This is a genomic window from Geminocystis sp. NIES-3708 (genome assembly GCF_001548095.1).
Lineage (GTDB): Bacteria > Cyanobacteriota > Cyanobacteriia > Cyanobacteriales > Cyanobacteriaceae > Geminocystis.
The window spans coordinates 1-57671 of the sequence record NZ_AP014815.1 but is presented as its reverse complement, the minus strand read 5'-3'; the positions used below and the strand labels follow the sequence as shown (position 1 = coordinate 57671).

Genomic DNA, 57671 nt, shown 5'->3' with positions numbered 1-57671 from the left:
AATTGATGTCTTGCCTGAATTAGAAAATATGCAAAATGTTTATGATTATGCTGGTTATAATCTTCATGTTTGTATGATTTGCGATGGTTTTGATATGTGGGATCAAAAAGCGGTTTTAATTGTTGCAAAAGAGTCTCAAATTAATGCTGCCTTCGTTTTAAACTGGTTTACCCCTTATATCTCCGTTTTAACCCATGGTTTATGTACTGTGAGTGATGAAATGAAGCAGAAATTGGCAGAACATGGTTATCCTTTATATGAAAGTCCTATTGCTAGTTTTATCGGCGAAGATCATAAAATGCAAGGGGTAAAATTAACAGACGGTACTTTTGTTGAAGCTACCACTGGTTTAATTAATATGGGTTCAATCTATCATAATCATTATTTAAAAAACATTGAAGGCTTACAGTGGGATGGTGAAAACCTTGTTACTAATGAGATGGCACAAACTAGCCACGATCGCATTTTTGCTTTAGGTGACTTGAAAAAAGGTTTAAATCAAGTTTCTGTTGCCGTAGCTGATGGTACTTTAGCCGCAACTCAAATTTGGCGTAACATTCGTCGTGCCAGTCAACCTCGTAAGTGGGAGGAAAACATAAATAATTAATAACTAATAATTAACAATTATTTTAGTTCTTTTATCGTTACCAAATCATTAGGAGAAGTCTATTCAAAGTTTGGTTTGTTTTCTTTTAATTCTTTGATTTTCATTTTGAATTTTTGCAAATCTTTGATTACTTCTTGAGCGTTTTGATAGCGATCTCCAAAATGATAACGAGTCATTTTTTTTATGATACTAGCAGTGCCTCGACTGGCATATTCTTGACTATCCCACACCACTTCACCAGTTTGAGGATCTTTTGGTAATCTAGCTGGTATAGTACCCGTTAAACAGTGAATAGCTAACATTCCTGTAGCGTAAATATCACTAGCCATGACGGGATGCCCTGCCAATTGCTCAGGTGCGGCATACCCTTCATTACCGATAATAACAGTTTTATTTTTATGATTAATATTACGGGAAATTTGTTTAACCGCCCCAAAATCAATTAAAATAACGGCGTTATCTGATTGACGACGAATAATATTATCAGGTTTAATGTCTCGGTGAATGAGGTTATATTCTTCAATAAAACTTAGAATCGACATGATTTTTTCAATTAATGTTAACACCTCTTTTTCACTATATTTTTTCTTCTTCCTTAATTCTTGCAGTAAGGTTTTACCCTCCACATATTCTTGAATCAGGAAAAATTCATCATTTTCTTCGATATAAGCCAAAAGTTGCGGAATATATGGATGTTTTCCAACTTGATTTAGGATTTTCGCCTCAGTTTTAAATAATCGTTGTACAATTGCTAAATATTTCGGCTCTTGAGAAGAAGGTGTTAAACGTTTAATCACACAGTAAGGCTTCCCCGGAAGTTGTAAATCTCTTGATAAATATGTACTTCCAAAACTCCCTTTTCCGAGGGCTTTAATAATTTCATAGCGACTAACAATAATGACCCCAGGTTCATAACTGATAATGGAAGGAGTACTAATTTGGGATTGTGTTTCTAACAACATTTGTAACATAGCAATGGATTTTTCTTGCTCTGCTACTTGTTTTTGCACTATTATTTGTTCTTGTTTTGCTTGATAAGCGTTATAACTAACCATAGCAGTAACACCCAAGAAAAAAGCGAATAAAGGCGGTACAATGGGAATCCATCCCCCAGAAAAAAAGATAATTATTCCGCCACCTACAATAATAATTACTCCAATAATTTGCCCAGTAATCATAATTAGAGGGCGAGGAATAAATAATATAGAAATACCACCCATTAATGCCCAGAGATAAACCCAAGCAATTTCGCCTCCTTCTCCCCAACTCCAGATTAAAGGTTGCCCATCTAAAGCCACTGACAACATTTGACTAGTCATGTGAGCGTGTACTGTTATACCCGGCATTAAAGCTAAATCATCATTTTGACTACTAAAAGGAGTATAAAAAACATCTTTGAGACTTGGTGCAGATACTCCTAATAAAACAATTTTATTTTTAATTAATTCGGGGCTAACTTTCTTTTGTAAAACATCTTGTAAAGTAACGGTGGGAGTGGGATTATTACCCCGACGATAATCGAGAATAATTTGATAACCACTAGCATCAATATTTTGATATGCACCCATATTTTTTTCTATGGGTTTAAGAATTGCTTCCCCTAATTTTAACCAACCTTCTTCTGTTATTTCGGGCTCAATTCCTTCTGCTAAAAGATAATTTAAGGTTAACTGCAATGCTAAAGAGTAAGGGGTAGGGCATCTACTTTTTGTAGGTTCAACATAAAACAAATTACGTCTTACAATACCATCTCGATCAACTACTATATCCGCAAAACCTACTAATTCTATCGGTAAACTAAGGGGAGGTGCTACTGCAGGTTGAGTTTTTGATTCTAATTTACATACTACCGATAAGCGATCGCTTTGAGCAAAAAGAGAAGATAATTTTTCACTACCCGGACTTACTGGTAAATCACGATATAAATCAATACCAATAGCATGGGGATTCGATTTTAAAAGAATTTCTAAAGCTATAGCTAAAGTTTCATCACTAATGGGCCATTTTCCCTCATTTTGAATATCCTCTTCTGTGATTAACACCGTTAGCAAACGAGAATCAGGAGGAGTTTTTGAGGATAATTGTACTAACCAATCATAAAATTTTAAGCTAAAAGGTTCAAAACTTCCCCACTGTTTAAGAGCGACAGTCAAACTTCCTGCGAGAAAGGAAACCATCAATAGAGAAAAAGCACTTTTACGCCATGAATTTTTATTTAACCATTGTCTCAAATCTTGAAGCATTTCTCATCCTCAAACAACTTTAATATTTTTTTTAATTAAGGATGATAACGTTAGAATAAATATCATTTTTGGCAATATACTCTAATCCTACTGATTTTAATAATTCCACCCATTCAGTTTCAACCTCTGCATTTTGAGGATTTTCTAGGCGTAAAGTTGCTAATTCATTTAAAGTGTCGTACCATAAACCAGCTTCGGCTAATTGATTTAAATTCTCCCATTTATCTTTAGTGACAAGATTTTGAGGTGGCGAAACTTTTTCTACCCAGCCAGATGTTTTCAGTTTAAGAGACGCAGAAGGATTTTCAGGAGATAGCAGTTTTAATTCCCATCGATAAGGTTGTTGTGCTTCAATTTTAAGATTAGCTGGTAGTTTTATTCTGAATATTCCTTCTTGTTGGGGAAGAGTAAATTCAGTTTGATATAACTGTTTTTTATTTTCATCCGTAATAGTTAAACTAGCCTTAGTAGAGTCATTTTTAGCAATATAAACAAAAATTGTCGGCGAATCCGTTGCCGTTAAAGCTAATTTTTCTGAAGGAATAATTGGCACAATCTTCGGACTCGTACTTCTTGTTGCACCACCCTGTCTTGCACCAGGTATGCCCCTATCTGGTAAACGAAAACGTAAACGAGGTGTTGTGGTGTTTTGGGCGATGGTAAAAGATTTTACTGAACTTTTATGAAAACTTAAACTATTAGCATTTACAGGAGAAGTAATAGGGAATAAGAAAGAAATTGAGGTTAAACAGATAATTGAAGGAGAGATAATTGACCTTAACATTGTTTTTTATCAGCTTTTTTTTTATTTTACAGCAGTTTTTTGATAGGACACACAATTATTTGGCGGTTATGTAAAAAGACTAAATTTAAAACACTTATCCTCAAATCTGAGCTGAAATCTTTACATACAGAATATGTTTTTTCCTTCTGGTTTCTGCTTTGTGCTATATTTTAATTTTCAATAGCCACAACTTGATTTCTACCATGATTTTTTGCTCTATATAAAGCTTTGTCAGCACGAGAAATTGTTTGATTTACATTTTCATCTTTCTCAGTGTAGATAGAAACACCAACACTTATAGTAATATTTATCTGGTGAGATTCTGCGATAATAGTTTGATTTTCGATAGTCTCTTTAATTCGATTCCCGACAATAATTGACTGCTTTAACTCTGTTTCCGAAAGAAAAATAATAAATTCTTCTCCTCCCCATCTAGCACATAAATCTTCTTTTCTTAAACATTCTACACATTGTTGAGCCACGGATTTTATAACATAATCTCCTGTAGGATGACCATAATTATCATTAATTTTTTTAAAATAATCAATATCTAAAATAAGCAAAGAAAATGATCTTTTTTGTCTTTTCGCTAAGTTAAATTCTCTCTCTGCTAAAGCAATAAAATTACGACGATTAGAAATTCCTGTTAACTCATCAGTTTTTGCCAATTTTTCTAATTCTACTAATGCTTTTCTTAATTCATCTCTAGTAAATTTTAGCTCTAAATGATTTTTTACTCTAGCTAATAATTCTTGATTATGGAAAGGTTTAGTAATATAATCTACCGCACCTAAATCAAAAGCTTTAAGTAAATCTTGTTTTTCATCACTAGCGGTTATAAAAATAATAGGGATTTCTTGAAAATGAGGATTCAATTTAATTTGTTCACAAAGCTCTAAACCGTTTATATTAGGCATCATTAAATCTAATAATATTAAATCAGGTTTAAATTCAGTTAAACAAAGCATTACTTGTTCACTGCTACTTAATATCTTTGTTTTATATCCCTCTTTTTTTAATAATTTATCTAATAGAATACGATTAATAGAATTATCATCTACTGCCAAAATTAAAAAGTTTTTTGGATTATAATTAGCCATAAAAATTACATTATTTTTAGAATTTAAAAAAAGAAAACTTATAAAGATAAAATCCTAATTATTAATTTTGGATAGTTAAATGATCCCACTAAAATTATATAATGCTGTTTACTTTTCTCGATGAATTAATTTTCCCTTTTCCACTTCAATAATTTGGGCTTCTTTTAACAATCTACTATCAAAATAATTTAAGTGTGTAGTGGTAATTAAAGTCTGAAAACGATTACCCAATGAGTCTAATAATTGTTGTTGCCGTGTTAAATCTAACTCTGCCATTACGTCATCTAATAATAACAAAGGAGGTTCACCAATTACCTGTTCAATTAACTGCAATTCTCCTAACTTCAACGATAAAACTAATGTTCGTTGTTGTCCTTGAGAAGCATAATTTTTAGCGGTTGTCTGATTTATTATAAAATCAATTTCATCTCGATGAGGTCCTATTAATGTAACACCCATATTTATTTCATTATTGCGTTTTTGTTCAATTTGTGATTTTATTTTCGTATTTATTTCTTCAACTTCATCTTTTTGATATTCTACATTGGGAAGATAAATAATTTCTAATTTCTCAGTCTTACTGCTAATTTGATCGTGCCAAAATCGTGCAAAAGGTTCTAACTTAGTTAATACTCGCTTTCTTCTTCTCATTACTCGACAAGCATTTTCTACTAATTTATCATCCCATAAACTTAATTCTAATTGTGCTGATTTTGATAAATTTACATAATTAGTTATTCCTTGTTTTTTAAAACTTTTTAATAAAGCATTTCTTTGCTTTAAAACCTGATTATATTGTTTAATAATATAAGCATAAATAGGTTCTAACTGTATTAAAATATTATCAACCCAGTTTCTTCTATATTCAGGAGTTCCTCTTACTAAATCTATATCTAAACTAGAAAATAAAACTATATTAATAACTCCTAAAAAATCTAAATTTCGAGAGAGTTTTTCATGATTGACAGTCAATTCTCTTTTTCCTTTAAATGGTAGAATCATCGCTAAATTATAATCAGCAAAATTTCTACTAACATCAGCTTTAACTTGACCATAAAGTCTATCTTTATAGACAAAATCTTGCTCCCTACTCGTACGATGACTTTTAAGAGTTGATAATAATTCAATAGCTTCTAATAAATTAGATTTTCCTTGGGCATTATTTCCTAATATAATTACTTTATTACTATCAAAATTAACTGTTTCTTGAATATAATTACGAAAATAACTTAGATAAATATTATTTAAAAACATGAACAAATAATTGATAATTGACAATTGATAATCTAATTTTAAAGTTCACAGCTAACTATTATTCATATCCCATTGATGTTATCATCAGCTTCAAAATATGATATAAAGCTCTTAACAACGCTAATTTTCTTAATGTTTCAATGAACAAAAAAAATAAATTATTATCAATAGCTTTGTGTCTAGTAACTATTATAACAGTTTCCCTTAGCTATATTCCTTCAGCCAATGCTTACAGTAAAGATGATATTTCTCAATTAATTGAAAAGAATAAATGTATTAAATGTGATTTATCTAATTACCATTTTCCCAAAAATAAATTTAATTTGGAAAAAGCAAATCTTTCTAAATCTAATCTTCAAAAAACTAATTTTAGAAATCTAAATCTAAGTAAAACTAATTTTAATAACGCTGACTTAAGTTTTAGTAATTTAGAAAATACTATATCTATTAAAGGAGAATTTAAACAGGCAAATTTAACCCATACGAAATTAAAAAATAGTAAATTTAATCGCTCTGATTTTTATGAAGCTAACCTAGTTCATGCTAACTTTAGTCATAGTATTTTGGAAAGAGTTAATTTTGAAAAAGCAAATTTATCCGAAAGTATTCTAATTCAAGCTAGTTTAGCTGGAGCAAATTTTACGAACGCAAATCTTTCTAATGCTGATTTGGATTTAGCAAATTTTAGTAGTAAAAGTAAAAATCATCTTACTAATTTTGATCATGCTAACTTGACTCAAGCACAATTAATTAATGCTAAATTACAGAGAGTTAATTTTAGAAATGCTAATCTTTATAAAGTTGACTTTGATGGTAGTGATTTAAAAGAATCGAACCTTGAAAAGGCGAATCTAGCTGAATCAAACTTAAGTAATGTAGATTTAAGTAATGCGGATTTACGAAAAGCAAATTTAATTAATTCTTCTTTAGTATATGCAAATTTAAGCAATGCAGATCTTAGAAATGCCAATCTTGAAAAAGCAAATTTAACAGGGGCAAACTTAACCAACACTAATTTAAAAGGAGCAATTATGCCCAATGGTTCTATTCATCAATAATACTCATTAATAATTAATAGTAGTTATGATTTAGAAGATAGGGGTTAATCATATTAACCCTTCATTATTTTTAAAAATACAAAATTAATAATCTAACGAATAAAATTACTTACTAACCATAAAAAACAAAAAGTAAATAAAGTTGCAAATTGCTCAGATTCTAAAGTAATATTTAAACCTATTCCCATAGATATATTAAATAAAATATTAGCTACACAAATCCCTACAATAAAACCGATAAAAGTAATAGCAATCGATCTCCAAAATATTTTTTGTTTACGATATAAAACATAAAAACTTGTACCAACACCAATAGTTAATAAAAGTGGCAATATTTCATTAGTATCACTAAAAATACTCACAGTAATTAACAGAAGAAAAATAATCCCACTAAGGAAAATTTCCCTTCGAGAAGGTTGATATAATAAATCATTGAACCATAAAGAAACTTTTTTAGAAGTAGGATTATCTAGTATTAACGACGGTTTTTTTATCTCTACTGTCTTTTCAGGAAACCTGATTTGTTCAGGAACTTTGATTTTTCCTTCTTGTCGAAGCCTCAATCTTTGCATAATGATAGCATCATAAGCAATTTCAATACTCTCTAAAATAGGAGGATCATTTTGATATTTGTCTTTAAGATTTTGCTTTGCAGTTTGTATTTCTTCAAAAGAAGAATTTTCAGTTACCCCTAATTGTTCATAAGGATTTAACTCAGTCATTTTTGCCTTATTCCTCCGATTCTCAATAATTCTTAATAGCCTTAACTTCAATAGATTTGATTAGTTTGCACCAACTAACAAATATTATATTAAACTCAAAGGATTAATTTTCAAGATTAGTTTTTTTGCATTAGAGGCTATGCTTTAATATATAAGAGATTTTTAACTTGATATGTAGATTTAGCTGATAGTTATAATTCATATCAATGGAAGAAAAACTCTTACAAAATTTAAAATTTACTTCGGGTAAAAATTATTAAATTTAATTTAATAATTTATTACCTATTTTCCTTAATTTAACTTCTAAAAGAAGTCTAGTGTATATCTTCAACAGTAACTAACAATATGGAAGCCGTTTTAGCTAAAATTTTAATCGTTGATGATGATATTCATATTGCGAATTTAATCACTCGTTTTCTTAAACAAAAAAATTATCAAGTCAAATATGCTTCTGATGGAAAAACTGCCAGAGAAATCTTCAACATTTTTCGACCAGATTTAGTTATTCTCGACATAAATTTACCTGACACCCTCGGTTATAACCTCTGCGAAGAAATGCAGAATAATAATGACGTATTTATTCTTATGCTTACCAGTCGTACTGACGTAGAAGATAAGAAGAAAGGCTTTTTAATCGGTGCTGATGATTATTTAACAAAACCCTTTGACTTAGAAGAATTGGAATTTAGAGTACAAGCCATTTTACGGCGCAGAAGATTAATTAAATCCGCCGATATTAACATTATTGAATTAGATAATTTAATCATTAACCCAGAAACTAGGGAAATAAAATACAATAATCACCTTATCACTTTCACAAGTTTAGAATTTGATTTACTTTACTTTCTTGCCAGTAATCCGGGTAAAGTCTGGAGAAGAGAAGAACTTGTTGCTAACGTATGGCAAAATAATCCTATGGGAGATAATCGAGTAGTGGACGTTCATATAGGGCAAATTCGCCGTAAAATAGAAATAGATCCCAATAATCCCCAATATATAATTACTATCAGAGGGGTTGGCTATAAATTTGAAGATGGAAAATAGATAATTTTTTCAACTTACTAAAACAGATATGATATAATCATAGATTGCAGTATTTAAAATTTTACAGAAAAAATGAGCTTAACCTTAGAAAAAAAACAAGAGATTATCGGTGAATATCAAGTACATGAAACTGATACAGGATCATCTGCTTTACAAGTAGCATTGCTTACTGCTAGAATTACTCAATTAACCGAACACCTCAAAGTCAATAAAAAAGATCATTCTTCTCGTCGTGGACTTTTAAAAATAATTGGTCAACGTAAGAGCTTATTAACTTACATTAAAAAGAAAAATGTTCAAAAATATCAAGATTTAATCAAAAAATTAGGTATTCGTGGTTAAAATCCATAGTTAAAAAATATCATGCCATCTTCATCAAATCGAGATTCCTTACCTTTTGAACCCAAAAAAAATAAAAAAGTCACTCAAAAAACTACTAATAATTCATTAGAAAAAGCAACAAATTCTTCTAGTAAAGATTCTCAAAGGAAAAAACAAAATTCTTCTTTGCAGGAAATTCCTGAAGTAATCAGCACTAGAATGCTCAAGAGAATGGCTGTTTTTAGTGGAATTCCTACTGGATTAGGTGTTTTTTCGTTTTTTGCTTTTTATGTTGTCGTTACTCAAAAATGGTTAAAAGTGCCAAATACAGCCGTTTTGCTCATAACTATGGGTTTATTTGGGTTAGGTGTGTTAGGTTTAAGTTATGGCGTTCTTTCCACATCATGGGATGAAGAAAGAGAAGGTACTTGGTGGGGTTGGTCAGATTTTACCATCAATTTTCGCAGATTAACCTCTGCATGGAGAAACGCACGACAAGAATCTATTAATAATAAATAATTAGCTTATTTTGTGTGAATTCTCTCCTTGAAATTATAAAAGATATACCAAATTCAAAAAGATTCTTACATAAATTATCAGTGTTTAGGTGCAAAATTATCACCTAAATGAAATTGGTATCAAAAAATTAACAACAACTACCAAATACCCGCCTTTGCATATCAATCAACCAAGGTAAATTAAGTATGATCGTAGTAATGAAAGTGGGAACTCCCGAAGCCGAAATTAATCGTGTAGGTGATGAGTTAACCACATGGGGTTTAGTACCAGAAAAAATTGTCGGGCAAAGTAAAGTCGTTATCGGTTTAGTAGGAGAAACTGCGTCTCTTAATGCTGAACAAATTCAAGAAATTAGTCCTTGGATTGAAACCGTTTTAAGAGTTGAAAAACCTTTTAAGCGAGTTAGCTTAGATTATCGTCACGGACAACCCAGTGATGTTGTTGTACCTACTCCTAACGGTGACGTTATTTTTGGCTTAAATAATCCTATCGTCATCGTAGCAGGACCTTGCTCAGTGGAAAACGAGGAAATGATCGTTGAAACCGCCATCAGAGTTAAAGCCGCCGGTGCAAAATTTTTAAGAGGTGGTGCTTATAAGCCTCGTACTTCCCCCTATGATTTTCAAGGTCATGGAGAAAGTGCTTTAGAACTATTAGCCGCCGCTAGAGATGCTTCTGGTTTAGGTATTGTCACAGAAGTTATGGATACTGCCGATTTAGATAGGATTGCGGAAGTGGCAGATATTATTCAAGTTGGTGCAAGAAATATGCAAAACTTCTCTCTCCTGAAAAAAGTAGGTGCTCAATCAAAACCTGTTTTACTTAAAAGAGGGATGTCCGCAACTATTTCTGAATGGTTAATGGCGGCAGAATATATTCTTGCAGCAGGGAATACTAATGTCATTCTTTGCGAAAGAGGAATTCGTACCTTTGATCGGGAATTTGCCCGTAATGTTCTTGATTTATCAGTTATTCCTGTATTGCGTTCTTTGACTCATTTACCAATTATGATTGATCCTAGTCATGGTACTGGTAAAGCTGAATATGTACCTAGTATGGCTATGGCGGCTATTGCTGGTGGTACTGACTCTTTAATGATAGAAGTACACCCCAATCCTGCTAAAGCGTTATCTGATGGTCCACAATCTTTAACTCCTGATGCTTTCGATCGTTTAATCCCAGAATTAGCAGTAATCGGTAAAGCAGTTCAACGTTGGGAAATCCCTGTACCTGTATTAGCTTAATCTAAATTAAGGAGTTAGGAGTTAAAACATAATTCCTAACTCATTATCTTTGCTTCTTTAATCCAAGTTTGCACAAGAGAAAGAGACGGACATAAATCTTTTCTTCGTAAAGTAGCAACTTGTAGTCTTAAGACTTGTCTATGTAATTGGGAAGCCGTAATCTGACTTAGTTGAGCAGTAGAAAGAATACCCGAATGTAAAATTAAGCCACAATATTCGCTTCCTACGCTTTCTAAACGAGATAAATCCGCCAAAACAATCCACTTAAGAATATTCTTATGATTCACCCCGATTTTTAAGGCTAATTCTTGTTGTTTTTGACTATTGACTGTGAATTTTAATAATTCTAAATTAGTATTTATACCTAAAGACTTAAGACTCTTAACATCCATAGGACTTATACCGTGCAAATTTTCTATGTCAATTATTTTCAATTCTTAATTTTCCATTATCAATTAAAAAACATCTTGCCATAAGTTCTAAGAAAAGATAGAATTTTTAACATAAAATTAAGATCATAGGGACACTCTATCAAAAAACAATTTTGAGAAGCAAAACCCTGAAAGGTTATAGTAAACTAGATCTATTCCGAATTTAGTAAAAATCACATTAATAGGAGGAGCGTAGTCAATGGGACTACCTTGGTATAGAGTACACACAGTGGTAATTAACGATCCAGGTCGTTTAATTGCTGTACACTTAATGCACACTGCATTAGTGGCAGGTTGGGCAGGATCAATGGCTTTATATGAATTAGCTGTTTTTGATCCTAGTGATGCTGTTTTAAATCCCATGTGGAGACAAGGGATGTTTGTTCTCCCCTTCATGGCACGTTTAGGGGTAACTGGATCTTGGGGTGGTTGGAGTATCACCGGTGAAACAGGAGTTGATCCTGGTTTTTGGTCCTTTGAAGGTGTTGCGATCGCTCACATCGTACTCTCTGGATTACTCTTTTTAGCGGCTGTATGGCACTGGGTATTCTGGGATTTGGAACTATTTACCGATTCTCGCACTGGTGAACCTGCTCTGGATTTACCTAAAATGTTCGGTATTCATTTATTCTTATCAGGCTTACTCTGTTTCGGTTTTGGTGCATTCCACCTGACTGGATTATGGGGACCTGGAATGTGGGTATCAGATCCTTATGGTTTAACTGGACACGTTCAACCCGTAGCTCCTGAATGGGGTCCTGCTGGTTTTAACCCTTTTAACCCTGGGGGTGTAGTAGCTCACCATATCGCAGCTGGTATTGTTGGTATTATTGCAGGTTTATTTCACCTCAGTGTTCGTCCTCCCGAAAGACTTTATAAAGCTCTTCGTATGGGTAACATCGAAACTGTTCTCTCTAGCAGTATCGCTGCTGTGTTCTTTGCGGCTTTTGTTGTCGCTGGAACAATGTGGTATGGTAACGCAACTACTCCTGTGGAATTATTTGGTCCTACCCGTTATCAATGGGATCAGGGATATTATCAACAAGAAATTCAGCGCCGAGTACAAACCAGTATTGCTAATGGTGCGACTCCAGTAGAAGCATGGGAAGCCATTCCTGAAAAATTAGCTTTTTATGATTATGTCGGTAATAGCCCTGCTAAAGGTGGTTTATTCCGTACTGGTGCAATGAATAAAGGTGACGGAATTGCTCAAGGTTGGTTAGGACATCCTGAGTTCAAAGATAAAGAAGGTCGTGTATTAAACTTACGTCGTCTTCCTAACTTCTTTGAAACTTTCCCGATCGTTTTAACTGATGCTGATGGTGTTGTCCGTGCTGATATTCCTTTCCGTCGTGCGGAATCTGCTTTAAGTATTGAGCAAACTGGTGTAACTGTCACTTTCCTCGGTGGAGATTTAGATGGTAAAACTTTTACTGATCCTCTTGATGTTAAACGTTATGCACGTAAAGCACAATTGGGTGAACCTTTTGCCTTTGATACTGAAACCTTAAATTCTGATGGTGTATTCCGTACCAGTACCCGTGGATGGTTCGCCTTTGGTCATGCTTGTTTTGCATTATTATTTTTCTTTGGTCATATTTGGCATGGTGCGCGTACTCTGTTCCGTGATGTATTCGCAGGTATTGATCCAGATTTAGACCCAGATCAAGTAGAGTGGGGCTTATTTGCTAAAGTAGGAGATAAATCCACTCGTCGTGCAGAATCTGCATAATTTTTCATCAAGAAAGGATGGAGAGAATAAAATAAATATTCTTTCTATCCTTACTTAAGCCTCAAAAACTGAAGCTATTTTCAATTTTTCAAACAAAAAGAAACTATGATATAGGGAAAAAAAATGGAAAGTGTTGCTTATATTCTGGTATTGGCTATGATGATTACAGTTTTATTTTTTGCTGTAGCATTTCGTGAGCCTCCTAAAATTCAAAAATAGAGAATTAAAAACTAAGGTATTTAAACATTTTGTTTTTTCTTAGTTTTAACTTAATATTCAAAGTCTTTTTCATCTCTCTTGATTAAATCCATGATTTAGTTAAGATAGTAAAGAAAGAGACTTTTTTTATTTATCCCAAACAGCAAAGTATCTGAACAAAATCAATTTACATATCTAAATTCTCATTTTTTCTCAAAGTTGCTTCTTATTGGTTTTCTGACGATGGAGGCAAAGTTTAATTCTCGATCGTTTATTCATTGAATTATAAACATATGTTATGTCCTTCTTGTAATTACGATAACACTAAAGTATTGGAATCTCGTACCACTGAGAAAGGACAGAGTATTCGACGACGAAGAGAATGTTTAAGATGTCGTCATCGTTTTACCACTTATGAAAGAATTGAATTTGTGCCAATTACTGTTATCAAAAAAGATGGAAGTACAGAATCTTTTGATCGCTCAAAAGTCTTAAGAGGTATAGTTCGTGCCTGTGAAAAAACAGGTATAGAGTCTGAATTATTAGAATCTTTGGTAGAAAATATTGAATCGAATATAGAAGAAAAATTTCCACGGGAAATAACTAGTGAAGATATTGGGGAATTAGTGTTAAGTCATTTAAGTAGTTTGTCAGAAGTAGCTTATATTCGTTTTATTTCTGTGTATGGTAAATTTACCAGTGTTGAAGATTTTGTTACAACTCTAAAAGAATTACAAAATAAAGAATAAACGGATCTGAATTTGACACAAAAAACGGATCAAGGCAAAACAAATATGAGCAAAAAGATTTGGAAACTAAATAGACAAAATTCACCAATAACAAAAATTCTTTATAATATTACTCATAAATAAAAAATTTTGCACCTTTTTAATGTTAGAGTAGATAATTGTCTATCATTAGTCAATCCATTTTTCCTTCAAGGAAAGAAGTCAACAACTCAACTGAGACAAAATATTAACCGTCAAAAGTTAGTAATTTGCTTGGGTGGTGTGTAGTTCACCATGTATGTTTGAAGCGTACGGAGCTAATAGACTGGATATTCCTCCATGAAATTAGTAACTATGAAAACTTTATCAATGATAGAAGTAGTAAATTTTATATTAATACCTATATCTATCTAGTCAGTAAACTTGAATAAACCTAAGTTTCTGAGGAGGGATTGAAAATTATCGCAATATTAAGTAAATTTGAAACAATAAATGAAATGCCTATGGTCACTCAGACAGAAACCGTAAATAGTAATATCGGCTTTACCCATGAAGACTTTGCCGCCCTATTAGATCAATATGATTATCATTTCAGTCCTGGTGACATTGTTGCTGGTACTGTTTTTAGTATGGAGCCAAGGGGAGCTTTGATTGATATAGGAGCAAAAACTGCCGCTTATATTCCCGTACAAGAGCTTTCTATCAATAGAGTTGATGATCCCAATGAAGTCTTACAACCTAATGAAACTAGAGAGTTTTTTATTCTTACGGATGAAAATGAAGATGGTCAGTTAACTCTTTCTATTCGTCGTATCGAGTATATGCGTGCTTGGCAGAGAGTTCGCCAATTACAGGAAGAAGATGCAACGGTTTATTCTAATGTCTTTGCTACTAATCGTGGTGGTGCATTGGTTCGAGTGGAAGGTTTAAGAGGATTTATTCCTGGATCTCATATTAGTGCTAAAGATACTAAAGAAGATTTAGTTGGTCAAGATTTACCTCTCAAATTTTTGGAAGTAGATGAAGAGCGTAATCGTCTTGTATTAAGTCATCGTCGTGCCTTAGTTGAACGTAAGATGAATGGTTTAGAAGTTAGCCAAGTGGTTATCGGTTCTGTACGTGGAATTAAACCTTATGGTGCTTTCATCGATATTGGCGGTGTAAGCGGTTTATTACACATTTCTGAAATTTCTCATGATCATATTGATACTCCTCATAGTGTCTTTAATGTTAATGATGAATTAAAAGTGATGATTATTGACTTAGACGCAGAAAGAGGACGTATTTCTCTCTCTACTAAGCAATTAGAACCCGAACCCGGTGATATGCTTAAAAATCGTGATTTAGTCTTTGAAAAAGCTGAAGAAATGGCGGTGAAATTCAGAGAAAAATTATTAGCTGGTGAAACTGAAACTACAACTATAGATCCAGCAGAGTTAGAAGGTATTTCTGCTGAAGAAGATGTAACTATCGATAATGTTTCCGGTGATAAGGGTGAAACTGCCTCTGTAGTGTCTAGTGATGATAACGATTCTAATGACAAGGAAGCAATTGTGGATGAAGAATTAATTCCTTCTGCGGTTGAGTAATTTTTCTCTCATTGATTTGATTTGCTCCTGTTAGCGTCAATATCAAATACTTTTATAAAAAATAGCAAGGGGTTTTGAAATATCCCTTGTTTTTTATTTGCTGAACATTTTTAAGTATTTTTTTCTCTTCTTCTCCTCTCTTCATCAAAATACTTTTTACGGACATCATAGTTATCTTAAACTCTAATTATATTCCAGTAATGCCCAGTAGCGAGAATCTCCCGGAAATTTAGCAAATACGATTATTTTGCCTGAATTTTCTATATCAATATTTCCTGTAAAAACATTGCCATAACGAGTTAAATTCTGCCATTGATTGCTTGATTTATTTAAAATTTTTACTTCTGTAGCTGAATCAATTTTTAGTTTAAAATAAATGTTTTGATTAGTAGCTAAACTGGCTGTTAATGGTGATTCTAAATAGCCATTATGATCATTAAAGTGTTTGAAAGTTGAAGGAAATTTATCCCCACTATTATTGGCATTAATATCATAAGTGACGATTAAAGGATAATTATTGCTATCATCTTTTGGCTTGGCAAATATCTCTAATTCATAATTACCTTTTTCAGGAAAAGTTGTATTAACAACTATATTGTCTCCTTTTTTTTGAACAAAAGTATAATTATCAGATAACTCTTGTTCTGCTGATTTTAATTTAGCGATCGCCACCACATTTTTAGGAGCTTTTAATGTGATATTAAGACGATTATCTGTATCAATTTTTAAATTTTTATGACTCATTAATTCTATATCATATTCAAATAAATTAGGAGAAACATCTGCAAAGGTATCAAATTGAGCGCGAGAAAAAGGTGTATTTAATAATTGCCATTGAGAATTTTCAGGGAAATGACTATAAATAAATTCTTCTGGCTTTGTAGCAAAATAATAAGGATTAAATTCAGCAAAAAAAACCTCATCATTGACTGTACCAGCACCCCAAGTTGTATCAATTAAATACCAATTATTATCAATTTTTACTGCATTCCACGCATGATTTACTTGATTGTCTTCACCGACAACGTAATTAATTCCTTTTGCATATCCTGTAACAATAATAGATTTTAAACCCATATATTGAGCTAACTGTTGATATAAATTAGCATAACCTGAACAAATAGTTGCTCTAGTATTTAAAACTGTTTCAACTGTTATATCAGGATAAATATTTTTTTCAAATAAATCAGATAAAGCTGCCACATCATAAGTAATATTATGAGTAATCCATGTATAAATTATTCTCGCTTTTTCTTCTTCTGTAGTAGCATATTGAGATAAAATATTAGCTAAATCTTGAACGGAATTACCTGTATATTCAATACTTCTAGCTTTACTATCAATGGCAGTAAATCTTTTTTCTTGAAGATTAACAGGGTTATTAATAATAATAGGCTCATCAATTTTTGTAACAAATTCTTCCGTTAAAAATTTTAAAGAATTAGGAGAAAAAGATAAAGAACTTAAAATGTTTTGCCATTTTAATTGTTGAGAGTTTAATCCAAAAAAATGAGGGTTATTTTTAATAGTCAAAACGATAGATAAAAAAACGATGAATATCCATAAACTAGAAATAATACTATTCTTTTTTTTGCGATTTTTTAGTTTTGTATTTCTTTGTTTTTCCCATTCTTGATATTCTCTTTTTGTTGTCATATAAATATTTAATAAAATTGATGATTAATGACTGTTATTTTAGTAGTTTTAAAGTTCTTAATTTTAAAAATTAAAATTCGTTAATTTTAATGATGTTATATATCTTTATTATTTATTGTTTTACTAATTTCTTGAATAAAAAGTCTTAACTTTTGTTTAGCAATATTTAGCATCTTTTCGTCAAATTGAAATTCTTGTAAATTCGCTAAAAATTCTATATACTCAATATCTAAAACTATTCTAAAATCATCAATTTTCCACAATAAATCAGAAGTAAATCTTAAATCATAAATATCATTTTTATGAGAAAAGTAGTTATTATCTTTAGCTTTTAAATCTACTAAAATTACTGGTCTTACCCAACAAATATTACGTTCATTAATTATATCAATAACTTCACAATATAAAGATTTATTTTGAGTATCTAAACAGACTATTTGACTATTAATAAAGGTTGACATTTTTTATTATTAGTTAACTGTATGGAATAAAACCTCTAAATCATCATTAATCAATGATAAAAAAGAGGTTAATAATTAATTATTTGAGAGTATTTAAAAACCACTAAATTTAAGCGACAACATAGGCAACTTTTAATGCCCAAATAATTAAAGCCGCAATGCTTCCGAGAATGATAACGGCGGAGATAGCCACGATTATAGGCTTATCTGCACCGTCAAATTTCATGATGCCACGATTTAAGTCAGACATAAAAACTTTTGATGATGAATATAACATGATTTCTTAGTTTCTAGGTTAACTCAAAAAAGTTCATAACTATTAAAACTGAGAAAAAAATTCACCATTCTTAATATGAAATAGATAGATGTTAATTTTTCTGAAAATCAACCATTATTAATTTTCAATTCCCCTTCCAACTGCCATGCAATCCATAGGGAATATGTTGTTTTAAATATAATGTTGCTATTGGTGTGCTAATGTCTTTTCCATCAAATATAACTAAATTAGAACGGTTTTGACTAGAATCATAGATTAAACTCAATATCCAACCATCATCTTCCGATTGAGGATTATTTTTAGATATAAATACTGATTCACCTGTAAAGCCTTTTGGGGCAAAAGAATATAATTGCTCTTCTTTAGTAACTAAATCTATTTTCAATAAACCTTGTAAAGGAGCATTTTTTGTGGGATGATCCGTTGCACCGATGAAAATATAACGATAATCTCCCCCAACATTTTCGGAGTTAATATAAGGAAATTCGACACAACGGTTATTAATTAATTCTTTGGTGACGGTTTTGGTACTTAAATTAAGTTTAAAACGCCATAATTGCCCCGGTGCTAATTTATCAAAATCTACTTCTTTATAACTATTATTTGGATCAATTTGACTTAATTCAGCGTAACAAATAGAATCTACGACGATTTCGTTATTATTAATCTCAAAAGCGTTACTATGATGAAAAATAAATCCCGCTTCAGTTTCAAGGGTGACGACTTTATCATGGGGGGCGTTACGAGGGATTAAAATAATTTTAGTGGGTTTAGTGCCATCAAAATCAAGACATTCCCCTGCACCTCGTAAACCAAAAACAAAAGGTAAAGGATTATAGGTAGTTGGGTTTTGAAAAAATATGCAATAGTTAGGAGTGATAACAAAATCATGGATGAAGCAAAATCCTCTCGTTTCGTGACTATATTTTTGAATAATTTTCCCTAATTCATCAAATTCATAAATATTTATAGTGCTAGAAGGTCCGGGTTTTATGCCAAAATTAATTAAACTAGGTTTATCATCATTAAATTGAGAATGAGGATCAATTCTAGGATGTGCGCTAAAAACTTCCCCTTGTTGTAAAATGCCGTCAAGATTGTCTAAACCTATGGTATCTAAATTTTCAGGATTGAGAGTATAAGGAAATGCTGCCTCCCATAAAGCTAATAATTTATTTCCCCAGTGAATAACATTAGTATTGGCAATATTTTTGACTCGAATATCGAATAAATTAGCTAACCAACCCCCCGGTTTTTGACTGCCAAAAACTCCACGATAAAGCATTTTACCCGCTTTTTGTTCTTCTAAATATTCTTTTGTTTTTACAAAGCGGTTACGGAAAAAACAGCTTCCATTTTCAAAGGTAAAAGCACAAATCATACCATCGCCATCAAAGGGATGTCGTAAAGGTGTGCCGTGAACTTCTAGTAATCCAGGTCCGTTGCGATATAATGTACCTGATAAATCTAGAGGTATCTCTCCTTCTACATCTTCAATGAGATATTCTAATTCTTGATACTGAGATTCATAACCTTTACGCCAATCTTCTAGAGAATAGGATTTATCATCTATAGCTGCTTTTTCTAACTGTTGCATAATATTTTCTTAAAATAACTTAATATTTATTTACAATTATTTATTATAAGTTATTTGTCATTAGACTTCTTTTAGAAGTTAGGCAATGGGTAATTTCGGAAAATCGGCTATTGATTAAATCAGCACTCAGTAATCATAGTTAATTAAAATAACACTGAGACAGTTAGAAAAAATATGCAGGATGAATAATACTGACAAATCAAGGTTTTTGAGAATTTTTAATATTATTAAACTGTTTCATTCTTATTTAAAATGACTATAAAAGCAGATAACTGATAACAAAAAAATTCTAATTTCTAATTATTAACTGGTTTAACACTTTTTCTAAAGATTCTCGTTTAACAGGCTTGGAAATATAGTCATTCATCCCTGCATCTAAGCAAATTTGGCGATCGCCTTCCATAGCATTAGCAGTCATAGCTATAATACAAGGTTGTATAGAAAGATTTTGACGAATCCAGTGAGTCGTTTGTAAACCATCTAATTGAGGCATTTGTATATCCATAAAGATTACGTCGTAATGATTAAATTTAACTGCTTCAATAACTTCCAAACCATTATTAACTACATCTGCTTGAAAGCCTAACTTTTGAAGAGTTAATAAAGCTACTTTTTGGTTGATGATATTATCTTCTGCTAAGAGAATTTTCAATAGATTAGGAGAAATAGGAGAAGGTTGCTGAATGTTGGATGTGGAATTATTGATTGTGGATGAGTTAACTACTTCGGTTAGAATCGTAAAATAAAAAGTTGAGCCGATATTTTCTTTTGATTTTACCCACATTTCACCTCCCATAATTTCTGCCAAACGTTTACTGATAACCAACCCTAAACCAGTGCCACCATATTTACGAGTGGTAGAAGCATCAACTTGGGAAAAGGCTTTAAAAAGGCGATTTAATCTTTCTTCGGGAATTCCTATACCAGTGTCTTGAATTGCAAATTGAATTGTATATTGACTATCTTTTATATGTTTGCTGGTAATATATAAAGTAACTGAACCTTGCTCGGTAAATTTTAAAGCATTGCCGATAAGATTAACTAAAATTTGTCTAATTCTGGTTACGTCTCCCTTGAAAAAATGGGGCGTTTGAGAGTTACAATTATATTGTAACTTTAAATTTTTAGCCTTTGCTTGAAATTGTAATAAATCAATAACGCTTTTGATAGATTCAAGAAGATTAAAAGGTTGATTTTCTAATTCTAATTTGCCAGATTCTATTTTAGAAAAATCAAGAATATCATTGAGAATCACTAATAAACTCTCACCACTATGACGAATAGTAGTTAAATAATCTCGTTGCTGAGAATTTAAAACAGTATCTTCTAATAAATTAATCATGCCAATTACCCCATTCATGGGAGTGCGAATTTCGTGACTCATCATCGCTAAAAATTCACTTTTCGATTGGTTAGCTAAATCGGCTTCTTTTCTCGCCTGTTGCAATAATTTATTTTTTAAGGCTAACTGATATAGTCTTTGTTTTTCTCTTTTTAATAAATCTGCTTGTGCAATAGCAATGCCCAATTGTGCACAAACAGCTTCTAGTAATTCGATTTCTTCTTGACTCCATTGATGATTTTGATGACAATAATGTAAGCCGATACAACCATTTACTTTTCCTCGATAAAAAGTACAACAAGTTAATAAAGACTTTAGAGACATCATTTTTAACATATCTTGTACCTTTAAAAGTAAAGGATGATTCTCCGTATTATTAACAGCAATAGCTTTTTCTGTAGTTAAAAGAGCTTCCATATACTTATTATCAATAATCGGAATTTTTATACCTAATAGAGAAGGTAAATCGCCCTTAATATATTCAGACACAGAAACAATGACAGGATTTTTTTCTTCTTGATAGGTAAAAATCATAGCTTGATCTACGCCAAAAGTATTACCTATTACTTGGGCAGCGGTAGCGAAAATTTCGTCAGGATTTAAACTTTGACGAATTTTGTCAGTAATTTTCGTCAATAAAATACTTTTATTCAATTGTTGCTGTAACTTATCTTCTGTAACTTTGCGATCACTAATATCAGTACAAGAACCAATATATCCCAAAAATTCCCCAGACTGATCATAACGAGGAATACCTACATCTAAAAACCAATAGTATTTACCATCAAAACGACGCATACGATATTCCATCTGAAAAGAAGATTGTAAATCAAAAGAAGATAAATAAATATTGTTGGATTGTGTAATGTCATCAGGATGAATATTAGATAACCAACCATTACCAATTTCTTCTTCTAAAGTATGCCCACTAAAATCTAACCATGTTTTATTAACATAATTACATAAACCATCTTTTCCAGATACCCAAATCAAAACTGGGGCATTATCTGCCATAATCTGAAAACGTATTTCACTTTCTTTGATTGCTGATTCAGCTTTTAGGCGTTGGGTTATATCATTACCGATGGCAAGAAATACTGATTGATTATTTTGTTTGATTAATTGTAGATGAATTTCTATAGGATAATAAGAATTATCTTGACGTTGATGAATAGTTTGAAAAACAATAATTTCTTTTTCTTTATTTACAAGAGGTTTAATTAATTCAGTAAATTTGTCATAACTATATTCTGGTTTGATATCAAGAAGAGTTAAAGTCTGGAGAGTTTTTAAATCATAGTCAATATTTTGTAATGCACCTCGATTAGCATAGATGAATTTAAAAGTATCGGCAGAAAAAACATAAACTTCATTAAGGCTAACCTCGAGAAAATAAGCTAACTGTTTCCTTTCTGCTTCTAAAGCAACTTTTTCACTAACATCTCGTAAAATCACTGTAAAAATAACTTCTTGATTAATTTCTAATTTAGAAATAGAAGCCTCCGCAGGAAACTCTTCCCCATTGCGACGAAGCCCAAAAACTAATCTTTCAGTATTAGGATTCATGGATTGACAACGATTAATTTGAGGAGAAAATTCAAACTTTTTTACATATTGACGATGAGAATTAATAAAACGTTGAGGTAATAAAATATCTAAAGATTTACCCATTACCTCTTCTGGTTGATAACCGAAAATTTTTGTCGCACCTTGATTAAACATAATAATTTCTTGGCGATGATTCACTGAAATAATGGCATCATTAGCTACATCGAGAATCCCTGAGAGAGTTTTTTCCGTGCGATTTAACTCTGACTGAATTTGAATTGATTTAATTAACTCTTGTTGATATTTATAATTTAACGTCTGTAATTCTGTGGTGCGTTGATTAACTTTAAACTCTAAATTAGCACTACCTTTTTGTACTTGTTTTAATAAAGTAGCTTGTTGAATACCAATAGCTAATTGTACTGATAATTGTTCTAAAAGTTCAATTTCTTCTCTTAACCAAACATGAGGATTTGTGCAATCATGGGCAACTAATAAACCCCATAACTTATCATTAACAATAATTGACACCACTAAGTTAGCTTTAACCTGAAAACTTTGTAATAATTCTCGATGACAAGGATTAATTTTGGCAAAAGAAATATCTTCCATTACTTTTGTTTCTCTTGACTTAGCACAATTCAACCACTCTGGAGTAAAACATTCATCTTTGACAATATAGCCAATAAGGGATAAAGAATTCTTTTTAACAGCTTCTACTGCTATTTCTCCATCACCATCTCGAAAACGATAAACCACCACTCTATCAACTTCTAAAAGAGAAAGAATTTCATTAACAGCAGTTTGTAAAATAATCTTTAAATCTAGTGAAGAGCGAATACGTAAGGCAATGTCTGATATTAGCTTACCTCTTTTTTCCACAGACTGTAAATTATGTTTTTGTTCTTGAATTAATTGTTTTAATAAATTCGTCTTTTCTGTTTGTAAAACTTCTACTTGACGCTCTAAAACGCTAATTACCCCTTGTAGTTCTCTAGGATCTATACCGTCTAAAACACTACTTTGAGTAATAATTCCGATTAAATCCCCCAAAGAATCTACTACCACTAATCGACGTAGGTGATTCTTTTGCATAATTTCATGAGCATTCCAAAGACATTCTTCAGCAGAAATTACCATTAATGGCACAGTCATAACTTCTTTAGCTTCTACAGTATTAAAATCTAACCGAATCGCTTGATAACGCACAATATCTTTTTCGGTGATAATTCCTACTGGTTTAATGGTATCTCTATCAGTTTTTTCCCCAATAACCACACAACTAATATGATTATCTGCCATTAAGTTAACTAAATCTATTAGTCTTTGATGAGGCGAAGCATAAATCATATTTCTACTCATCACTTCACCAATATAACGATGTTTTAATAAATCTAAAGGTTGCAAAGTTGATCTAATACTATTAGGCGTAACTATACCAACTACTTCTTCTTGATCATTAACAATGGGTAAATGACGAATGTGATGATGTTTAAAAATATCAATTAAATCTACTAAATTGATCAATTTATCAGCAGAAAAAGTAATTAAATCCCTTGTCATTATTTCTGCTGCTACCATTTTTTCTAAAGGTAATAATTGTGCAGATAGTTTAACAATATCTCTTTCAGTAATTAATCCTACTAAACGGTGATTACTCACCACTAAAGCACAACTCACAGAAGATTTTTGCTGTCTATTTCTTTTATCCAATTTAAAGTAACGTTCACTGATCTTAATAATTACTTCCAGCAAAGGAGTATCCAAAGCAACTGTTATAAAATCATCGCTGATGGGCAGATTTTTGCTAGATTCAAGAGGATAATCAGATTGAGAATACATTACTTTTACATTTTGATGAAGTAATAATTAATCGAGTTTATGGATAATTTTTATAAGTTTAAAATGTATAATTTATTATGTTTTAGTACTTATGAAAAAAAGATTATTAAAATAACAAAAAAATAATTATTAATGTTAATTGCCTTAATTATTAACTAATAAAAAGCTGGTTAAAAAAATATATCCATTTCAGATCTTCCCGTCGTTTTAAGCCAATTTTGAGCTTCTAAATAACTATTTGGAGAAATTCTGATGGCTTGTTTCCAATATTCTGCGGCTTTATCAAATAATCTTTCCGCTTCGTCTTCTTCTGTTTCTTGTTTACACTTTTCTCCTTGATGATGATAAATAACGGCAATATTATTTAACACAGAAGGTTTACGGGGATTTAATTCTAATGACTGATGGTAATAGTCTAAGGCTTCGTCTAATTTACCATTACTGGCATGAATTAAGCCTATATTATATAAGATTTCACTTCGATCATTAGAATCTTCTTCTAATTTAAGAGCCTCATAATAATTATCTAAAGCTTCGGCATATTCACCATCGGCTTGAGCAGACATTCCATCACGATAATAAACAAAAGCTTCTTTTGATTTAGCATCAATGGGTAAAACTTTTAAAATAATATCCGCCATAACGGTAAAAGTTTTATCTATAAAATTATCATTTCTTTGAGATCTTGGCATATATTAAACAATTAATAATTAATAATTAACAATGAGCAATTAAATAAGCTAAAACACATCTAAAGTGACTGGTGAAGCTAGGCAATATAATAGGTAAGAGTTTGAGTTTTTTAATTTTTTTACTAATTTTTTAAACAGTAAGTTAAATGCGTCTCAACCTACTTATTATTATTGCCTTTGTTCACTTATTACTTAGGATTTAGGGGCACGGGTGACAACTTGATCAATTAAACCGTAATCTTTAGCTTCTTGTGCTGACATAAAGAAATCTCTTTCAGTATCTTCTTCGATTTTTTCGAGAGTTTGCCCTGTATGAGAAGCCATATAAGTATTTAGTTGTTTTTTGAGGTAAAGTATTTCTCTTGCCTGAATTTCGATGTCTGTAGCTTGTCCTTGTGCGCCCCCTAATGGTTGGTGAATCATGATTCTGGAGTTCGGTAAACTCATTCTTTTACCTTTTGCACCAGCACTTAATAAAAATGCGCCCATACTAGCTGCTAGTCCAACACATATAGTACAAACATCAGGCTTAACTTGATTCATCGTGTCAAAAATACCTAATCCTGCAGACACTGAACCACCAGGAGAGTTAATGTAGAGATAAATATCTTTTTCAGGATCTTCTGCTTCTAATAGTAATAGTTGTGCAACTAAAGAATTTGCTAGTTCATCAGTTACTTGTTGTCCTAAAAATACTATTCTTTCTCTAAGTAAACGAGAATAAATATCGAAAGCACGTTCGCCACGCCCCGAAGTTTCAATAACAGTTGGTACCATTCAGTTAATCTCAATTATCTTTACTATTCTTGATAATCTTGATTGTACCTAATATGGGTAAGATTCAGAGGGATTATTCAAATGATTTATGAATTGGGCGAATGGTATTCGCCCTTATTACCTACCAATTACTTATACTCCAAAATATTAGTCACGACTATTAATCGCAATCAATAATCTGAGAATAAAAACAAAAAGATTGATATAGGTAAGGTACATAGAAAGAGATGCAGATAGATACTGATCATCTCGATAAGCACGAGGTAAGATATAAAAATCTACCACTGATGCACCTGCGAATAAAAATACTCCTAAACCTGAAATCCCAATTTCTAGCCATGTGGGAGTAAAAATACCGAAAAAGCTCAAGACTAACTGTAAGACAATAACCACCAAAAGAGCTATTATTCCTAACTGCACAGTTTTAGTTAAGGCTAATCCGTCTTCATCTCCGAGATTTGAGCCAATATTTCTTGCCACAATAAAAGTAATCCCACAACCCAAAGCAGCGATCGCTACACCTTTAAGTCCGACTCCATCAGTACCTAAAGCTACAAAAACAATACCACTAAGGGTATAACCAGTTAAGAGACTGTATAAAACTAAAAGAGGTAAAGCGGTACTGTTGTTTGCCCTTTCAGCAATACCTCTAACTACGAAAAACAGTACTAATTGAGCAATTATTGCACCAATAAAGGTAGGCATAAATAAACCAGGGTTAGATTGAATCATACCCAAACCGCCATAAGTGCCAACGGCAGTTAAGACTAAACTACCACCAAGATAAGGTAACGCTTTATTAATTACATTTGGTCCTAATAAAGATTGTCCTTGAGCTTTTTTAATGGCATCACGAAAATTACTTGTTGTTGTCATCGGATTTTTAAAAAATCTAATTATTAAACTACATCTACCAATTTAACCTACCTTTTATCTTTTATGGCATAGTATGAACCGAACTCACCTGATTAATCAATTCTTTTAAAAGGATAATTTGAAGACATTTCAAGATTTTTTTCTTTTTTCCTTGCTTTTTTAATTAATCCTAGATACAATAAATAAATGTGAGCAAATTGCTCTAAGGGGGCGTGGCGGAATGGTAGACGCTGCGGACTTAAAATCCGTTGACCTTTATCGGTCGTGAGAGTTCAAGTCTCTCCGCCCCCACTGTTTTTAATGTTTATTTATAACTTTTGAAAAGTACTATTTTAGAGAAATTAGTAACTGAATAATCGCGGTTTTTTGGTCATCTATGATTGCTTAATAACTTGGAGTTTTAAGTCGTAATTGAATGATCTATTCTAGCTTATCTGAGTTCGATCTAAAATAGTGATAAATAGGTTGGAAGACAATCTGACAAGGAGATTATATTTTTTGATAATCAAATTATTTTAAAAATAGACAAATATGGTCAATTCTTCTATTTAATCAATTGTGTCTTTTTCATCATTTTTCTTGTATCGATCTCAGATTAGCTTAGTTTAAAGTACTTATTACTTACTCTTGATTCGTAACTGTTTATAATTTACTGATAATTCTCTGTAAGATTTCGATTCCCGTAAATGCTTGCCAACCAAACACTAAAAGCATACTCATATTAATACCAACATGGGTAAATCTAGCGAAAGTATTACCTTTTTGCATATAAGGCACTAAAGATGCAGAAACTGCTACCATCGCCATCATGACTAAACCAGCTAATAAATGAGGACCGACAAATAGCTTACCATTATTAATATAGGTAACAGCCATGCCACCTATTGTACCTAAAACCACTAAAGCGAGAAAAATTGAGCCGACTTGATGATGACGATTAGCAAAATTACCTTTGATTAATTCTTTTCTAGTTTCTTTATCTGCTTGACGAGTGCGTTTTGCTTTTATTCCTAAATATAAAGCATAAATTGCTGTAGCAAATAATACCCACATTAGAAGAGGGTGTCCAAATTGTGACCATGTTTTAATGGCTTGGGGAATTTCAAAATTCATTGTTTCTCTACCTTTTTAGTTTAAACTTAAAATTATTTCATATAAATTAACATAGCATTAACAGGTGATCCATGTTAACTGTAATTGAGGAAGTAGAATCATCCGTAAATGCACAGAGTAACAAGATTATGTCACAATCAAAAAAGGAAAAGTTTAAGTGGAGTTAGGATTAAAAATAAAATGAATTCACCAATTCAAGCTGTAAGTGCACCCTATCGAGGAGATGCTTATTATCGCACCCCACCTCCTGATTTACCATCTTTGTTGTTAAAAGAAAGAATTGTTTATTTAGGATTGCCTTTAGTCTCCCCCGATGAGTATAAAGATCAATTAGGGGTTGATGTTACGGAATTAATCATTGCACAATTGTTATTTTTGCAATTTGATGATCCTGAAAAACCTATTTATCTGTATATTAACTCTACAGGTACATCTTGGTATGGAGGAGATTCCATCGGCTTTGAAACGGAAGCCTTTGCTATTTGTGATACTATCAGCTATATCAAGCCTCCTGTACATACTATCTGTTTAGGTCAAGCAATGGGCACAGCCGCTATGATTTTAGCCTCTGGCACAAAAGGGTGTCGAGCAAGTCTTCCCCATGCTAGTATTATTCTCCATCAAGCTAGACAAGGAGCACAAGGACAAGCTACGGATATTCAAATTCGTGCAAAAGAAGTTATCGTCAATAAAAGAGTAATGCTTAACATTCTTGCGGATAAAACAGGACAAACTCCTGAAAAAATAGAGAAAGATACAGATCGTATGTTCTATATGAATCCTCAACAAGCTAAAGAATATGGCATTATTGACAAAGTTTTAGAAAGCAGTAAAGATTTACCTGTGCCTTTAGCACCAGTTAATTGATAATTTATCTTTCTTACTTAACTGATGTTAAATCGAAAGTCTTATCTTGATAAAGGTAACAATTCAAAGATAGATTTCTGAACAATTCATCAAAATTTATTGTCAATTATTAACATCAATAGACATTTCCAGAAAAAGAAATTTAAAATCAATTCTTATTTAGAAATGATCAATTCTTATTACTATTGCCTATTCCTCATTCCTTAGCTTCTAAAAGAAGTCTAACCATTTTATTCACTTTAACAAAATTAAAAAGATAAAACTATGCCTATTGGAGTACCTAGAGTTCCATATCAAGCACCTGGACAACCTTACAGCGACTGGGTTAATATTTATGATCGCCTTTATAGGGAACGCATTATTTTTTTAGGTAGAGGAGTTAATGATAGTTTAGCTAACCAAATTATTGCGGTGATGTTGTATCTCGACTCCGAAGACAATAATAAGCCTATCTATCTTTATATTAACTCTCCCGGTGGCTCGGTAACAGCTGGACTTGCGATTTATGACACCATGCAACATATAAAATCTGAAGTTGTAACAATTTGTGTTGGTTTAGCCGCTTCGATGGGAGCATTCTTACTAACAGCTGGTGCAAAAGGTAAACGTTTAGCCTTACCTCACTCTCGGATTATGATACATCAACCCTTAGGGGGAGTACAAGGAAGAAGACAAGCTACTGATATTGAAATCGAAGCTAAAGAAATTCTACGTATTCGTGATGACTTAAATAGCATGATGGCATATCATACAGGGCAAACTATTGAAAAAATTGCCAAAGATACTGATAGAGACTATTTCATGTCAGCTCAAGAAGCCCTTGAATATGGTTTAATCGATAAAGTTATCGAAGATAGAGTTTAATCAATTAACAATTAACAATTAACAATTAACAATTAACAATTAAAAGATACATTTATTACTTATTCTTTCTCCCTTTTAAAAATTATGAGTACAGTAATTTTGAACTTAGAAAATGTAGGTATCACTGATGATCAATTTTATAGTTTATGTCAAGTAAATCCTAATTGGAATTTAGAAATAAATAAACAAGGAGAATTAATGATTATGCCCCCTATTGGTGGGATTAGCGGTAATCGAGAAGCCAATTTAATTACAGATTTAACTGTTTGGAATCGTGATAAAAAATTAGGTATTGTTTTTAGCTCATCGACTATTTTTTGTTTACCAAATGGTGCAAAAAGATCACCAGATGTAGCTTATATTAAACTAGAAAATTGGCAAAAATTAACTTTAGAAGAACAAGAAAAATTTCCACCTATTTGTCCCGATTTTGTCATTGAATTACGTTCTAAAACTGATTCTTTAAAACCTTTACAAGAAAAGATGAAAGAATATTTAGAAAGTGGTTTACAACTAGGTTGGTTAATCAATCCTCAACAGCAAGAAGTCGAAATTTATCGTGCTAATCAAACTGTCGAAACATTCTCTTTACCAACTATTTTATCAGGGGAAAATGTTCTACCTGAATTTACTCTAAATTTACCAATTTATAACTAATTTTTAAAGATATGATGTTCATAGGTTGGGTTCAAAAATGAAATCCAAAATTATCAATCAAAAGATTACAGTTACTAATTCTCGCATCATTGAAGTAGAAGATTTAGGATTCATACCCTATAAACTAGCTTGGGAATATCAACAAAAATTAGTCAAAGAAAGATTAGAAAATTTTGAATTACCAGACAAATTATTATTAGTTGAACATCCTTCTGTTTATACTCTTGGAACAGGTTCAACCTTAGAAAACCTCAAATTTGACTTAAATAAGTTTTCAGGTGAATTATATCGCACAGAAAGAGGCGGAGAAGTAACATTTCACTGTCAAGGGCAAATAGTAGTTTATCCTATTTTAAATTTACACTATTATCAAAAAGATTTACACTGGTATTTAAGACAATTAGAGGAAGTAATTATCCAATTATTAGCTAAATATAATCTCAAATCTCAAAGAATAAATGGCTTAACAGGAGTGTGGATTAATGAAGCAAAAATCGCCGCTATTGGTATTAAAGTCAAACGTTGGATTACTATGCACGGATTTGCTTTAAATGTTTGTTGTGATTTATCAGGTTTTGGGAAAATTATCCCTTGTGGTATCAAAAATAAATTAGTAACAAGATTATCCGATTATTATCCTAATATTTGTATTTTAGAAGTGAAAAAACAATTAGTCAAAACTTTTGCGGAAGTTTTTTAAATATTTTTTAACCTGTTAAGCTAAAACTCATTTAAGTTCTATATATATTTGTTACTGATAAATAAATTTAACTGTCTGTTTTGAGTATTTTAACTTAATTTAAATAGGTTTTAGCTTATCAGTTATTTTATTTTTGCTTGATTACTGAATATATATGATATGAATAAAAAGACTTCTTCTATCTAAAGCATTCAAAAAAAGAACATTATGAATATCATTCAATTAGATGTCAGGCAAACTATAATTGTGGCTATTTTAGTCTTATATTTTGGTAAATATCTCACTCAAAAGATTCAGTTTTTACAAAATTTTAATATTCCTGATGCAGTTTCAGGAGGCGTTTTAGCTTCCTTCTTTTTTGGTATTTTATATAGCGTTTTTCATCTTCAAGTAGATTTTAGTCTCAATATTCGTGATGCTTTATTAATTATATTTTTTACCACCATTGGACTTTCTTCTAAGTTAAAAACTCTTTTACAAGGAGGAAAACCTTTATTAATTCTCTTAGCTATCGCTGTCAGTTATCTCTTTTTACAAAATTTAACGGGAGTAGCCGTTGCTTCTATTATAGGGTTAGGTAAACCTATCGGCTTAATTTCAGGCTCTATTTCCCTCAGTGGTGGTCATGGTACGGCGATCGCATGGTCTTCTATACTCAGAGAGACTTACGGCATTGAGAATGCTTTAGAAATTGGTATTGCTAGTGCTACATTTGGTTTAGTTTTAGGTGGTATTATTGGTGGTCCTGTCGCTCGATTGTTAATCACTAGAAATCGATTAAAAGTCAACGAATCTAAAGAAAGTTTGAGTATTGGAGTCAAACATAATCAAAAAAACGTCAGAATTGATTATAATACGATGCTTTATAGTTTGCTGGTTTTAGGAATCACTATTGGCTTAGGTCTTCAAATCAATTATATAGTTGCTTTAATGGCGTTAAAATTACCTGATTTTGTAGCTTGTTTATTGGCAGGAATTATTCTAACCAATACCATACCTTTAATTTTCAAAAATACTCCTTGGACTACAGATACACCATCTTTAGCACTAATTTCAGATGTGAGTTTGGGTTTATTTTTGTCTATGTCATTAATGAGCTTACAATTATGGACACTAACAGAAATAGGTATTCCCATTGCTGTTATTCTCATAGCACAATTTATTGCAGTCGTTACTTATACTATCTTTCTTGTTTTTCCAGTTATGGGCAAAAATTATAATGCGGCGGTGATTTGTGCTGGTTATCTTGGTTTAGCTCTCGGTGCTACTCCTACTGCGATCGCAAATATGACAGCAGTGACGGAAAAATTTGGTGCATCTCCTCAAGCATTTATTATTGTGCCTTTAGTAGGAGCATTTTTTATTGATATTGTTAACGCTTTTGTTATTCAACGATTTCTAAATTTAATTACTTAGAAACTATAGTAATTTGATTTTGCTTTAATTTTATCAGTCTCAATTTTTTGATTTTTAAAGATTTTAAATGTGTGAGTAGTTAGTTTAAATTCTTCAATCATTTTTAATAAATTTAACCTTTTTTCGATATGCTCTGAAACTCGTTGAAAATATAATTAAAATAAATCTATTTTGATGTATTAATAAAATTGTTATTTTCTTGTTTAATAGATGGTTAATTTACAGTAATTTTTTTTAATTTAATATTATTTATTATTTTGACATTAGCAATTTTATTTAATCTCACCCTATGTTAACCTGAGTTTTGGTTAAGCAGATTGAGGTAAAAGCCATTCTAAACGGAGACTCGGCTTTTTTGCTTGGTGAGAATATGCGATTAATCCACATAATAAGTTGACACAAAAATTTATTGGTGAACGATGGCGTGAATGTTCTATTTGTGAGATATTCTTTAATTGATCATTAATGGTTTCGACAATCAATCGCTTACGAGATAGTAATTTGTCGTGAAGACGCATTAATTTGTTTTTCATGTTACGTTTCCTCTTGGCAAAAAACTCGATTCCGTAATCTTTCAAAAGTTTGGTCGTTAATTTTTGAGATACATAACCTCCATCAGCAAACACTTTACCCCAAAGTTTTTGGAGAAGATCAATTACTGGTTTTCGGTCATCCACATTTCCCCCAGTCAGACTCATATGGAGAATTTCTCCCAGTTCATTGACTACTAGATGAAGTTTAAAACCAAAAAACCAATCCACAGAGGTTTTTCCTCTCGCCCCTAAATCCTGAAATACCTTATGTCGTGAAATACGTCGATTGTGACACACTTGAATCTTCGTAGAGTCAATAAAACTAATCCCTGTACAATTGCCAAAGCAATGTTTGAGATAAACACACAAAGGAATGACAGTTGATGGTACCCATTGAATAAAACGTTGATAACTAGGTAGTTTTGGAAAAGCATCGAACCAATATTGTTGAACGTGATTGAGATAAAAATGTTTGAAATTACGGTAATGGTTCTGATGGAAAGCGATAAGGATGGTCATAATTTCACTTAGACAAAGACTTTTGGCTCTAAGACGAGTAACAGCTCCATGAGATAAGAGCTTTTGTTGCCATTGAGTCTCAAATTGTTGGCAGAAATCATCGACATGACAAAATAAATAGTCTAAATTAAACATAAGGCAGTAGTTAGTTTGATAGTTTGCTATATTCAGCTTACTATTTGCCTGTTTTCTTATCCAAAACTGAGGTTATATTAAGATTTATTAAGCGAAGGAAAAATAAAAATAGATGGGAAAACAACAACAAATAATCGTTATTGGTGCAGGAATTGGAGGCTTAACTGCTGGGGCATTACTAGCCCGTTATGGTTATGATGTTACCATATATGACCAAGCGATTATACCAGGTGGATGTGCTTCCACTTTTACTCGTAAAGGTTTTACTTTTGATGTTGGTGCAACTCAAGTGGCAGGTTTAGAAAAAGGCGGCATTCATCATCGTATTTTTCAAGAATTAGATATAGAATTGCCTTCAGCTACAGAATGTGATCCTGCTTGTGCAGTATTTTTACCCCAAGAAAAGCAACCAATCATGGTGTGGCGAAATCCTGACAAATGGCGTTTAGAGAGAGAAAAACAGTTTCCTAAAAGTCAAAGATTTTGGGCATTATTAAAAACTTTATTTGACGCTAGTTGGAATTTTCAAAGTCGAGATCCTATTTTACCACCACGCAACCTATGGGATTTATTGCAATTAATTCAAGCCTTGCGGTTAGATACTTTTGTCACTGTGCCTTTTACTTTAATGACGGTTGCTGATGCTTTACGTTTATGGGGATTGGGCGATGATAAACGTCTAAAAACTTTCCTTGATATGCAGTTAAAATTATATTCTCAAGTAGATACAGAAGAAACGGCTTTACTTTATGCGGCGACGGCTTTATCTGTATCTCAGTCTCCTCAAGGATTATATCATCTGAATGACAGTATGCAGGTGTTAAGCGATCGCCTTGTGGAAGGATTAGAAAAATTTGGTGGCAAATTATATATGCGTCATTTAGTGCAGAAAATCCATACGGAAAACGGCACAGTAACGGGAGTTACCATTAAAAATTTGAAAACAGGAGAAATAAGAGAAGAAAAAGCAACTCATGTTGTGGGTAATGTTACAGTAAATAACTTGGCAACTATGACAGAAAAAATCATCCCTAGTTATCGTCAAAGGGTAGAAAAATTGCCTCCTGCGTCTGGTGCATTTGTCATTTATTTAGGAGTTGATATAAGTGCCATTCCTGAAAATTGCCCTCCTCATCTTCAATTTTTGTATGATTATAACGGCGAAATTGGCGAGATGAATTCTTTATTTGTTTCTGTCAGTAAACAAGGAGATGGTAGAGCACCTGAAGGTAAAGCTACTATTATTGCTTCTTCTTTTACGGATGTTAACCGTTGGTGGAATATTCCTCTCGAAGATTATGAAGCACTCAAACAAGATTATACTGATAAAGCGATCGCTCGTTTAAAGGAATACTTTAACTTAACTTCTGAGACAATTATTCATCAAGAAGTTGCGACTCCCGTTACTTTTTATAAATATACAGCGAGGGAAAAAGGCATCGTTGGCGGTGTGGGGCAAAGAATAAATACATTTGGACCTTTTGGTGTTGCTACTCGCACTCCCATTAATAATTTATGGTTAGTAGGAGATTCAACTCATCCGGGAGAAGGCACGGCAGGAGTTAGTTATTCAGCTTTAACGGTGGTAAGACAGATAAAAAATCAATTTCAATGACACATATAGGTGGACAAGTGATAAGCTAAGACGGATTTAATTTACGGTGTTGCTGAAATAATGTAGGAAAGTTAAAAGTAGTTGACATGAAATAAAAAAATAAGAAATATTTTTAGCACAGGTTATAAAATTAGTTGTTATTTGTATTAATCTCTATAATTCATTCCCCGATTCAGCAACGCCAAGGATATTTTAGTAATTATTAATTCTTACAATAATGAAGTGATTTTTACCGAACTTTATGAACAAATACCTGAAGATGCCATTCTTTGGGAAAAAATTAAGGTTTTGTATTGTAAAGGTTATTTAAAAATAAAATTAGCAAAAAGATGAGCATCGGTAATTTTTATTATAAATATTTGTCAATTCTTTTATTTGGATCAGATTTGGTTGAATCGATATTTCCCTCTAAATCTGATTCTCCAAGATGTTTTTTCCCTTGACTATAAAAAACTTCTAAATGAGCCTTTTTTCCACAATGTAAATTATCTATATACCAATAATATGCTGTTTCTTTTTCTCGATAAATACTTCTACCATCATATTCACGTCCAATTTTCTCAAATCGACTAGAATTTTTTAATATTGTTTGATAATCAGCTGGTGGTGAAGAAGAAGACTCATCATACTGAAATTGACTTAATTTATAATTTTTTTCTAGCCAATTCTCCAATCCAGTTTTACTTTCTGTACTATCCAAGTAAGTTTTATTTCGTTCATCATTATTTTTGATAATTTGAATAGAACAACAATCATTAATATTCTGATGTAAAATCTTAAATTGAGAATCTTTAAAATTAATCAATAAATACTTTGAACCAACTGTTAATTGTCTTTCAGTAACTTCTGCTAATGATGTATTTTTGACATCTTCATAATCTTCACCATCAAAATAATCAAAATTATCCTCATCGAAATGAACTTGTTCCGTTTGCCAATCTTTAGGATTTGTTTTATTAAAGATAATATTTATAATGGCTCTTTTTAAACTTTTATCACTAATCTGATTAAAACTAGCTTGAAAATTCTTTCCTTTGATTGATTCATAATTTAACAGAACCTCAGTATAGTAAGTTTTTTTTGAGATATTTTCTTGTTTTAATGTATTAATTAACTCGAAAATACTTTTTAGAACTTTTAACGCAATTTCAAATTCTTGTTGAGTGGGATATTGCCCTTTTAAAGAAACTTCATTTATAAAGATTTCTATTTTTATCATCACTTTAAATTCCAAAAAGACGCTCAAAATCTTTATCCATTTGATCAAAAAATCCTTCAGGCCATTCTTCTATTTTTCCATCAGAATGTACAGGTATTTGCACAACTGATTCACCAATCTTTTGAGAAAAATATAAAATACTTAAATCTTCATGGCTTAAAATATTATCAAGAACAGCAATTCGTAATCCGTTTAAAATATGATCGCTATGAGATTCTATCAACACTTGTACACCACAACTACTAACTTTAGCTAAGAATTTCGCTAATTCAGATTGTGCTTTAGGATGTAAATGTGCTTCAGGATTTTCTACTATTAAAATCTCACCCTCTTGAGCGATAAGTCCAGAAACAATAATAGGTAAAATACAATGATAACCAAAACCGATATTAGCAGGACGAAAACGATCTTTTGATAAACTAGCATTCAACATCAATTCTAATACATTTGTGTCTGTTCCTGAAATTTCAACTTTTGCTCCACCAAAAATTTTATTGAGCCATTCTTCGGTTTGAATAATTAAAGTGTTTGCATCTTCCCCTAAATATAATTGATCATTCACTAATTCATCTTTTTTTCTGTAAAGTAAATTAGCAGTTAGTTCTCCTCTCAAACCAACATTAGGAAATTTAGGCAGAGTTGATTTAAAGTAAAAGTCTTGAGGACCTAATCTATCGGCTGATATATAATGAATTTTATTAAGATTAAATCGGATTGCTCCATCAATTTGAAATTCCCAATAATTTATATTTTCAGAAGATGGCTTAATTTTTCTGACAAAATTTTGAAATTGGTTAATAGGTATTTTAAAAGTTCTATTTGTTGCTGAATAAGGAAAAAAATTAGATAATCGAGAAACTGAATCCCTAGATTTTTCTTGGGATTCATAAGGTTCAAAAAGACTATGTTGTACAAAGTTAATTCTTGCTACAAAATTCTCTGTTTTAGTCAGTTTATATAATTCATCGATTTTAAATTTAAAATTTTGATTTTGAGTATCAAAAAAAACCCAAGTAACTTCTTCTTGAAGTTTAATTTGATTAAGTTGAGCAACCAGATCATCTACTGTATCTTCAATAAAAGAATAATCAACGATTCTATTAAATGTAGTTTCTGTATAATTATCGAATTGAAATTTATCATTAAAATAATACCTAAAAATAATTTGCTCTTGCGTTGACATCCCCGTGTTTCTAATTTCCTCAAATCTTCCTAAATTCAAACAATTTCCATTTAAAATTAATTGAGTTGTTTGTTGATCGTATTCAATTGATTGTCTCATTAAAAGTAAAGACTGAAGTAAAGTTGATTTTCCTCGTCCATTAATGCCTGTTAATAAAGTTAACTTTCCCAATGGAAAAACAGTTTTTTCTTTAAAACACTTAAAATTTTCTAATTCTATCCTTGTTAACATCGCTAAACATCTCCCAAAATTTTTTGTGCTAAATCAAATCTTCTCAGAACTATGTTTTTATTATCTCTAACTCGTTTAATAAAACCTACATATTCTTTATTTTCTCGCAACTTTAAAAAATTTCGTTTTATTGTTTCTTTATGCTGTTTTAAAAAATCATCACAATGAGTTGAAAAAAAGTAAGAAATAGACTCAAACATAATCATATTAACTCTGCCTCTATTTTTATCATTTGGTAAGCGGAAGTTTTCTTGACCAAAAAATTCATAAGTTAATTTCATTACTCGTTCAAAATCTTTACTTAATTCATTTATTTGATTATCTGACATTAAGTTGATTTTTTTCATCGCCTCCTCAATAAAATCACTCATATCACCTTGATAATCTTGATAATAATCAGATATTTTAAAAGCCAAATAACGCAAAATTAACTCTCTATCCTTCATTCTTTCTGGACTGAAGCCATTATCAATTGCTTGTTTAAAATATTCTTGTTCTGATAATTCTTTTAATAGCTTAGTTGACTTACCTACAAAAATACAATTTCTAATTTCTTGACGAATTAGCTTAGTACCTCCAGTATTAATTCTATTGAAAATGTCATAAACAACTTTTGAAGGTACAGAAGGTTGCATAACATATAAAGAAATTTTTTTGTCTTCTATTCTAGTTTGAAAATCTCCCTCTAGTTTTTTCAACTCAGAAAAGTTATGATCATTTAATCTTGGTAATGCTTCTAACCCAGTCAGTTTAAATTGATTATCTATAAATTCGCTAAGAGCTAAAGTTCTTTGTAATCCATCAACAATAATATATTTTCCATGTTTAGTTTGCTTGACATACCAATAAGGTAAAGGAAAATTGAGAATAATTGACTCGATAAATTTACTTTTTTGCTCTTGATTCCATATATTTGGATTTCTTTGAAATTCAGGATCAAGAATTATTTTCCCTTGATCACATCTTCTCTTTAATTGAAAGACAGTATAAGGATTTTCTCTAATATCTATATCCGCCTTTAAAGGATCGTAAGGATATAAACCACCATTATTTGTGTTGTATTCTTCAGGGTTATCTTCATCAGTTTCTATTACATCATTATCATAATTTGACTTTTTATCTTTCAAAGTTGTATTCATAAAATTTCTTGTTTAAGATTCATTTTTAATATATTGCAAAGTTTTTTTTGAAAGAATAAAAAATTACCCACTATTATATATAGTATGATGTTCTGTGGAGATGAATTACTTAACTTAAAATTTTATATCCTATAGGAAAACATCCTTAATATTTTGGCATATATATTTCAACAATTATATTTATTTTTCAATTTTTTTCGAGATAAACCTGTAGAAAAATTATTAGAAGAAAAAATAAAAGCTGAAGAAATAAATGATGATCAAATTAGATGAGTTATGAATAACATTTATAAAGTTTTTTAAGATAATTCGAGTTCTATTCTTATTTCTGTGAGTGGAGAATATCATCAACAGGGAAATGAAGAAAATCTGCTGGACATAACCTACAGATATTCAAAAGATAAATAACCAGATTTATTATGATAGATTTAATGGTAAATAATGATGGGGATATAGCATTATTAATGAGGATAGAAAATAGTAATGAATCCGATAAAAAAATATTTGTAGAATTGATACAAAAATATCAAGAAAACTTTCACTTTGATTTAGAAACTATATATTTAGAGGATAGTGCATTATATACCATTCCAGATTTAGCCGTGATGGAAAGAGAAAAAGTAAGATGATCAACAAGAGTACTATTGAATATAAAAAAAGGAAAAGAAGTGATGATAGAAATAGAAGAAAAACTAGGTCAAAAATCAGAACAATCAGGATATAAATATAGTGAAAAAAGAGTGAATTATTATGGAATAGAACAAAGATGGTTAATCACCGAAAGTGAAAAGAGAATTGCAAGTTTTTTCGGAGTTTGAGAATCATAGAGCTATAGACAAATCAATCCTGATTTATGAACAAGTTAAATTTAAACATAATTTAGTACATATTATTTCTTGTTAAAAGATTAATTAAAATTATATAAAAACTGCCTAATTTATATGTCACATTCTACTGTTATCTCTTCTGTCGATGCTGTTAACCTTCTCAAATCTACTTCAAACAGCGATATATCTTACCTAAAAAAAGAAGCCGATCGCCTTCGCCAAGAACAAGTGGGAGAAATAATAACTTATGTTATCAATAGAAATATAAATTTTACTAATATTTGTGAGCAACATTGTAGCTTTTGTGCCTTTAGACGAGACGCAAATCAAGAAGGGGCATTTTGGCTTAATTTAGAGGATATTTTAGCAAAATGTGTTTTAGCTGTGGAAAAAAAAGCTACAGAGATTTGTATGCAAGGAGGTTTAAATCCTCAAGCAAAAATAAACGGTAGTAGTCTTCAATATTATTTACAAATAGTCAAAGGGATAAAAGATAATTTCCCTCAATTACATTTACACGCTTTTTCTCCTCAAGAAATAGAATTTATCGCCCGTCAAGATGATTTAACCTATAGTGATGTCATTCTTGCCTTAAAAGATAATGGTGTTGGCTCGATGCCGGGTACTGCTTCTGAAATCTTAGATGATACGATAAGAAAAATTATCTGCCCTGAAAAGCTTAATAGTGAAACATGGTTAGAGATTGTCTCTACTGCTCATCGTTTAGGAATGCCAACTACCAGTACAATGTTATGTGGACATATCGAAACTCCTGAACAGCAAGTATCACACTTAAGTAAATTGAGAACACTACAGGAAACGGCTCTCGAAAAAAACTATCCTGCCAAAATCAGTGAATTTATTTTACTACCTTTTGTGGGAGAACAAGCACCAAAACCTTTAAGAAACCGTGTAGGAAGAGATCAACCTGATTTACAATCGAGTTTAAAGTTAACTGCCGTTGCCCGTTTATTTTTAGGGGATATAATTTCTAATCATCAACCAAGTTGGGTCAAATTAGGTTTAGATGGTGCATTACAGGCTTTACAATGGGGTTGTAACGATATTGGTGGTACTCTTATGGAAGAACATATTACCACCATGGCGGGGGCAAAAGGAGGCACTTGTTTAGAGGAAGAAACCATTAAAAATGCGATCACATCTATAAATCGTCCTTATCGTCAAAGAAACACTTTATATGATTTACTGGTATTCACTCCTAATACCTAATTATTGTTAACATAGATTAAGAAAATTTTTGGCATCTTGAGAATGAATCATTTTTTTTCAATCCCACAGATAAATATAAGTAAAATACAAAAAACCATTACTCTATTCATTGTCTCGGTTTTTTTAGTGGTTTTTCTTAACCCTCAGCAAGTAGTTAGTCAATCAGTCTTTCCCGAAATTCGAGGAGTTTGGTTGACAAAAAATGATACTGATATATTAATTGATCGAACTCAACTACAAAATAGTCTCAAAGAATTAGCGGATTTAAACTTCAATACTATTTATCCTGTGGTTTGGAATTCTGGTTATGTTTCTTATCCTAGTCAAGTAGGTGAAAGTGTTGGTATTCCACCTCTTGTGCGTTCTGATAATCATAATCAAAATGTAATTGCTGATATTGTTAGAGAAGGGCATTTGCAAGGATTATTAGTGATTCCTTGGTTTGAATTTGGTTTTATGACTCCACCATCTTCAGAATTAGCCATCAAAAATCCTCGATGGATCACAAATCGTCGAGATGGTAGTAAAATAGGCGATAGTGCGGGTGGCTCGGTAGTATGGCTGAATCCTTTTCATCCTCAAGTACAACAATTTATCACTGACTTAGTCTTAGAAGTCATTACTAAATATCCTGTGGATGGCATTCAATTTGATGATCATACCGTATTACCAAGAGATTTTGGTTATGATCCTTATACCGTAGCATTATATAAACAAGAAACTAAAAAAGATCCTCCTGCTAATCCTCAAGATGCAGATTGGGTAAAATGGCGTGCGGATAAAATTACTGATTTTATGGTTAGATTGAATAAATCTGTTAAAGAAAGAAAACCGAAAGCTATTTTTTCTGTAGCACCTAATCCTTACCATACAGCTTATAATTCTTTTTTACAAGATTGGCATCGATGGGTGAATCTCGGCATTGTTGATGAGTTGATTATACAAGTTTATCGCCCAGATTTGAACGCATTTGTCAAAGAATTAAATACTCCTCAAATACAATCTGCCAGACAAAAAATTCCTACTGGTGTGGCTATTTTAACAGGATTAAGAAATAAACCTAGTCCAATTACTCTGATTGAGGATAAAGTAAGACAGGCAAGACGATACCGTTTGGGAGTTGCTTTTTTTTATTATGAAACTCTCTGGCAAAATACATCTTCGGAAACTAATGATTTACGTAAGGCAGTTGTAAGAGCTTTATTTTTCGATCCTCAAAGCCGTATTTAGGTTGTAAGGCAAGGGGTTTAAACTCCTTGTTAAAATTAATAATTCGATATTTAAACTATGCTCAATACTCGCCACATTTGAATCATGATTTAAGTATAACATAAACATAAAAATGTCATTTAAATGTGTTTTAGCTTAACTTTAAAAATTTTACTTACATAGTGGGATTTTTATATCGATTACTTAATATTTTTCCATTTTTTCAGGAGATTAAGAATTAAATAATAAGCAACAAAACTAAAAAATACTCCTATTATAGCTGAACCTAATAATAAAGTAGCGGTTATTTCAGCACCTAAATCACTAATTTGTTTTAAAGAATCCCAACTAAATTCCATTTGGTTATTAGGAATAAAAATATTAACGATTAATTTACCTACTTGAAAATTAAATAAAAATAAAGGAACATAAGTAAAAGGATTACTAACCCATGTACCAATTACTGCTGTAAATTTATTCCCTTTAACTATAAAAGCAAAAATTATTGCCATGATAAACTGTAAGCCAATCAAGGGAAAACACCCTGCAAATACTCCCACAGCGAATCCTCTGGCTATTCTTTGAGGATGTTCTTTTAATCTTAGTAATCGTAATTTATAGTAGTGCCAATATCTTTGAATGGACGATGATTTCCTTTGCTTTTTTTTATGGTAATTACATCGAGTTTTGATCATATGATGAATTGTTTTATAAAAAGATATTGATGGAATAAGATTACTTACCTTAATTGGTAAATGTTAGATGGTTAATCCTTCGTTAAGATGTTATTTATCGCTAATTGTTCATTGTCAAAATTCGATACTGTATGAATATTACTCAAATTCCCCTTTTTCCTCCTCGTAGTTTAGAAGAATTAGTTACTGATATTGAAATTTTAACCGCTGAAATTCAAGAATTATACTGTCAAGATCATCTCCCTTGGATTATTGGCTATAGTGGCGGAAAAGATAGTTCTTGTATTGTACAGCTAATTTGGAATGCGATCGCCTCTTTACCCGTAGAAAAACGCCAGAAAAAAATTTATGTCATTACCACTGATACTCAAGTAGAAAATCCTATCGTTGCCCATTGGGTAAAAAGTTGTTTAAAACGCATGGAAATAGCTGCTAAAGAACAACAAATGCCCTTTGAGACTCATTTATTAACTCCTGCTGTCAAAGATACTTTTTGGGTGTGTTTAATGGGTAAAGGCTATCCCGCTCCTCGTCACGGATTTAGATGGTGCACCGACAGAATGAAAATTCAACCTGTGGATAATTACATTAGGGAGAGTGTTCGTAATCATGAAGAAATTATTCTTGTCTTGGGGGTTAGAAAAGCTGAGAGTGTTACTAGGGCAAAAAATATGGAAAAACACGCCAAAGGTCGATTTCGTGACCGTTTAAACCTTAATTCTCGTTTGCCTAACTCTTATATTTATACTCCAATTGAAGATTGGCGAACCGATGAAGTTTGGCTGTATTTATTACAGTGGAATAATCCTTGGGGTGGCGATAATCAAGATTTATTTCATATGTATAGAGGTGCAACGGCAGATAATGAATGTCCTTTGGTAGTAGATACTTCAACCCCTAGTTGTGGTGATTCTCGTTTTGGTTGTTGGGTATGTACCATGGTAAGTAAAGATAAATCAATGGAAGCGATGATTCAAAATGACGAAGAAAAAGAGTGGCTACAACCTTTATTAGATATTCGTAACGAATTGGATATTCGAGATGATCGAGATAAGCGAGATTTTCGTCGTATTTATGGAAAAGTAGAATTATTTGAACGTAATATTGATGGAGAAACTTCTATTGAGCCTATTCCAGGTCCTTATATTAAAAAATGGCGAGAATATTGGTTAAGAAAAGTATTAGAAGCGGAAGTTAGTATTAAAAAATTTGCCCCTCCGGAATTTCAAGATCTCAAATTAATCACTACGGAAGAATTAAGCGAAATTCGTCGTATTTGGTTAGAAGAAAAACACGAATTTGATGATAGTCTTCCTCAAATTTATCAAGAAGTTAAAGGAGAACAATTTATCGATCCTCGTATTGGTGCTGGAAACAACCTATTAGGTAGGGAAGAATGGGAAATTTTACAAGAATTATGTGAAGATGAAATGCAGTTGGAATTAATGACTCGATTACTTGATATTGAGCGTCAATTTTTTACAAAAGTTCGTCGTATCGGTATCTATCAAGCCTTAGAAAAATGCTTTGAAACCAGTTCTCGTTCTAAGGAAGAGGCTATCGCCAATGCCCACTATATTCGAGAAGTTAAAAACGCCGCTAAACAAGGTGATGTTAAAACTTTACAACAAAAGTTAACATGGGGAAACTTGAGATTTACTCAAAAATCGTCAAATGATTCAAGCCATCTATCGGACTCGAACCGATGACCTACTGATTACAAATCAGTTGCTCTACCAACTGAGCTAAGATGGCGATTATTCCAGCGAAAATTTTAAATTATTTTTAATTTGCATTTCACTGCCTTGACTATTATAACTAATCACCTTGGGATTTTGTCAAGGTTATTCTTACCACTTTTTCAAAATTTAGATCTGAATGGTATAAATTTGTTTTATTTGTTGATCATTCTTTTCTATGATGACAATAATTTTATCTTTACCTAAAGGAGCGATCGCCTTAATTGTTTTTTTTATATTTATTTCCCCTAAATAATGTCCTTCTAAATCTAAAAAAGCAATATTTCCTGAAGGATTAGCACAAAGAAAACCCCATGAGCTAGATAACCAAAAATCAGCTCTAAAATTCAGGGGAATACGGCGAACAGAGAAAGGTTCAAATTTAATTAAAACTAAATTATTGGTCTGCTTTTCTCTAGTTAAAAAAGTTTTTGGAATTGCTTGATGATGAATAAGATTGTGTAGAGGCAAAGAAACAGTATAAATATCTTGCCAACCACCACGACGATGAAAAAAGCGAAAAAATGTTTGATTTTTATCTATTTCCCATTGAGTGTAAATAACCACTCCATGATTATCATCAATAGGAATAATTTGCTTGGGTAAAAAATCTTTAATTAAAGGAGTAATAGGAGTTAAATTTTTTGTTTTAATAACTTGAAAACCTTGTTCATCATTGAAGATGGTACTAAGAGCAAACCATTTATAATTATTGGCTACCCCATAAGTTAAATATTCACTTTCAATATTAATTAATGTTTGAATACCACCACTTAAAGCATCACAATAAAATAAAGAATATTGGTGATAACTTGACAAATTGTGAGCAGAAACTATACATCCTGAATTGATAGTTTGTAAATCAAGAATTTGACGATTTAATTTATGTTTATTTATCGGTTTTATTGTTATTTGATTATTAATATCTTCTTCATAATTTTCAATAAATAAAGTTTCTAAGCTACATTCATAAATAAAGTTATTTTTAACAGTTAAAAAATTGATATTTTCTAATAATTCTTTTTCATAGTTTAAATAAATATTAACTATTTTTTCTGGAATTTGATCATACAAGGATTTATTTTTATCTGTTAATTCTAGGGTAGCTTTAAGAATTTCTGTTTTCATTTCTTGAGCAGTGCGAAAACGGTGTTGAGGTAGTTTTTGCAATGCTTCTTTTAAAATTAACCGTAAAGAAGGTGGTAAATTTTTGGGAAATATCGGTGCTTGATTAATGTGTCCTTTCATTATTTCACTAGGGCTACCATTAAAAGGACGATGACCCATTAACAATTCATATAAAATAATACCCATGGAATAAATATCGGAATTATAGGAATATTTACCATAAAATTGTTCAGGTGCCATATAAGCTGGAGAGCCAGTATCGCCAATTGTACTTATGTTTAGATCTTTATCTTCTAGTTCAATTTTAGCTACACCAAAATCAGAAATTTTTGCACACCAACCTTGAGGAGTTACACATAATAAGATATTTTCTGGCTTCAAATCTCGGTGAATAATACCCTCCAAATGAGCACAATTCAAACCTTCTAAAATATCCGTGCTAATTTTTAACTTTTGCTCAATGGTTAGATTAAATTTTGATTCTAGTAAGTCTCTTAAAGTACCTCCTTCACAATATTCTGTGATTAAATGTCGTCCGTGAGAATTATGCTCAATACCTTGACAACGAACAATATTACGATGTTCTAAACTAAGAAGAATACGCATTTCCCTTAAAAATTTTTTCGTAGAGAATTTTTGGGGATTAAATTCTTTTAATGCCACTAATTCCCCTGTTTGACGATGGATAGCAGTATATACTTTTCCAAACTGTCCTTCGCCCACCAAGCTTAATGATCTATAGTGAGAATCTTTCACAACTTTAATCTATATCAGTAAAAATAATGTGCTAAATCATACCATTTTTAATGGTATTGGTTGTTCATAAAAATTGGTCAATTATTTCAGTGACATTTAGGATAAAATCATACTGGTAACATCAAAAATTTTTAACCATTATGACAACTCCTGAATTAACCTCTGAAGATTTACAAACAGATTTTAATAATTTGGATTTACCCAGAAATAGCCATAAAGATGAAATTGAGACCGTTATCTATAGCTTAGAGCAAAATGACAGTGCTATGGTACAAGCCACAGAAGAAGGCTATATTTGGAAATTTCAATATGGTACAGTCGAAGTCTTTGTACAATTAACGGGGGAAAGTGACGAAGATTTATTAACAGTGTGGTCGGCTGTATTACCTTTACCTGTCAAAAATGAGCTAGAATTGTTTCGTACATTAATGGAATTGAATTGGAGCGGTACTTTTGAAACTTGCTTCTCGGTTTTTAATAATCAAGTAGTTATTTCTGCCCAACGAACTGTTTATGATCTTTCTCCAGCAGAAATTTCTCGTTTAATTACTTTAGTCGCCACCATAGCTGATGAATATGATGAAGTTTTACAGGCACAATACTTATAAGATTAATTCTCATTAATTCTTAAAAATTCTGTGATACCTCAGTGTAAAATTAAAGAAAAAATTTATTATTCTCGTTTTTGATTGTGACTTCATTCTCCCAAGCAGAATTTGAACAAAGATACCAAACAGGAAAATTAGCTTTTAATAATGGGCGTTATCGTCTGAGTATTGAACAATTAGAACAGGCTTCTCAACTCGTTTCCTCTAATTCTCGTCTTGAAGGGGAAGTCAAGTTTTGGCTGGTAAATGCTTATGAAGCCGCAGGAGAATCACAACAAGCGATCGCATTATGTGAAGAATTATGTACTCATCGTGACGGTGAAATAAAACGACAGGCTAAAGCGTTACTTTATATTATCAAAGCACCTAAACTAAAACGTCCTAAAGAATGGATGACAGAAATACCAGATTTGGTTAACTTATCTATCAGTGCCAGTCAATACGCTAAAGCAAGTACTCCAAATCGTAAAATAAAGCCAAAACGACAAATTGAGTTAGTAGATTTGAGTAAAGTCAATACTCAAGATAATCAATTTATTTGGTTAAGTCTTGGTATTGCTAGTTTAACGATTGTCAGTTTATTTATTATTTAATAATCAAAAACGATCAAAAAAATTCGTTACATAACCTAATTATGAGAACTATTATTTGTCAAAAAAAATCTTTTGAAAATGTAGAAGCTATTATTTTTGATAAAGATGGTACATTAGCTGATTCTGAGAGTTTTTTACGAGAATTAGCTTTTAAAAGGGCAAGATTAATTGATGCTCAAATACCCGGAATTTATGAACCTTTATTAATGGCTTTTGGTGTAGAAAATGATTATCTAAATCCCACTGGTTTAATGGCAGTGGGTAGTAATCGAGAAAATCAAATTGTCTCGGCTGGTTATATCGCTGAAACAGGAAGAAGTTGGTTTGAATCTTTGGCGATCGCAGAACAATGTTTTATCAACGCCGAAAAATCTTTTCCTAGTCGGGGTAAGACATCACCTTTATTTGCTGGAAGTCTTGAAGTGTTACAAACTTTAAAACAAGCAGGATTGAAAATAGCAATACTTTCCGCCGATACCACAGCAGGGGTGCAAGAATTTGTGATCAATCATCAATTAAATCCTTACATAGACTTAATCATGGGGGTTGACAGTGGCTTATCAAAACCTGATCCTCGTTTATATTTACAAGCCTGTGAGAAACTAGGGGTAAAACCTGAAAATAGTCTAATGATTGGTGATTCTCAAGGAGATATTTCCATGGCAAAAAATGCTCAAGCAGGGGGCGTAATCGGTATTTGCTGGAAATATTCCTCTGCACCTCATTTAGAAGTTGCCGATGTGGTTATTTCTGATTTGGCACAGATAAAACTATAGTAATCCTACCATAAGAGTTGTGATATTGTTATAGCTATCAGCTTTTAGGCATAAGCTAAAAGACATTTAATTAGTATTTTTTCAAATTACTAAAAAATAAAAAAACCCTTACCTATTGCAAGAGTGTTTATTCTTTTATTGCTTATTTCTCACTAATAAACTATTTCAGCAACTCCTAGATAGTTAACTGTTGATGTTGCCCCCATCTTTGACGATAAATTACTTCTAAATCACTTCCCGCTTTCCTAAAAATTCGTACTTGATTAAACCAAAAAGCTTGAAACAACCTATAAAATACTACACAAATAATTGCTACAATTAATCCTACTGCAGTAGAAATTAGTGATTCTCCAATGCCTTGAGTGACTCCTGAAGTAGCACCTGTACCTAAATCACTTAAAGAAATTGAACCCAAAGAAGTAATTAATCCTAATACTGTACCTAATAAGCCCAATAAAGGGGATAAAGCGATAACGCCCTCTAAAATTTTATCTCCTTTGCGCATTAAAGCTAACTCATCATCAGCTCCAGTTTCTAGGGCTAAATGAAATACTTCAGGATCGGGGTTATCTAATTGTAAAGGGGAATTTAAAAATTTGCCGAGGGGATGATTACGGTATCTGGAAGTTATTTCACCTGCTTTACCCCAATTAGTGGTAGCGGCATCCATAATATTGTTTAAAATTTGCTCTTCTTTGATGAGTACCTTTGACCAAAAGAATATACGCTCTATGATTGTACCTAAGGCAAGGATTGATAAAAATAACAGAGGCCAAATTGTTACGCCACCTTTTTCAATTAATTCTGCTAAAGTCACTGATTTTCACTCCTTTATCTAAATATTAACTTTCATTAACCAATTATCATTCATCAATGATCGATTATCAATCATGACACGAAATATTATAATTTCGGATTAGATCTTTATGGGAGTAATCAAATTAAATCTAACTTTATTTAATCATACCAAGAAATCTTAGCATTAGGAGCGAGTAAACCTTGTCCGTCTTCTTCCCAATAAAAATCGAGTAGGTAGTATAATTTAATAACTTCTTGTTCTGTAATTTTTTGATTCTTTACTTTTTCTAAAAAGGATTCCATAAAGTCAACGATAATAGACAATTCTTCTTTTGGCAAAGAGTCATTCAATTTGCTTAAAGTCTTTTTTGCATCTATAATGGTATCATTCTTTTCTTTTGGAAGAGGAGTTGATTTTCTTAAGGGATCTCTCGTTACAGCCGCAATTCCTTGAGTAACAGCTTGTCTGATTTGTAATTTTAATTGCACTACTGCCCTTGCAGTCTGTTTATGAATACCTTCTTTTGAGGAAGCATATAGACTAGGTAATCGATTCAGGGCAAATGTAGCAACTTCTACTAAATTTAAGGAATTACGTACACTTGCCAAGGATTTATTATGAGTTAATTGATATTGAATTTCTTCATCTACCAGAATTTCCATTACATTTTTATAAGGTTTTTTTTCGTGTAACATAGCAATTTTTTTGACAATAAATAATATATAAATTCTTGTGACTGAATGAATGTGTAATTTAGTGAAAGTAGGGAATTAAATTATCCTATTATTGATCCCTACATTGATTATGACTCAATTATCAATTGTTCTAGTTTCTCATTATGTATTATTTTTTAAGATGTCTGAGAAAATTTCTACCACTTTTTCTATCATTATTTCTTGAGATTCTTTTGTCTTCCTTGTTACTAATTCTACTTTACCCTCTTTTAATGATCTGCCTGTAACGATACGGTAAGGAATCCCAATTAAATCAGCGTCTTTAAATTTTACCCCTGCTCGTTCGTCTCTGTCATCTAATAAGGCTTCAATTCCTGCTTGATTCAATTCTTGATATAGTTTTTCAGCAATTTTCATTTGCTCTTGGTCAGTAATATTTGGCACGACTATGATAACATGATAAGGTGCGATCGCCATAGGCCACATTATACCATCTTTATCATGACATTGTTCTACGGCTGACTGTGCTAAACGAGATACCCCAATACCATAACATCCCATTACAAAAGGCTTTTCTGTGCCGTCTTCAGCAGTATAAGTAGCATTCATCGCTTCGGAGTATTTTGTGCCTAATTGGAAAATATGCCCTACTTCAATGCCTCTGGCAGTTTGTAGTGTCTGATGGGGATTATGAATTGCACGATCGCCAACTTGAGCCTTGCGAATATCAACAATTAGGTTAGGCAAAGTAAACTCCTTACCCCAATTTCCACCAGTAACATGATAATCAGATTCATCAGCACCTGTGACAAAATTTTCTAAATCGATAACGGTTTTATCCGCCATTCTTAAAAAATTGCCTTCTACTTGGTCAGATTTCGCAATATAATCATCACTTAAATTAGGAGAAATATAACCTAAAGGTAAAGGATTCGTTGCCCATTTTTGTTGTGCATTTTGATCAGGAACTGTTAAACTAAGAATGGTTTTAGCTTGATAATTAGGGGCTAATTTTACCAATTCATTATTTAATTTAACTTCATTAATATCTTGATCTCCTCTAATATTTACTAAAATTAAAACTGTTTTTCCTGAATCATAGACAGCTTGATATAAAATATTTTTAACAATATTAGTTGCTGAACATCCTAAAAATTTTGTTACTTTAGCAATAGTTTCAGTATTAGGAGTTGCTTTTTTTTGGTAACTGTTAAAAGGAGATAAAATTCCATCAGCAGGTAAAGAAACTGCTTTTTCGACGTTTGCCGCATATTTGCCATCATCAGTATAAACAATATCATCTTCTCCTGCTTCTGCCAACACCATAAACTCCTGAGATCCAGATCCACCAATCGCTCCAGAATCTGCGTCCACAGCCCGAAAACTCAAACCACAACGGCTAAAAATATTGCGATAGGCTTTATCCATATCTTGATAAGTTTTTTTTAAACTTTCAACGCTACTATGAAAAGAATAGCCATCTTTCATAATAAACTCTCTACCACGCATCAAACCGAAACGAGGACGAATTTCATCTCTAAATTTAGTTTGAATTTGATATAAATGTGTCGGTAACTGACGATAAGATTTTATCATATCTTTGGCGATCGCTGTGATAACTTCTTCATGGGTAGGTCCTAAACCTAATTCTCGTTGTTGCCTATCTACCAAAGAAAACATAATACCTTCAGCTTTAGTATAAGTCTCCCATCGCCCTGATTCTTGCCATAATTCTGCTGGTTGAATTTGGGGTAATAAACATTCTTGAGCCCCTGTTATATTCATCTCTTCTCGAACAATTTGAGATACTTTTTGCAATACACGCCACATCAAAGGAAGATACGCATAAACACCGCTACCGATACGACGAATGTAACCTGCTCGTAATAATAATTTATGACTTTTAATTTCTGCCTCTGCGGGATCTTCACGCAAAGTTACTGATAACATTTGAGATAAACGCATAATCTAAAATTCAGATAAGCTGACAACCTTTCATTATAACGATAAAAGGCGAGACTATTTTCATAGATGAAACTTTTGATTTTATGAAATCTTCTACTATAATAGTTATAAAATTTGGTATAAAATTAGACTTTAAAAACTATTAAAATTATAAAAAATATGTTAAGAAAAATAAGAAATTTTATCGATATATTTTTTAATAAATCAAGAAATATTAATAATGAACCAGTTAATAAAGTTAGTTTAACCGTTATTATTATCATCGATTTATTTATTCTGATTAATGTTTTTTCAGGATTAGATAGTATTAGTCAATGGTATTTAAGTCCTTCTCAAGCCTATCCTTGTTATGATCAATGGCAAAGTTATCAACAAAATAAAAATCAAGATCGAGATTTTCAAATAGTCAGCGAAGCCTTAAATACAATTCCTAATATACCTCAAAGTTATGACCAATCTGCAGAAGGACATTTAGGAAAAGTATCCCCAATTTGTCTCGATTTTCAGGCTATTAATAAAAAAATAAATCAACCCAATAATAAAGTAATTTTAAAATCTATAGAAGATAAACAAAGACAAGTTACTTCCTTAGAAGAGAAAAATAGTACTATTCGCAGTCAATATGATTCTACATTACTAGAAAAAATAGCAGGTCAACCTAGTAATTTATCGATTAATCAAATAGAAGCCCAAAAAGCAAAACAAGAATTAGATAAAAATAATCTCAACATCAGTAATCTGAAAACAGAAATTAAAGAATTAAAACAACAATTATTATCCACGGGTGAAAGCGTAGAATTTCTTTCTTTATTAAATTCAGAGACTAAATTTAAGGAAGTTAAACAAGGTTATGAAAAAGCCTTATTTTGGTATCCTAGTATCCAAATAATATTTCAACTAATTTTCTTATTACCTTTAATATTTATTAGTTTATTAGTACATAAATTAGCCATCGAAAAAGGATACGGTTTACTTAGTTTAATGAGTTGGCATTTATTGGTAATATTTTTTATTCCTTTACTAATTAAAATATTTCAATTTTTACAAATAGGAGTTATTTTTGAATTTCTCTTTGATATTATTAGCGTTATTTTTGGTGGATTGTTATTCTTAGTCAATTATTTATATATCTTTTTAATTCCTGCCATTGGATTTGGTATTATCAAATTTTTTCAACAAATTGTTTTTAATCCTAAAAGTCAAGCTAGTAAAAGAGTCGAAAAATCTCGTTGTTTAAGTTGCGGAAAAAAAATTCATCATGATCATTTACATTGTCCCCATTGTGGCTATAGTCAATATTTAGAATGTCATAATTGTCATAATTTAACTTATAAATTGATGCCTTATTGCTCACATTGCGGTACTGTTCAAAACAGAGATATTTCCTAAATATTTGTCTTTCAGAGTAAGAGAAAAAATAGCGTAATTATTTATGGTATAACTTTTCTACCTTTTTAACATATTCAGCAGTAGTTCCACTTTTGCAACCATTATAATTACCAGTCATCCACCAACAAGCTGTATTACGAATAGTTTGAGTTTCATTTTGATTAGTTTGTTTCCATTGTTGATTTAATTCCCTTTGTGCGATACAAGTAACGGTTTTTTGGGCAGCAGTTTTGTCAGCATCAAAACCATTAGGAGTCAATTCCTTTCCTAAACATTCTTTTGTCCAACTAGGTATAATGTTAGGTAATACTTGCCAGGGGCTATACATTCCATCGTTAGGTTTATTGGGGGGGGCGGCTAATTTTAGTGCTTCAACAAAGGCTTTTACTTTGGATTCGCTAATATCAGCTTTTGCGGGTAAAGGGATTAACCCACAGACAGTTATTGCTATACCAATAAATAAAGATTGAATAAATTTTGATGAATTCATATTGAATTATATTTTAAATTTGACCATTATATTTTAACAATTCTTCCTATTATCTCCTGTTTCCTATGTTCTCTTTTTACCGATAATTTTATAGTTCACGGATGGTAGAGTATAATAGCCTTATATTTATTAACGTCTATCTCAATAATTATCACTCTATGACAGAAAATAACAATCCCCTCAGTGTAGAAGAAAAAGAAAACATCATGACATCTTTGTTACATAAAGAAGGTTGTTGGGTAGATTGGGGAAAAGCCTGTCAAAGATTGCAACAGGGAGGAATTAATAGTCAGGAAATTTTTGAAGGCACAGGATTACAAACCAGTCAACAAAATTTAGTCATCGTTGGGGCACAAGTTTACGATAGTTTAGTTAAAGGTGAAGCACAAGAAGATTTATTAAGTTATTATCAAGGACCTCGCAGTGATGTATTATACGAATTAAGAATTTTAAATCACCAAGAAAGACTTTCAGCCGCTATTCTAGCCAAAGAAAAACAATTAGACGTAGATGGTGCAAAAGAAATAGCCAAAGCCATTAAACATTTTTCTCATCTTTCTCAACCGCCAACAGGTTTTACTCTTCACCCTGGGGATGCCGTAGCTTATCAACATTGGAAAAATGCTCGTCAGAAAAAAACTTTAGCTGATAAAGCCCGATTAATTGCCGAAGGTTTAAAATTTGCCCATTCTGAGACGGCTAGAAAACAAATTGAGCATTTATTAACAGAAGCGGCTACTTCTACTTCTACACAAAACGCTCCTTTATTACCTATTTATCGTTTTGAAAGTGACGAACAATTACCTTACATTTTACCTGTGGCTGGTACTTTGCCTCTCACATCTTCAGATTTAGAAAATATACCTATTTTTGAAAAGATCGAACCTTATGGAATACTTAAAATTAACAAAGAGATTGATATAGTTTCTATTCCTAGTTGGCAAGTCATTCTAAAAGCAAAACATCCTGTAGTTATTTTTTGTCAAAGTGAAGATTTACCAAAACAAACTACGACAAAATCAGAACAATTATTAGTGGTAATTGATTTAGATGTTAAGGAATGGAATATTAGTAATTACTGTTTAGTAGAAGAAAACGGAAAACTAAAATTAAACTGGTTTCAATCTAATCCTGATTGTCAAATTTTGGGACAATTACTATTGATTTTACGACCTAAAAAAATTCTTGATGAAGATAATTTAACTCAACCTTGGCAAATGGACGATTAAAACAACCTGATTTTGACAGAAGAAAACTGATGAAGGCAAGACAGGGATAGAGAATAAAATGTACAATGAAATTTATTGAGAGTAAAATAGCACAACAAAATAAGATAAAAATATGTCCCCAACCTTATTAATTTCCCGTGAAATACCAAATCTATCCTATCATCCTACTATTGATCAATTTGATTTAACTTGGGAGAAACCCCTCTCTACATTATTGGGTATGGGAAGGGCAGCCGGTGCTGATTTTGTCGAGTTTTTCCTCGAAAAAGCTAATTATATTAGTTGTTTAGCAGAAGATGATACTATCACTAGCATAACTCCTCGATTATCAACGGGGGCAGGTGTTAGAGTTTTTCGTGGCAAACAAGACTGTTATGTTAGTACAAACAATTTAACTTTTTCGGGATTAAAACAAGCCTTAGAAAAAGCATTATCTATTTTAGGTTTACATTTACCTCAGGGGAGTGCATTTATTCCAGAAATTAACCTTGAAATGTTTCGAGATTATGCCATCGCTAAAAATAAAGATACATGGTTAAGTAAATGTAGCAATATGCAAGAAATGGGTGAAATTTTGCTATCTGCTAACCATAAATTAAATCAAAAAGCCAATCATGTCCAATCTCGTCGAGCCACTTATTTTCGTGATTGGCAAGAAGTTTTAGTGGCTTCTAGTGATGGTATATTTGCTCGTGATATACGTTTAACCCAATCTGTCGGCTATAATCTTTTATGTGCAGATGGAGAACACAGATCATCTATTGGTAAAAGAGACGGTGATACTAGCAACCCTGACTTTTTAAGGAAATGGAATTATGAAACTGTAGCGGAAGAAGTTGCCGAATCTGCAGGAAAAATGTTATACGCTGACTATGTAGAATCAGGACAATATCCTGTTATCATGGCAAATCAATTCGGCGGTGTAATCTTTCATGAAGCCTGTGGTCATTTACTCGAAACCACTCAAATTGAAAGAAAAAGTACACCCTTTATAGATAAGAAAGGCGAAAAAATTGCCCATGAAAATTTGACGGCATGGGATGAAGGATTATCAGAAAACGCTTTCGGAAGTATAGATATGGATGATGAAGGAATGCCACCACAACGCACTCTTTTAATCGAGAATGGCATTCTCAAAAACTTTATCGCAGATCGAGCTGGTTCAATACGTACAGGACATCCTCGCACAGGTAGTGGCAGAAGACAGAGCTACAGTTTTGCCGCAGCTTCTCGTATGCGCAATACTTACATTGACTGTGGTCAATACACTCTCGATGAAGTATTTAATTCTGTCGATAAAGGCATCTACTGTAAAAAAATGGGGGGAGGAAGCGTTGGCCCCACAGGGGAGTTTAACTTCGGCGTTGATGAAGCCTATCTCGTTGAAAATGGTAAAATCACTAAACCATTAAAAGGGGCTACTCTTATTGGCACTGCGAAAGAAATTATGACAAAAATTTCTATGTCATCCCAAGATTTAGGATTAGCCGCGGGTTTTTGTGGTTCAGTGAGTGGTAGTGTTTATGTAACTGTTGGACAACCTCATATCAAAGTTGATTCCATAACCGTTGGCGGAAGATAAGTAAACAATTAACGATTAACAATTAATGATTGTCGTTACCTATTCTTTCGCTTCCGTCAAGAAATTCTAATCAAGAATGTTTCCAAACCCACCATCAAAAAAAACAAATTTTTTACAGACACTAAGACAATCAAATTTAATGGCATGGTTATTTTTAGCACCAGCATTAATATTACTGACAATATTTTTATTTGCCCCAATTCTATCCCTTCTCTATATCAGTTTCACTAATGGTAATTTAGTCAGCAGTAGATGGATTGGTTTAGCAAATTACAAGAGATTACTTATCGATGCAGACTTTAAACAAATTATCTTCAATACTCTTTATTTTGCCATCGCCACTATCATTCCTAGTATCATTATCCCTTTATTTTTAAGCATTTTAGTCAACCAAAAAATAATACTCAGAGAATTTTTCCGCACCGCTTATTTTATACCTAGTATTACCTCATTAGTGGCGATGGGATTAGGATTTCGCTGGTTATTCCAAAATAATGGACCAATTAACGATTTATTATCACAATTACATATAAATCCTATTCCTTGGTTAAATAGCACCACTTGGGCAATGCCAATACTCATAATTTTCAGTACATGGAGACAAATTGGCTTTAACTTAGTTGTCTTTTTAGCTGGATTACAAGCCATTCCCCAAAATCGTTATGAAGCCGCCGAATTAGATGGAGCAGATTTTTGGCAAAAATTTTACTATATTACTCTGCCTGGATTACAATCTACTCTAATATTTGCTACTATAACTACTGCTATTTTTACATTTCGCTCTTTTGAACAAGTATATATCATCACCAACGGTGGACCATCAAACTCCACCAATTTACTCTCTTACTATATGTATGAACAAGCATTTCGCCAATTCAACTTTGGCTACGCAGCCGCCAGTACAAGTATTTTATTAATCATCGCCCTTATTCTCGTAACAATTCAACTAACAATATGGCGAGATTAACTGTATGGGGTAGCTCAAAGTTGAAAAATCGAAAAACGAGCCAAAAATGATAAAAGTAGAGTGGAGATTGCTTATCAAAACGTAAATTACCTTTTTAAAATCTGTAAAGCTTAGTATCAAAAGTATTTATCCCGTTAAAAGCATCCTTGAAAAAAATATTTAAAAAAAGAGTTGCAGATTCT

The 57671-nt window shown here is 31.9% G+C and carries 54 protein-coding genes and 2 tRNA genes (1 of these 56 running past the window's edge); 30 read left to right on the top strand and 26 right to left on the bottom strand.

What is annotated here, in order from left to right; all coding sequences use genetic code 11:
- Window positions 1-607: the 3' portion of an NAD(P)/FAD-dependent oxidoreductase gene (locus tag GM3708_RS00265; protein ID WP_066342850.1), read on the top strand. 386 nt of this gene lie to the left of the window's left edge; 607 of the gene's 993 nt are visible here — the last part of the coding sequence; its start codon lies off the left edge, out of view; its stop codon occupies window positions 605-607.
- A 59-nt stretch (window positions 608-666) separates the two neighbouring features.
- On the opposite strand, the gene GM3708_RS00260 is transcribed toward GM3708_RS00265, so the two are convergent.
- The 4 genes from GM3708_RS00260 to recF all read right to left on the bottom strand — a co-directional run bounded on the left by GM3708_RS00260 (window position 667) and on the right by recF (window position 5988).
- A complete protein-coding gene (locus GM3708_RS00260) occupies window positions 667-2850 on the bottom strand; it encodes a CHASE2 domain-containing serine/threonine-protein kinase (RefSeq protein WP_066342849.1) in 2184 nt (727 codons plus the stop codon).
- A gap of 31 nt (window positions 2851-2881) precedes the next feature.
- Entirely contained in the window at window positions 2882-3634 is a 753-nt protein-coding gene (locus GM3708_RS00255; protein WP_066342848.1) for a DUF928 domain-containing protein, read from the bottom strand.
- 170 nt (window positions 3635-3804) lie between these two features.
- A complete protein-coding gene (locus GM3708_RS00250; RefSeq protein WP_066342847.1) occupies window positions 3805-4734 on the bottom strand; it encodes a diguanylate cyclase in 930 nt (309 codons plus the stop codon).
- Between the two features lie 108 nt (window positions 4735-4842).
- A complete protein-coding gene (gene recF / locus GM3708_RS00245) occupies window positions 4843-5988 on the bottom strand; it encodes a DNA replication/repair protein RecF (RefSeq protein WP_066342845.1) in 1146 nt (381 codons plus the stop codon).
- A 140-nt stretch (window positions 5989-6128) separates the two neighbouring features.
- Between recF and GM3708_RS00240 the strand changes: the two genes are divergently transcribed.
- Window positions 6129-7046, top strand: a complete 918-nt coding sequence (locus GM3708_RS00240; RefSeq protein ID WP_066342843.1) for a pentapeptide repeat-containing protein — start codon at window positions 6129-6131, stop codon at window positions 7044-7046.
- Window positions 7047-7138: 92 nt separating this feature from the next.
- On the opposite strand, the gene GM3708_RS00235 is transcribed toward GM3708_RS00240, so the two are convergent.
- Window positions 7139-7768, bottom strand: coding sequence for a CPP1-like family protein (locus tag GM3708_RS00235; protein WP_066342841.1), 630 nt, complete (start codon window positions 7766-7768; stop codon window positions 7139-7141).
- Between the two features lie 345 nt (window positions 7769-8113).
- Here GM3708_RS00235 and GM3708_RS00230 point away from each other — a divergent pair, with 345 nt between their 5' ends.
- From GM3708_RS00230 to aroF, 4 genes are all read left to right on the top strand, one after another.
- On the top strand, window positions 8114-8812 hold the full coding sequence (locus GM3708_RS00230; RefSeq protein WP_066342839.1) for a response regulator transcription factor: 699 nt from the start codon (window positions 8114-8116) through the stop codon (window positions 8810-8812).
- Between the two features lie 72 nt (window positions 8813-8884).
- Window positions 8885-9154, top strand: a complete 270-nt coding sequence (rpsO, locus tag GM3708_RS00225; protein WP_066342836.1) for a 30S ribosomal protein S15 — start codon at window positions 8885-8887, stop codon at window positions 9152-9154.
- A 21-nt stretch (window positions 9155-9175) separates the two neighbouring features.
- Complete coding sequence (locus GM3708_RS00220; RefSeq protein WP_066342834.1) at window positions 9176-9652, top strand: PAM68 family protein; 477 nt, start codon at window positions 9176-9178, stop codon at window positions 9650-9652.
- A 185-nt stretch (window positions 9653-9837) separates the two neighbouring features.
- Window positions 9838-10896: a 3-deoxy-7-phosphoheptulonate synthase gene (gene aroF / locus GM3708_RS00215; RefSeq protein ID WP_066342832.1), complete on the top strand. Its 1059-nt coding sequence runs from the start codon at window positions 9838-9840 to the stop codon at window positions 10894-10896.
- A gap of 35 nt (window positions 10897-10931) precedes the next feature.
- Here the strand turns inward: aroF and GM3708_RS00210 are convergent, their stop codons facing one another.
- Window positions 10932-11330 carry a DUF4332 domain-containing protein gene (locus tag GM3708_RS00210; RefSeq protein WP_066342830.1) on the bottom strand — a complete coding sequence of 133 codons (399 nt, stop codon included), beginning with the start codon at window positions 11328-11330 and terminating at the stop codon, window positions 10932-10934.
- A 196-nt stretch (window positions 11331-11526) separates the two neighbouring features.
- Between GM3708_RS00210 and psbB the strand changes: the two genes are divergently transcribed.
- The 4 genes from psbB to GM3708_RS00190 all read left to right on the top strand — a co-directional run bounded on the left by psbB (window position 11527) and on the right by GM3708_RS00190 (window position 15574).
- On the top strand, window positions 11527-13059 hold the full coding sequence (gene psbB, locus GM3708_RS00205; RefSeq protein WP_066342828.1) for a photosystem II chlorophyll-binding protein CP47: 1533 nt from the start codon (window positions 11527-11529) through the stop codon (window positions 13057-13059).
- A gap of 123 nt (window positions 13060-13182) precedes the next feature.
- Complete coding sequence (locus GM3708_RS00200; protein ID WP_066342826.1) at window positions 13183-13278, top strand: photosystem II reaction center protein T; 96 nt, start codon at window positions 13183-13185, stop codon at window positions 13276-13278.
- 272 nt (window positions 13279-13550) lie between these two features.
- A complete protein-coding gene (nrdR, locus tag GM3708_RS00195; protein WP_066342824.1) occupies window positions 13551-14006 on the top strand; it encodes a transcriptional regulator NrdR in 456 nt (151 codons plus the stop codon).
- A gap of 482 nt (window positions 14007-14488) precedes the next feature.
- Window positions 14489-15574 (top strand): 30S ribosomal protein S1, encoded by a 1086-nt coding sequence (locus GM3708_RS00190; protein ID WP_066349277.1) that lies wholly within the window; start codon window positions 14489-14491, stop codon window positions 15572-15574.
- Between the two features lie 183 nt (window positions 15575-15757).
- On the opposite strand, the gene GM3708_RS00185 is transcribed toward GM3708_RS00190, so the two are convergent.
- The 8 genes from GM3708_RS00185 to GM3708_RS00155 all read right to left on the bottom strand — a co-directional run bounded on the left by GM3708_RS00185 (window position 15758) and on the right by GM3708_RS00155 (window position 26642).
- Window positions 15758-17230, bottom strand: a complete 1473-nt coding sequence (locus GM3708_RS00185) for a transglutaminase domain-containing protein (protein WP_066342823.1) — start codon at window positions 17228-17230, stop codon at window positions 15758-15760.
- A 95-nt stretch (window positions 17231-17325) separates the two neighbouring features.
- Window positions 17326-17691 (bottom strand): hypothetical protein, encoded by a 366-nt coding sequence (locus GM3708_RS00180; RefSeq protein WP_066342821.1) that lies wholly within the window; start codon window positions 17689-17691, stop codon window positions 17326-17328.
- A gap of 109 nt (window positions 17692-17800) precedes the next feature.
- Complete coding sequence (locus tag GM3708_RS18795; RefSeq protein ID WP_173644985.1) at window positions 17801-17941, bottom strand: hypothetical protein; 141 nt, start codon at window positions 17939-17941, stop codon at window positions 17801-17803.
- Between the two features lie 151 nt (window positions 17942-18092).
- On the bottom strand, window positions 18093-19565 hold the full coding sequence (locus GM3708_RS00175; RefSeq protein ID WP_066342813.1) for a carotenoid oxygenase family protein: 1473 nt from the start codon (window positions 19563-19565) through the stop codon (window positions 18093-18095).
- A gap of 289 nt (window positions 19566-19854) precedes the next feature.
- A complete protein-coding gene (locus GM3708_RS00170) occupies window positions 19855-24297 on the bottom strand; it encodes a PAS domain S-box protein (protein WP_066342811.1) in 4443 nt (1480 codons plus the stop codon).
- Window positions 24298-24467: 170 nt separating this feature from the next.
- Window positions 24468-24989 carry a photosystem I assembly protein Ycf3 gene (locus GM3708_RS00165; RefSeq protein ID WP_066342809.1) on the bottom strand — a complete coding sequence of 174 codons (522 nt, stop codon included), beginning with the start codon at window positions 24987-24989 and terminating at the stop codon, window positions 24468-24470.
- Window positions 24990-25181: 192 nt separating this feature from the next.
- Complete coding sequence (gene clpP, locus GM3708_RS00160) at window positions 25182-25766, bottom strand: ATP-dependent Clp endopeptidase proteolytic subunit ClpP (RefSeq protein WP_066342807.1); 585 nt, start codon at window positions 25764-25766, stop codon at window positions 25182-25184.
- Between the two features lie 147 nt (window positions 25767-25913).
- Window positions 25914-26642: a Bax inhibitor-1 family protein gene (locus GM3708_RS00155; protein WP_066342803.1), complete on the bottom strand. Its 729-nt coding sequence runs from the start codon at window positions 26640-26642 to the stop codon at window positions 25914-25916.
- A gap of 206 nt (window positions 26643-26848) precedes the next feature.
- Here GM3708_RS00155 and GM3708_RS00150 point away from each other — a divergent pair.
- Window positions 26849-26933: transfer RNA gene (locus GM3708_RS00150), tRNA-Leu, on the top strand.
- Window positions 26934-27284: 351 nt separating this feature from the next.
- Here GM3708_RS00150 and GM3708_RS00145 read toward each other — a convergent pair.
- Entirely contained in the window at window positions 27285-27755 is a 471-nt protein-coding gene (locus GM3708_RS00145; protein WP_066342800.1) for a DUF4079 domain-containing protein, read from the bottom strand.
- A gap of 180 nt (window positions 27756-27935) precedes the next feature.
- Here GM3708_RS00145 and GM3708_RS00140 point away from each other — a divergent pair, with 180 nt between their 5' ends.
- The 5 genes from GM3708_RS00140 to gltS all read left to right on the top strand — a co-directional run bounded on the left by GM3708_RS00140 (window position 27936) and on the right by gltS (window position 32259).
- Complete coding sequence (locus GM3708_RS00140; protein WP_066342797.1) at window positions 27936-28622, top strand: ATP-dependent Clp protease proteolytic subunit; 687 nt, start codon at window positions 27936-27938, stop codon at window positions 28620-28622.
- A gap of 264 nt (window positions 28623-28886) precedes the next feature.
- Window positions 28887-29486, top strand: coding sequence for an ATP-dependent Clp protease proteolytic subunit (locus tag GM3708_RS00135; RefSeq protein WP_066342795.1), 600 nt, complete (start codon window positions 28887-28889; stop codon window positions 29484-29486).
- 84 nt (window positions 29487-29570) lie between these two features.
- Entirely contained in the window at window positions 29571-30143 is a 573-nt protein-coding gene (locus tag GM3708_RS00130; RefSeq protein ID WP_066342787.1) for a Uma2 family endonuclease, read from the top strand.
- Window positions 30144-30180: 37 nt separating this feature from the next.
- Window positions 30181-30843 carry a lipoyl(octanoyl) transferase LipB gene (lipB, locus tag GM3708_RS00125; RefSeq protein WP_066342784.1) on the top strand — a complete coding sequence of 221 codons (663 nt, stop codon included), beginning with the start codon at window positions 30181-30183 and terminating at the stop codon, window positions 30841-30843.
- 207 nt (window positions 30844-31050) lie between these two features.
- Entirely contained in the window at window positions 31051-32259 is a 1209-nt protein-coding gene (gene gltS, locus GM3708_RS00120) for a sodium/glutamate symporter (RefSeq protein ID WP_066342781.1), read from the top strand.
- Between the two features lie 308 nt (window positions 32260-32567).
- On the opposite strand, the gene GM3708_RS00115 is transcribed toward gltS, so the two are convergent.
- Window positions 32568-33446 carry an IS982 family transposase gene (locus GM3708_RS00115; protein WP_066342778.1) on the bottom strand — a complete coding sequence of 293 codons (879 nt, stop codon included), beginning with the start codon at window positions 33444-33446 and terminating at the stop codon, window positions 32568-32570.
- A 112-nt stretch (window positions 33447-33558) separates the two neighbouring features.
- On the opposite strand from GM3708_RS00115, the gene crtD reads away from it, so the two are divergent.
- Entirely contained in the window at window positions 33559-35061 is a 1503-nt protein-coding gene (gene crtD, locus GM3708_RS00110; RefSeq protein WP_066342775.1) for a C-3',4' desaturase CrtD, read from the top strand.
- A gap of 349 nt (window positions 35062-35410) precedes the next feature.
- Here the strand turns inward: crtD and GM3708_RS19120 are convergent, their stop codons facing one another.
- The 3 genes from GM3708_RS19120 to GM3708_RS00095 are packed head-to-tail and all read right to left on the bottom strand — an operon-like array spanning window position 35411 to window position 38833.
- On the bottom strand, window positions 35411-36280 hold the full coding sequence (locus tag GM3708_RS19120) for a hypothetical protein (protein WP_231933001.1): 870 nt from the start codon (window positions 36278-36280) through the stop codon (window positions 35411-35413).
- A gap of 4 nt (window positions 36281-36284) precedes the next feature.
- Window positions 36285-37694, bottom strand: a complete 1410-nt coding sequence (locus tag GM3708_RS00100; protein WP_066342774.1) for a DUF3696 domain-containing protein — start codon at window positions 37692-37694, stop codon at window positions 36285-36287.
- A gap of 2 nt (window positions 37695-37696) precedes the next feature.
- A complete protein-coding gene (locus GM3708_RS00095; protein WP_066342772.1) occupies window positions 37697-38833 on the bottom strand; it encodes a DUF262 domain-containing protein in 1137 nt (378 codons plus the stop codon).
- A gap of 153 nt (window positions 38834-38986) precedes the next feature.
- Between GM3708_RS00095 and GM3708_RS17670 the strand changes: the two genes are divergently transcribed.
- The 5 genes from GM3708_RS17670 (at window position 38987) to GM3708_RS00080 (ending at window position 42120) form a co-directional block, all read left to right on the top strand.
- Window positions 38987-39106, top strand: a complete 120-nt coding sequence (locus GM3708_RS17670; protein WP_158505841.1) for a DUF4277 domain-containing protein — start codon at window positions 38987-38989, stop codon at window positions 39104-39106.
- Window positions 39107-39252: 146 nt separating this feature from the next.
- On the top strand, window positions 39253-39462 hold the full coding sequence (locus GM3708_RS00090) for a hypothetical protein (RefSeq protein ID WP_066342770.1): 210 nt from the start codon (window positions 39253-39255) through the stop codon (window positions 39460-39462).
- Window positions 39463-39504: 42 nt separating this feature from the next.
- On the top strand, window positions 39505-39651 hold the full coding sequence (locus GM3708_RS18625) for a hypothetical protein (protein ID WP_158505840.1): 147 nt from the start codon (window positions 39505-39507) through the stop codon (window positions 39649-39651).
- A 123-nt stretch (window positions 39652-39774) separates the two neighbouring features.
- Window positions 39775-40890: a 7,8-didemethyl-8-hydroxy-5-deazariboflavin synthase subunit CofH gene (gene cofH, locus GM3708_RS00085; RefSeq protein ID WP_066342769.1), complete on the top strand. Its 1116-nt coding sequence runs from the start codon at window positions 39775-39777 to the stop codon at window positions 40888-40890.
- A 42-nt stretch (window positions 40891-40932) separates the two neighbouring features.
- On the top strand, window positions 40933-42120 hold the full coding sequence (locus tag GM3708_RS00080; protein WP_066342767.1) for a glycoside hydrolase family 10 protein: 1188 nt from the start codon (window positions 40933-40935) through the stop codon (window positions 42118-42120).
- 179 nt (window positions 42121-42299) lie between these two features.
- Here the strand turns inward: GM3708_RS00080 and GM3708_RS00075 are convergent, their stop codons facing one another.
- Window positions 42300-42794, bottom strand: coding sequence for a DUF2062 domain-containing protein (locus tag GM3708_RS00075; protein WP_066342765.1), 495 nt, complete (start codon window positions 42792-42794; stop codon window positions 42300-42302).
- A gap of 131 nt (window positions 42795-42925) precedes the next feature.
- Between GM3708_RS00075 and dndC the strand changes: the two genes are divergently transcribed.
- Entirely contained in the window at window positions 42926-44503 is a 1578-nt protein-coding gene (dndC, locus tag GM3708_RS00070; protein WP_071827544.1) for a DNA phosphorothioation system sulfurtransferase DndC, read from the top strand.
- Here the strand turns inward: dndC and GM3708_RS00065 are convergent.
- A tRNA-Thr gene (locus GM3708_RS00065) sits at window positions 44477-44549 on the bottom strand. The genes dndC and GM3708_RS00065 overlap by 27 nt on opposite strands.
- Window positions 44550-44662: 113 nt before the next feature.
- Window positions 44663-46417: a serine/threonine-protein kinase gene (locus GM3708_RS00060; RefSeq protein ID WP_066342763.1), complete on the bottom strand. Its 1755-nt coding sequence runs from the start codon at window positions 46415-46417 to the stop codon at window positions 44663-44665.
- A gap of 140 nt (window positions 46418-46557) precedes the next feature.
- Here GM3708_RS00060 and GM3708_RS00055 point away from each other — a divergent pair, with 140 nt between their 5' ends.
- The 3 genes from GM3708_RS00055 (at window position 46558) to GM3708_RS00045 (ending at window position 48394) form a co-directional block, all read left to right on the top strand.
- Window positions 46558-47025 (top strand): YbjN domain-containing protein, encoded by a 468-nt coding sequence (locus GM3708_RS00055; RefSeq protein ID WP_066342761.1) that lies wholly within the window; start codon window positions 46558-46560, stop codon window positions 47023-47025.
- Between the two features lie 83 nt (window positions 47026-47108).
- Complete coding sequence (locus tag GM3708_RS00050; protein WP_066342759.1) at window positions 47109-47618, top strand: tetratricopeptide repeat protein; 510 nt, start codon at window positions 47109-47111, stop codon at window positions 47616-47618.
- A 41-nt stretch (window positions 47619-47659) separates the two neighbouring features.
- Complete coding sequence (locus GM3708_RS00045; protein WP_066342754.1) at window positions 47660-48394, top strand: HAD family hydrolase; 735 nt, start codon at window positions 47660-47662, stop codon at window positions 48392-48394.
- 175 nt (window positions 48395-48569) lie between these two features.
- Here the strand turns inward: GM3708_RS00045 and GM3708_RS00040 are convergent, their stop codons facing one another.
- From GM3708_RS00040 to proS, 3 genes are all read right to left on the bottom strand, one after another.
- Window positions 48570-49211, bottom strand: coding sequence for a MotA/TolQ/ExbB proton channel family protein (locus GM3708_RS00040; RefSeq protein ID WP_066342750.1), 642 nt, complete (start codon window positions 49209-49211; stop codon window positions 48570-48572).
- 140 nt (window positions 49212-49351) lie between these two features.
- On the bottom strand, window positions 49352-49888 hold the full coding sequence (locus tag GM3708_RS00035; protein ID WP_066342748.1) for a late competence development ComFB family protein: 537 nt from the start codon (window positions 49886-49888) through the stop codon (window positions 49352-49354).
- A gap of 141 nt (window positions 49889-50029) precedes the next feature.
- A complete protein-coding gene (proS, locus tag GM3708_RS00030) occupies window positions 50030-51832 on the bottom strand; it encodes a proline--tRNA ligase (RefSeq protein ID WP_066342746.1) in 1803 nt (600 codons plus the stop codon).
- A 159-nt stretch (window positions 51833-51991) separates the two neighbouring features.
- Here proS and GM3708_RS00025 point away from each other — a divergent pair, with 159 nt between their 5' ends.
- The gene (locus GM3708_RS00025) at window positions 51992-53221 is read left to right on the top strand and encodes a hypothetical protein (RefSeq protein WP_066342745.1); all 1230 of its coding nucleotides are present in this window, start codon (window positions 51992-51994) and stop codon (window positions 53219-53221) included.
- A 37-nt stretch (window positions 53222-53258) separates the two neighbouring features.
- On the opposite strand, the gene GM3708_RS00020 is transcribed toward GM3708_RS00025, so the two are convergent.
- Window positions 53259-53711 carry a hypothetical protein gene (locus tag GM3708_RS00020; RefSeq protein ID WP_066342743.1) on the bottom strand — a complete coding sequence of 151 codons (453 nt, stop codon included), beginning with the start codon at window positions 53709-53711 and terminating at the stop codon, window positions 53259-53261.
- A 158-nt stretch (window positions 53712-53869) separates the two neighbouring features.
- On the opposite strand from GM3708_RS00020, the gene GM3708_RS00015 reads away from it, so the two are divergent.
- The 3 genes from GM3708_RS00015 to GM3708_RS00005 all read left to right on the top strand — a co-directional run bounded on the left by GM3708_RS00015 (window position 53870) and on the right by GM3708_RS00005 (window position 57489).
- On the top strand, window positions 53870-54940 hold the full coding sequence (locus tag GM3708_RS00015) for a RuBisCO accumulation factor 1 (RefSeq protein WP_066342741.1): 1071 nt from the start codon (window positions 53870-53872) through the stop codon (window positions 54938-54940).
- 112 nt (window positions 54941-55052) lie between these two features.
- Complete coding sequence (locus GM3708_RS00010; protein ID WP_066342738.1) at window positions 55053-56522, top strand: TldD/PmbA family protein; 1470 nt, start codon at window positions 55053-55055, stop codon at window positions 56520-56522.
- 76 nt (window positions 56523-56598) lie between these two features.
- Window positions 56599-57489 carry a carbohydrate ABC transporter permease gene (locus tag GM3708_RS00005; protein WP_066342733.1) on the top strand — a complete coding sequence of 297 codons (891 nt, stop codon included), beginning with the start codon at window positions 56599-56601 and terminating at the stop codon, window positions 57487-57489.
- Window positions 57490-57671: the final 182 nt, after the last annotated feature.

Bases quoted from the DNA above. Each gene is read 5' to 3' on its own strand.
- GM3708_RS00260 (WP_066342849.1), bottom strand. From the start codon at position 2,850: ATGCTTCAAGATTTGAGACAATGGTTAAATAAAAATTCATGGCGTAAA.
- GM3708_RS00255 (WP_066342848.1), bottom strand. From the start codon at position 3,634: ATGTTAAGGTCAATTATCTCTCCTTCAATTATCTGTTTAACCTCAATT.
- GM3708_RS00250 (WP_066342847.1), bottom strand. From the start codon at position 4,734: ATGGCTAATTATAATCCAAAAAACTTTTTAATTTTGGCAGTAGATGAT.
- recF (WP_066342845.1), bottom strand. From the start codon at position 5,988: ATGTTTTTAAATAATATTTATCTAAGTTATTTTCGTAATTATATTCAA.
- GM3708_RS00240 (WP_066342843.1), top strand. From the start codon at position 6,129: ATGAACAAAAAAAATAAATTATTATCAATAGCTTTGTGTCTAGTAACT.
- GM3708_RS00235 (WP_066342841.1), bottom strand. From the start codon at position 7,768: ATGACTGAGTTAAATCCTTATGAACAATTAGGGGTAACTGAAAATTCT.
- GM3708_RS00230 (WP_066342839.1), top strand. From the start codon at position 8,114: ATGGAAGCCGTTTTAGCTAAAATTTTAATCGTTGATGATGATATTCAT.
- rpsO (WP_066342836.1), top strand. From the start codon at position 8,885: ATGAGCTTAACCTTAGAAAAAAAACAAGAGATTATCGGTGAATATCAA.
- GM3708_RS00220 (WP_066342834.1), top strand. From the start codon at position 9,176: ATGCCATCTTCATCAAATCGAGATTCCTTACCTTTTGAACCCAAAAAA.
- aroF (WP_066342832.1), top strand. From the start codon at position 9,838: ATGATCGTAGTAATGAAAGTGGGAACTCCCGAAGCCGAAATTAATCGT.
- psbB (WP_066342828.1), top strand. From the start codon at position 11,527: ATGGGACTACCTTGGTATAGAGTACACACAGTGGTAATTAACGATCCA.
- GM3708_RS00200 (WP_066342826.1), top strand. From the start codon at position 13,183: ATGGAAAGTGTTGCTTATATTCTGGTATTGGCTATGATGATTACAGTT.
- nrdR (WP_066342824.1), top strand. From the start codon at position 13,551: ATGTTATGTCCTTCTTGTAATTACGATAACACTAAAGTATTGGAATCT.
- GM3708_RS00190 (WP_066349277.1), top strand. From the start codon at position 14,489: ATGGTCACTCAGACAGAAACCGTAAATAGTAATATCGGCTTTACCCAT.
- GM3708_RS00185 (WP_066342823.1), bottom strand. From the start codon at position 17,230: ATGACAACAAAAAGAGAATATCAAGAATGGGAAAAACAAAGAAATACA.
- GM3708_RS00180 (WP_066342821.1), bottom strand. From the start codon at position 17,691: ATGTCAACCTTTATTAATAGTCAAATAGTCTGTTTAGATACTCAAAAT.
- GM3708_RS18795 (WP_173644985.1), bottom strand. From the start codon at position 17,941: ATGTCTGACTTAAATCGTGGCATCATGAAATTTGACGGTGCAGATAAG.
- GM3708_RS00175 (WP_066342813.1), bottom strand. From the start codon at position 19,565: ATGCAACAGTTAGAAAAAGCAGCTATAGATGATAAATCCTATTCTCTA.
- GM3708_RS00170 (WP_066342811.1), bottom strand. From the start codon at position 24,297: ATGTATTCTCAATCTGATTATCCTCTTGAATCTAGCAAAAATCTGCCC.
- GM3708_RS00165 (WP_066342809.1), bottom strand. From the start codon at position 24,989: ATGCCAAGATCTCAAAGAAATGATAATTTTATAGATAAAACTTTTACC.
- clpP (WP_066342807.1), bottom strand. From the start codon at position 25,766: ATGGTACCAACTGTTATTGAAACTTCGGGGCGTGGCGAACGTGCTTTC.
- GM3708_RS00155 (WP_066342803.1), bottom strand. From the start codon at position 26,642: ATGACAACAACAAGTAATTTTCGTGATGCCATTAAAAAAGCTCAAGGA.
- GM3708_RS00145 (WP_066342800.1), bottom strand. From the start codon at position 27,755: ATGAATTTTGAAATTCCCCAAGCCATTAAAACATGGTCACAATTTGGA.
- GM3708_RS00140 (WP_066342797.1), top strand. From the start codon at position 27,936: ATGAATTCACCAATTCAAGCTGTAAGTGCACCCTATCGAGGAGATGCT.
- GM3708_RS00135 (WP_066342795.1), top strand. From the start codon at position 28,887: ATGCCTATTGGAGTACCTAGAGTTCCATATCAAGCACCTGGACAACCT.
- GM3708_RS00130 (WP_066342787.1), top strand. From the start codon at position 29,571: ATGAGTACAGTAATTTTGAACTTAGAAAATGTAGGTATCACTGATGAT.
- lipB (WP_066342784.1), top strand. From the start codon at position 30,181: ATGAAATCCAAAATTATCAATCAAAAGATTACAGTTACTAATTCTCGC.
- gltS (WP_066342781.1), top strand. From the start codon at position 31,051: ATGAATATCATTCAATTAGATGTCAGGCAAACTATAATTGTGGCTATT.
- GM3708_RS00115 (WP_066342778.1), bottom strand. From the start codon at position 33,446: ATGTTTAATTTAGACTATTTATTTTGTCATGTCGATGATTTCTGCCAA.
- crtD (WP_066342775.1), top strand. From the start codon at position 33,559: ATGGGAAAACAACAACAAATAATCGTTATTGGTGCAGGAATTGGAGGC.
- GM3708_RS19120 (WP_231933001.1), bottom strand. From the start codon at position 36,280: ATGATAAAAATAGAAATCTTTATAAATGAAGTTTCTTTAAAAGGGCAA.
- GM3708_RS00100 (WP_066342774.1), bottom strand. From the start codon at position 37,694: ATGTTAACAAGGATAGAATTAGAAAATTTTAAGTGTTTTAAAGAAAAA.
- GM3708_RS00095 (WP_066342772.1), bottom strand. From the start codon at position 38,833: ATGAATACAACTTTGAAAGATAAAAAGTCAAATTATGATAATGATGTA.
- GM3708_RS00090 (WP_066342770.1), top strand. From the start codon at position 39,253: ATGATAGATTTAATGGTAAATAATGATGGGGATATAGCATTATTAATG.
- GM3708_RS18625 (WP_158505840.1), top strand. From the start codon at position 39,505: ATGATAGAAATAGAAGAAAAACTAGGTCAAAAATCAGAACAATCAGGA.
- cofH (WP_066342769.1), top strand. From the start codon at position 39,775: ATGTCACATTCTACTGTTATCTCTTCTGTCGATGCTGTTAACCTTCTC.
- GM3708_RS00080 (WP_066342767.1), top strand. From the start codon at position 40,933: ATGAATCATTTTTTTTCAATCCCACAGATAAATATAAGTAAAATACAA.
- GM3708_RS00075 (WP_066342765.1), bottom strand. From the start codon at position 42,794: ATGATCAAAACTCGATGTAATTACCATAAAAAAAAGCAAAGGAAATCA.
- dndC (WP_071827544.1), top strand. From the start codon at position 42,926: ATGAATATTACTCAAATTCCCCTTTTTCCTCCTCGTAGTTTAGAAGAA.
- GM3708_RS00055 (WP_066342761.1), top strand. From the start codon at position 46,558: ATGACAACTCCTGAATTAACCTCTGAAGATTTACAAACAGATTTTAAT.
- GM3708_RS00045 (WP_066342754.1), top strand. From the start codon at position 47,660: ATGAGAACTATTATTTGTCAAAAAAAATCTTTTGAAAATGTAGAAGCT.
- GM3708_RS00035 (WP_066342748.1), bottom strand. From the start codon at position 49,888: ATGTTACACGAAAAAAAACCTTATAAAAATGTAATGGAAATTCTGGTA.
- proS (WP_066342746.1), bottom strand. From the start codon at position 51,832: ATGCGTTTATCTCAAATGTTATCAGTAACTTTGCGTGAAGATCCCGCA.
- GM3708_RS00025 (WP_066342745.1), top strand. From the start codon at position 51,992: ATGTTAAGAAAAATAAGAAATTTTATCGATATATTTTTTAATAAATCA.
- GM3708_RS00020 (WP_066342743.1), bottom strand. From the start codon at position 53,711: ATGAATTCATCAAAATTTATTCAATCTTTATTTATTGGTATAGCAATA.
- GM3708_RS00015 (WP_066342741.1), top strand. From the start codon at position 53,870: ATGACAGAAAATAACAATCCCCTCAGTGTAGAAGAAAAAGAAAACATC.
- GM3708_RS00010 (WP_066342738.1), top strand. From the start codon at position 55,053: ATGTCCCCAACCTTATTAATTTCCCGTGAAATACCAAATCTATCCTAT.
- GM3708_RS00005 (WP_066342733.1), top strand. From the start codon at position 56,599: ATGTTTCCAAACCCACCATCAAAAAAAACAAATTTTTTACAGACACTA.